Origin of the sequence: Streptomyces sp. CA-249302 (assembly GCF_050936785.1) — a bacterium.
Taxonomy (GTDB): Bacteria; Actinomycetota; Actinomycetes; order Streptomycetales; family Streptomycetaceae; genus Streptomyces.
Genome location: NZ_JBNJMG010000001.1, coordinates 6,903,097 through 6,960,125, shown reverse-complemented (window position 1 = coordinate 6,960,125; position 57,029 = coordinate 6,903,097). Strand labels below are relative to the sequence as shown.

Below are 57,029 nucleotides of genomic sequence, written 5' to 3'. Positions count from 1 at the left end.
ACGCGCTGCACTCGCTGTTCGGGCTGTACGAGCACTACGTCGAGCCCGGCACCTACGACGTCGGGGACGTACTGCGCTACTGGGAGCAACGACACGTAATGACCCGCCGGGTGCTCCCCCAGCTCGACTTCCTGGAAGAAGAAATCCACGCCGCGGCAGGTGCACGATGAAGCCCGGCGGACACGATCAAGCCAACGGCGAGTCCGGCGTCCAGCAGAGCACGGGGCACGAGAACGCCCCCGTCCCCCTGGAGCTCTCGGCGGGCCCGCGCCACCGGGAACCGGTCGACGTCCATCTCATTCTGCGGCGCGGCGGCGAGGTGCTGCTGAGCCGGCGGGCGGGCGACACCTACGCCTCGGGCCTGCTGCACATGCCCTCCGGGCACCTCGACGGCGACTTCGAGGACGTGGTCACCGGGCTGATCCGGGAGGCCGAGGAGGAACTCGGGATCCTCATCCGAGCAGAGCACGTCCGGTTCGCGTTGGTGATGCAGCACCGCTCGCCCGGGGGCGAGAACCGCACCGGCTGGTTCTTCGAGGTCACCCAGTGGTTCGGAGTGCCGCGCATCGCCGAGCCGCACCGCTGTTCCGAACTGGGCTGGTTCCCGCTCAGCGAACCGCCGGATGACATGGTCGCCTACTGCCGGGCCGGCCTGGAGGCGTACCGCGACGGCCACACCGCCGCCCTTCACCTCCAGGAGCCGGACGACCCCATCGCCTACGCCCCGGCAGGACCCGTCCGTCTGTATCCGCTGCCGGCCCGGGCACCGGATGCCCGCGCTGTGCTCGGTGATCAGCTCGCTGACTTCGCCGAACAGGCCATCGGCCCGCTGGTCGGAGCCATGGACTCGTCATGGGCGCGCGAAGGCTCCTGCGTGTGGAAGGTGACCGGCCGTGGCGGCGGCGTCTGGTTCCTCAAGGTGCACCAGAACAGCAGGTTCCACCGGCGCGAGGTGGGGGCCTACCGACAGTGGGTTCCGGCGCTCGGCCGGGAGCACGCGCCCCAGCTGGTGGCCGCCGACCCCGACCAGCTCGCTGCCGTCGTCACCGCCCGGGCGGGCATCAATCTGCACGGCGCCGAGCTGAGCGAGCCGACCTGGCAGGCGGTCTACCGCCAGCTCGGCCAACTGCTGCGCGCCCTTCACTCCTGCGAGCCGCCCATGATGGCGCAGGCAGTGGGCGGCCTGGCGAAACTGGAACGCCATCTGGCCGCGGCCGACGGACTCCTGGAGGACGGCGAGGAGGAGCTGATCCGCTGCCTCGCCCAGCGCCTGACGACCCTGCCGCCCATTCCTCACGGCCCGCGCCACGGCGACCTCCAGCTGCGCAACCTGCTGCTCGACGACAGCATGGTGCTGGTCCTGATCGACTGGGAACGGGCCGAAGTCGGCCCCCTCGTCAGTGACTTCATCCGCATCGCCGACACCTGGGCGAACGCCCCTGCCCGGCAGGCCGCCTTCTTCGACGGCTACGGCCGCCTGGTGTCGCCGGATGAAGCCCAGGCTCTGCAGGGCCTGTCCGCGCTCGACGCGCTCAGCGGCATCCAGTACGGCACCGCACACGGCGACCCCGAACTCGTCGAACGCGGCCACCGCACCCTGCACCGACTCCAGAAGGAGGCAGTGTGACCACATCCGATGCCCTGACGCCGGAAGCGGTGAATGCGGATGCCTGGCTTGAGTACGGGCGCCGGCAGCTCGACCGCAGCTATCAGCCCCCGGAAGTCGCCGAGATCGACTGGGGCTTTTGGGGTACCGGCCCCGGCACAGGCGTCCTCGGCGACGTCGCCGGCTACCGACTGCTGGACATCGGCTCCGGCACCGGCATCCACGCCGCGCATCTCGCCCGCGACCACGCAGCCTTCGTCGACGCCATCGACCTCTCCGCCACCCAACAGCAGCGCGCACGCGACCGGTTCGCCTCACTGCCGGGTGTGCGGTTCCTGCTCGGTGACGCCGCGGCGCACCTGCGCGACGCCGAGCCCTACGACCTCGTCTACTCCGTGCACGGCCTGTCCTACATCGACCCGTACCGGCTGCTGCCCGTGCTGCGGGACGGGATCCGGCCGAACGGACGACTGGTCTTCTCCGTCCTGCACACCGACCTCAACGAGGGCCCCTCCACCACCGTCACTGCCCGCCACGGAGAGGTACGGCTGGCGAAGACCGCGCCGATCCCGGTGCAGATGTGGGTTCTCGCCCCCGACGTGTGGGAACGGCTGCTGGCCGAGAACGGCTTCGCCGTGGAGTCCACCGTCCTCCTGCACGCCCCGGGCCCCGACAACCCGGTGGTAGTCCAGCTCATCCAGGCCCGCCGCCATCAGCACACCGCCCCACCCCGCATCGCGGCACAGGAGCGCAGCCATCGCCCGCCCCTCGCGCAGGCCGCCTTAGGCGTCGGCATCATCGTCACCAACCCGGACGGCCACGTGCTGATGGGCCAACACCGCCTGGGCACTTTCGAGTTGCCCGGCGGCAAGGTGGACGCCACAGGCTCCGCGGGCGAGTCGATCGAGACAGCCGCCATCCGTGAACTCGCCGAGGAGACCGGGCTCGTCGCCAACCCCGGGGACGTCCGAGTGCTCGCGCTGCTGCTGGACGCACGGCACAGCCTCAACCGCCTCACCGCCGCCGTCCTGGTCCGCCGCTTCGAGGGCACCCCGACCGCCAGGGAACCGAACGTGGTCGCGGAATGGCGGTGGCACCGCCTGGACGCTCTTCCCGGCCCGCTATTCGTACCCTCCGCCCAGGTCCTGAGCTGCTGGCGTCCCGACCTGCCCATCGACCATCCCCCCGCCCACCGCTACCCCGTGTGTGTCCACCCGTCCGCCTTGGCCACGCACTGACCACGACGAAAGAGGGAGTCCGCCGTGACATCGGCGCTGTTCCGATTCGGCACGTACAACCTGTTCAACCTTGAGATACCGACCACGCCCGAGCAAAAACGCCGCTACGAGCTGATCGTCGGCATCATCCGCGCCGCCTTCCAGAACCGCACCGGCATCCTCGGCGTCCAAGAACTCCTCGGCCCCACCCACACCGAAGCCCGGCGGCTGCTACGCATGCTCGCCCAGGACACCGGCCTGATGTGCGAAGCGACTCCGGCCCGCGGCAAGAAGGCGATCCCCGCCCTGGCCAGCCAGTCGCCGGGGGCGAGTGCCAACCGCTTTCACGTCGGCCTGCTGTGGACGCAGGACGTCGAGCCGGTGCCCGGCAGCCTGCGGGCGTACGAGGGCGGCAGCGACTTCTGGCACGGCCTGACCATGGCCGACTTCCATGCCGGCGGCACAATGCCCACTCGCTGGTGCTCGTACCACGCCGACCCCTTCCGCCCGGAGCGGCGCCTGCAGGAGGCCCACCGCGTGCTCTCTGTGTTCCAGGAGCCGGACGTGGCCGGCGGGGTCGCGGCCGACTGGAACTCGATCAGTGCCGACCGCCGCCCGGACGGCTCGTACTACGATCCCGAGCCCTACCTGGAGCAAAACCACTCCAAGCTCCGCTACCAGGTCACATTCGACCCCAGCAACCCCGACGCCCCCAAGCTGGCGAACCGTGATGCCGGGGAATTCCTGCGCCGTGACCCCGGCGGACTCCGGGATACCGCCGCCGTCCTGGACACTCAGTGGCAGTGGTCGTGCGGGCACTGGATGGACGCCAAGGGCCGCCCCGACGACTTCGGCCGGCGCCGCATCGACACCCTCCGCGTCACCGAGAACGTCGCCTCCACCGCTCGCGCGCACCTCACCCACTACGGCCCCGACGCCGAGGCCGCCTCGGACCACCTGCTGGTCACCGCCGACTTCGCCCTGCACGAGCTGGAGGTGACAGCAGCATGAAGGCGTTCATGAGTGCTAGCCGACGGTGGCGCGCCGAAGGCGCACCCACCGAGGACAGCGTCCGCCCGCATGTGCTGTGGCTGCCGCCCCCCGAGGTGATCGACTACTTCGGGGAGGTACGCGAGGTCCTCGCTCCGTACGAGGACCTCGTGGCCCCCATCGCCGACGAGGACCTGCACTGGACCATCCAGGGCGCCATGTCGCACGACTATGCCGACGAGCGTGTCGGCCCCCGCCAACTCAAGGACGCCGCAGACGCCCTTCGCACCGAACTGGCCGACCAAGAACCGTTCACGCTCGACATCGGACCGGTCGCCCTCAGCCGCAGCGCGGTGCTCACTCGCATCTGGCCCCATGACGTGCCCGCCGATCCGCCGCTGCACCTGAACCTGCGTACACGGGCCGGTCTGTCAAACGCCGGCCTCGTCCTGCCCGAGGCCGCCGAGGCGTACTTCCCTCATATGTCGGCGGCTTACGGAAAGGTCGACACCCACTACCTCGCTCAGATGGACCGCGCCGACTCGCTGGCCTCCGCCCTGCTGCGCCGCGCCCGCCATCACGTGTCCACCCGCGTTGACTCGGTGTGGCTGGTGATGGAAACCCAGCACCCTGACCGCCACACCTACACGTTCGAACGCATCCAGGAGGTGTCCTTGGGCCGCAGAGCCAACCGCTCCTGACCAACCGGCATCCGCCGGCGAACCGCGCGAGGTCCCTATGCCTGCGCAGTTGTGCAAGAACACCACGTAAGGAACCCCTTTCCATGACCGATGTGACCATGGACCCCGACGAGGCCACCCAGCTCCGCAACAAGGTCGTCGACCAGCTCATGGAGGACGGCACGATCGTGTCGCCCGCGGTCGAGGCCGCCATGCGCAAGGTGCCCCGGCACCTGGCCGTGCCCGAGGCGCCGCTCAGCGACGCCTACAGCACGTACAACGCCGTGATCACCAAGGAGGACGAGCACGGCAACCACACCAGCTCGGTCTCCGCCCCGCAGATCCAGGCAATGCAGCTGGAGCAGGCCGACATCCGCCCCGGCGACAAGGTGCTGGAGATCGGCACCAACGGGCCGAACGCCGCCTACCTCGCGGAGCTGGTCGGGCCCACCGGTCAGGTCACCACCGTCGACATCGACCCCGCGCCCGCCGACCGCGCCAGGCAGTTCCTCAGCGAGACCGGCTACACCAACGTCAACGTCGTGGTCGCCGACGCGGAGGACGGTGTCGCCAAGTACGCCCCCTACGACGCGATCGTGGTGACGCTCGGCGCCTGGGACATCCCTCCCGCCTGGATCGACCAGCTCAAGGACGACGGCCGACTCGTCGTGCCGCTACGCATCAACGGCCTGACCCGCACGTACGGGTTCATCCGGCAGGCTGACCACCTCGTCGCCGCCAGCGCCCACGTGTGCGGCTTCGTCGCGGTGCAAGGCGCCGGCTCCCACGCCCAGCAGGTCATGCAGCTCCCCGGAGCGGAGGACGTCACTCTGCGCTTCGACGAAGGCTTGCCCGCCAACCCCTCTCTGCTGGACGGCGTCCTGAACAGCGCCCGCGCCGAGACGTGGACCGGCGTGACCGTCGCCAGCCAGGAGCCCATCGGCACCCTCCAGATGTACCTGTCCACACAGGTCGAGACGTTCTGCTTCATGTCCACCAACCCCGAGTTGGCCACCGGCAAGATCGGCCCCACGGGCAACAGCTGGTCCATGGTCGCCATCGACGGGCCGCACTTCGCCTACAGCGTCGTGCGCCGCGACACCGAGAAGAAGACCGCAGAGTACGGCGTCCACGCCTTCGGGCCCGACGCAGCCGAGTTCGCTGAGCGAATCGCCGACATCTTCCGCACCTGGGGCGAAAAGCTCCGCGGCGCTGACGGCCCGCACATCGCCCTCTACCCGGCGGGCACGCCCGATGACCGGATCACCGGCGACCGGATCATCGACAAGAGGCACAGCCGGATTTCGATCTCCTGGCCCACCGCGTAGAACACGGCGCCGGGCCAGGCCGTCCTGCACCATCCCATCGGACAAAGAGAGTGATCGCCATGACCACTGCCGTACTCGACCACCCCACCGCCCCGGCCGACCTGCCGGTCGACAGCCTCGCCGACGACGACTTCGAGCTGGACATCAAGGTCGTCATCTCCGAGAGCCCGCTCACCGTCTTCATGTGCCCCACCAGCGACGGCTGCGGCAACACCTGCGAGAACGGGGCCAGCGCCTGCCAGTCCTCCATCGAGGACGCCGCCTGACACGCGGCGTTAGCCGGGGCGGCAGCCGATCACCGCTGCCGCCCCGGCACCACCCGTCCGCGCACCCCACAACAGGAAGGGACACCGGTGGCCCAGGGATCACCCCTCACGTATCAGTGGCAGCCCGGAATGCTGCTGCGCGCCTCCACCGCTTCGCGGCCGATCCCCGTGCCGGACTTCGACCTGCACGGCGACGACGCCACGATCCGCGGTCGGCAGTGGCTCGAGGAGGTATGGCGCGCCCCGGTGCCGACGGCACTGTCCGCAGCCAGCCCCGTCCTGTGCCAGCGCGTCGCCGAGATCCTCAACGGCACCGTCACCGACGGCCGCCGTATCAGGCGGGCCGTCCGGTCTGTTGCCGCGTACCTCCTGCGGTGGAACCACCGGCCCACCCCGTTCGGGGTGTTCGCCGGCGTCGCCCCCGCTGAGCCCGCTCAAACCGCCCACGTTCTGTGGGGCAAGGGGTACCGCACGGTTCTGCGGCCTGATTCCGACTGGCTGACGGATGTCATTACCCGCCTGGAGAACCACCCCGCCCTGCTGGCCCGGCTGACGGTCGTGGCCAACAACACCGGCCGCTCCCGTGGCGACCGGCATGTGGTGGAGGGCATGCCGACCGACGCGCATGCCTCCGGCTACGCCCCGATCGAGCTGTCCGTCCGCCTGACCCGGCCCGTGGCTGCTGTGCTGGCCTCGAGCCGCGCCCCCATTCCGCACGACAGGCTCATGCATCAGTTGGCCCACCAGTTCCCTACGGCGCGCCCAGAACAGCTCACCGGCCTGATCTTCGATCTGGTGAGCAAGAACATTCTGATCAGCAGTCTGTGGCCCCCGATGACCTCGATCGACACCCTCGCACACCTATGCGACGAGCTGGAAAAAGCTGATGCCTCCAGCATCCCCGACCTCGCAGAATTGACCTCCCAACTCGCCTCAATCCGGGCTGATATGAACCAGCCCGACACGACCGCCCCCTGGACGCCCAGCGACGGGTTGGCGCAGAGCATGCAGCTCGTGAGTTCCACCGGCCGCGTCCCCTCCTCGTGGACGCCGCACTGGACTGCACCGCCCGCATCCCCGAAGCCCTCCTGGCCGAAGCCGCCGAAGCCGCCCAGGTCATGCACCAGCTGTCGCCCCATCCGTACGGGTATCCGCAATGGCGCGACTACCACCAGCGGTTCCTCGACCGGTACGGCACCGAGGCCCTCGTGCCCGTACTGGATGTGGTCGCAGACAGCGGCCTCGGCCTGCCCGCGGGCTTCCTGGGCTCCGAGCGCGCCCGCCCTCCCTATAAGGTGACCGACCGGGACCAGAAGATCCTGCGCCTGCTCCAGGAGGCGATACTCGGCGGGCAGCGTGAGCTGGTCCTCACCCGGGCGACGATCGCCGACCTGACCGCCGACCACGCCGAACCGCTACTGCCCCTGCCCCGGGCCGAGATCGCCGTGGAAATCCACGCCCCCACTCTGGACGCCGTGCAGCGCGGCGACTACCGGCTGCTGGTCACCGGCGCCCCCCGCCCCGGCAGCAGCATGCTCGGCCGGTTCGCGCACCTTCTCCCTCCGTCCACACAAACCGCGCTCACCGACTCCTACGCAACCGTCGACCCCAATGCTGTCGCGGCGCAACTGTCGTTCACCCCTCGACGGCGCCGCAACGAGAACATCGCCCGCACCATGCAGGTCCTGCCCTTCACCATCCCCCTCGGCCAGCACCACGAGCCCGGCCCCCGCGTGATCCCGCTCGACGACCTCGCGGTCACTGCCGATACCCGCCGGTTCTATCTGGTGCGCAGGTCAACGGGGCAGCACATCGAGCCTCGCGTCACCCACGCGCTGGAAGCATCCGTCCACACGCCGCCGCTCGCCCGCTTCCTGGCGGAGATCACCACCGCCCGCAACGCCGCCTACCGGCAGTTCACCTTCGGCGTCGCCTCCACCCTGCCCTACCTGCCACGCGTGCGGTACAAACGAACGATCCTCGCGCCTGCCCGTTGGCTGCTGTCCGCCGAGGAACTGCCCGGCCGGTCCGCTCCCATGGCCGACTGGGACAAGGCACTTGCCCGGTGGCGCGAGCGGCTCTGCGTCCCCGATCACCTGGCTCTTGTCGAAGACGGCCAGCAGCTGCCCCTCGACCTCAACCAGCGCATCCACCGGGCGCTGCTGCGCGCCGGCGTGGACCGCAACCGCGTTGTCGAACTGCGCGAAAGCACCACCGCGCAGGACTGGGCATGGATCGGCCGCCCCCACCAGCTCTTGATTCCCTTGGCGAACTCCGCCCCGGCCGACCCTCCACGTCTGCGGGATGGCGCTGCCGCAGCCCCGGGGACGCCCAGCCCGTCCACCGTCCTGTGTGCCCGGCTGTTTGCCCACCCCCAGCGGTACGACGAGATCCTGTCCGACCACCTGTCCACTCTGCTCGACCAGTTCGCCACCATGCCGCTCTGGTGGTTCAGGCGCCATCACGACACAACCCGGCCGGACTCCGACCAGCATCTGGACCTGTACCTGCACCTTCCCGATCCAACCGCCTTCGGTCCGACCGCTCAACTGGTCAACACTTGGGCAGACTCGCTCCGCAGCCAACATCTGGCAGCCCGCCTGGAGTTGGCCGCCTACCCGCCCCAGACCGGCCCCTTCGGCCACGGCCCCGCTCTGGACGCCGCGCACCGGGTGTTCGCCGCGGACTCCGCCGCCGGCGTGGCACAGATCCGTGCCGCTGCGGACGACGCCGCCGCCGCGCAGGCCCTGACTGCTGCGAGCCTGTTCGACCTGGCGGTGTGGTTCACCGGCGACACAGATCAGGCGTCGGACTGGCTGACCCGCACTCTGCCTCAAGAACGCGGCCCCATACCCCGGGATCGAATCGCCCTGGCCCAGGCGCTGGCCGATCCCGAGCACACCGCTCTCCAGGCCCTGCCGGGCGGCCCCGATGTCATCGCCGCCTGGCGGCAGCGCGCTGCCGCCCTGACCGCCTACCGGCAGCAGCTGGCCACCGGGCACAGCCCCGACAGCGTGCTGCGGTCGCTGCTCCACGAGCACCATGTGCGGGCGCTGCCCGTCGACCCCGATCACGAACGCACCACCGGTCGGCTCACCCGAGCCTGCGCCCTGCGACACCGGGAGCGGCAGCCGTGACCACCACAACCAGCCCGGCCCTGCTGGCGGACTCCTTCGCAGCCCACCTGGCCACCCCCGTCCCGCCGCCCGAAGACCAGCCCTGGGCGGCGCAGGACCTGGCCGCCGGCGCCGCCGGATCCGCGCTCCTGCACATCGAGCGCGCCCGCACCGGAGACGGCACCTGGCAGCAAGCACACCCCTGGATCAAGACCGCCGTCGCCACCCCCGTCAGCGCCGCCGACACCAGCGGCCTGTACCTGGGGGCGCCCGCCGCCGCGTTCATGCTCGACTGCGCCGTCACCGCCGAGGCGCCCCGCTACCAGAACGCGCTGGCAGCCCTGGACCACCACGTGTCTCAACTCGCCCACCGCAGATGCGACGCGGCACGCACCCGCATGCAACACGGGCGTCCAGCCGGCTTCCACGAGTACGACATCTTCTACGGACTCACCGGCATCGGCGCGTACCTGCTGCGCCGGACCCCATCCGGCGCCGCGATGGCACGCGTCCTGGCCTACCTCGTACAGCTCACCCGCCCCATCCGGCACCGTGACTGGGGCGTGCTGCCCGGCTGGTGGGTCGATCACCAGCCCGACCTCACCCCGTCCACCGTCGCCGCCGGCCACGCCAACTTCGGCGCCGCCCACGGCATTACCGGCCCACTGCTGCTCCTTGCCCGCGCGCTGCGTCACGGTGTGAAGGTCGACGGACAGGAAGACGCCGTCGACACCATCCTTCACTGGCTCGATAGGTGGCGGCAGGACGGCCCCGCCGGATTCTGGTGGCCCGAGCACCTCCGCCTCGGTGAACTCCGCGCCGGCCGTCCCGCCCAGCGCGGCCCGGTACGGCCCAGTTGGTGCTATGGCACCCCCGGCATCGCCCGTGCCGGACAGCTCGGCGCCCTCGCGCGCCGTGATCCGGATCGCCAGCGCCTGTACGAGGACGCCCTGGTCCGCTGCCTGACCGATTCCGATCAGCTGTCCAAGATCACCGACGCGGGCCTGTGCCACGGCTGGGCGGGTGTCTATCAGACCGCCTTCCGCGCCGCCCACGACGCCGCCGCCCCGGCTCTGCGCGCCGCGCTGCCCGACCTGGCCGCCGTCCTGACCCGGCACGCCCAGCCCGGCCGCGACCCCGGTCTACTCCAAGGCGACGCGGGCACCGCCCTCGCCCTGACCACCGCAGCCCACGGCGCTGCGCCGACCTCGGGATGGGACGCATGCCTACTGATCGACTGAACAGGACCACCCTCCTGGAAGCGACCCTGCCCGCCGTGCTGGACGTCCTGGCCGGTACCGACACAGACACCGCCGCAGCCCGCGCCGGACTCGAACCCGCCGACCTGGACGCCGCCGTCGCCGTCTACCGGCAGGCAGGGCGACAAGCCCTCGCCCAACAAGCGGGACCTCCGGCATGGCGTCAGCTGTACATCCAGTTCACCGACTGGGCCAAGGCCGAGCAGACCGCCGCCGACCACCTCGCCCCCGTCCTGGACCTGGCCCGACAGGACGACTTGATCACCGGGTGGTGGTTCATCCGCAAGCACCCGTGCTGGCGGATACGACTGCTCCCGGCCTTCGAGACGCAACTCCCCCCGGCACTATCCGACACGCTCGAGGAACTCACGGCCGCCGGGGCAGTCCACCGCTGGTGGCCCGGCATCTACGAGCCCGAGACCGCGGCGTTCGGCGGCGACACCAGCATGACCATCGCCCACACACTGTTCCACGCCGACAGCCACGCCATCCTCACCACACCTCACGGCGAGCTGGGCCGCCGGGAGTTGTCACTGCTGCTGTGCGCCACCCTGATGCGCGCCGCCGGACTGGAGTGGTACGAGCAAGGAGACGTCTGGCACCGCGTCACCCGGGAACGTCCCCTTCCCCCAGACGTACCGACCGCCAAAATCCACGCCCTGGCCGACAACCTCCGACAGCTGCTCATCGCCGACACCAGCCCCTCTGGCCCCATGCTCCAGTCGGACCGCACCCTCAAGTCCGCCGCCGACTGGGTGAGCGCGTTTCGGCAGGCCGGAAGAGACCTCGGCGCAGCCGCCCGGGACGGAGCCCTCGACCGCGGCCTGCGTGCGGTCATCGCATACCACGTGATCTTCCACTGGAACCGGATCGGTCTGCCCGCCCGCACCCAGAGTGTGCTCGCTCATGCGGCATATACCGCGATCCTGCATCCCGCCGACCTCATGGAAAGGCCCATGCCGTGACCGCGCCGCCACCGCACCCACAGGCAAGGCTCCGTCGGCTCTCCCGGCGGTTACCGCTGGTCAGCCGGTCCCACCTCGTCTACCCCAGCTTCGCCGCCCGGCTCGACGAAGTCCTCTCCTGCTCAAAGAAGTCGGCGCAGGACGGAACGCTCCGCGACCGGATCAACCTCGCATGTGCCACCTGGAACCTGTCTGCACTGATCGCCTCCGACTGCGGGCTGACCGATCTGGCTACAGACCTCTGCCTGCGTCAGCTCCGTCTCTTCCAGGCCGCATGGCCCGTCACCGGGGACACGGCCATCGCCAGCCTCCAGCCCATCGTCAACCTCGTACGGCTGACCGCCCGAACCGGTAACCCTCATACCGCCTATCAGCAGCTCATGAGCGTGTACCGCGCCGCCCGCGACGGCGGCATCGTGACCGTCCACGGACAGGCCATCGACCTCACCGGCTTCACCACCGACGCCGCCCAGGACCACATCCAACCCTGGCTCCACGACCTCCTGCTCGACGACGGCACCCGGCTCCTGGTCGCCGCCGGCCAATGGCATGCGGCGGCCGAACACGCGACCGCCTACGACGAGCATCCCGAGCGCCTGTACGGGAGCAGACAAGCACGCATCGTGGCGAACCTGCACACCGACGCTCTGGACACGGCCAACTCCCTGATCGACAAAGCCGCGATCACGGAGCCGTGGGAGGAAGCCGTCGCGCAGGTCCTCCGCCACTACGCCGATCACTTTGCCGGCCGCGCCGCAGCTCAAGGGTTCGCCGCTATGGCACTCGCCGTCCGGGAGGTCCTGGAGTCGCCCCCGCCGCACCTGCGCATGTTCCGGGTGCGGCTGGCCCTGGCGGCGATCGACCTAGCGCCGGAAGGCTGTGAAATCCTCGCGCGCCCCCTGTGCGACGCGATCGTCAGCGACACCACACTGGCGCGTGACGCGTACGCAGCACGCGAAATCCTCCGCCACCCCGCTACACCGACTGACGAGCGCTCACGCCATGAGCTGGAGGCGATCGTCCACGACGGCGGCCTCGGCCGGGGCGCCCTGCCGGAATCGGTGCTGTCCACGATGTTGCGGGCCGTCAGCTCGGCTGGGGCGAGCCTCGCCCAGTGCCTCACTCAGGAGGGAGGGGTATCGCCACATGCAAGACAGCCAGGCGTCCGTTGAGGCAATGCTCGCCAGCCCTCGGGGCGTGGGACCGGTGCCGCTCTCGCCTGCCCTCCAATCGCCGCCTTCGACCGCATCTGAGTGCCTCCGACCTGCACGGGCCGCGGTGGGATCCGCTGCGCCGCCAAGTCGCTTGCGTAGAGGCGCACGTCACCGACGTGCCTTCCAGTCACCCCACCCCCGCCAGCCCTAGTCTCACGCGAATGGAGACCACTGTGCCGCCCGTCACCGATCCCGCTGTATGGCGCGACGAGCTCGTGAGCCGCCTCGTCGACAGCGGCCACCTGCGCACCCCGGATATCATCGCCGCGTTCCGGGGAACCGAGCGCCACCGTTTCCTTCCCGGTGTCGACCTTCAGAGCGCCTGCGTCGACGACGCTGTGGCGATCAAGCACGACGCGACGGGCACGATGCTGTCCTGTATCTCGGCCCCCTCCGTCGTCGCCACCCAGCTCGAACAGTTGGACGCCCGGCCCGGCCACAAGATCTTCGAAGCCGGGGCCGGCACCGGCTACAACGCCCGGCTGCTGTCAGAACTCGTGGCTCCCGAGGGTCATGTGTGGACTGTGGATGTCGACCAAGACCTCATCGACGGCGCGCGGAAGAACCTCACCCAGGCCGGAGCGACAAACGTCACCGTCGCGCTGGGCGACGGCGCCACCGGCCTGCCCGAGCACGCACCCTTCGACCGCATCCAGTTCACGGTCGGCGCCGGCGACATCCCCGTACGGATTCTCGACCAACTCGCCCCCGGCGGACGCCTCGTCATCCCGATGCGGATTCGCGGCAGCATCTCGCGCAGTTTCGCCTTTGAACGCGACGGCCAGACCTGGAAGACGGTCTCAACCGAGATGATGACGTTCGTCCCCCTGCGCAAGGGCGTCTGCGACGACATCCGCACCATGGTCGACATGGAAGGTGAGGGCGACGTGCGCTTGGAGACCTACAGCGAGCAGAACGTCGACCACGAGGCGATCGGCGCCGTCCTGGACCAGCGCCCGGCCGAGATCTATACCAACGTTAAGTTCCGCAAGGGCGACTCCTACCAGTGGCTCTACCTGTATCTGTCATACGTGCTACCGAACGGCCTGTCCCGGATGCCGGGATCCCGCTCCAACCTCATCCCGAACTTCGGCTGGGGCTCGATGACCGCACTCGACAAGGACACCTTGGCCTACCTCACGAAGCAGGAAGGCGAAGACGAGCACGGCACGTTCTGGCAGATCGGGGTCATCGGCCACGGCCCCCGCGCCGCCGAACTAGCCGACCATGTCGCCACCGAAATCAGCGAGTGGAGCCAATACTGGGGCAATACCTCGCCCGAACCCGGCTTCCGCATGGCCGTCGGCGACGCCCGCCACCAACTGACAGCCTCGGAACCGCACTTCATCATGGACAAGCCCTACAGCCGCCTCGTCCTTGACTGGCCGCGCAGGAGTTGACCCGACGATGCCATCCCAGCCAGGAAGAGAATGTCAGCTCGACTGACCAGCATCACCGAACATGCAGCGCAGCAGTATTTCCCGTTCTGGGCGCCAACACCCTTGTGCACCATGAATTTTTCACAGACTTACGGCCTGAGAACCTCTATTACTTCCCTGGTTTGCCTGTAAAATGAAAGAAGGCCGGAAACGGCCACCCGGGCGTCGCGGACATGACGCGAGACGACAAGTCTGCACCCCCGGAGGACATCGTGCCTGCCCCGTTTCTCGCCTTAGCCGGCATAACGGCCGATCCCGGCCGCGCCCGGACCAATGCGGTCACCAGCTGCGCAGACACGGCACCATTCAGGCATGCTGACGCCTCAAGTCCCGCGGCCATGAAGACCATTGCCGACAACCCGATTGGCAACGCGGGGCCCTTCGGGCGCACTCGCCCAGCAGAAACCCAATTCCGTGAGCATCACTGTCTCCCTGGTTGTTGTGCTGGCCGTCGTGGTGTGGCTGCTGATCCGCAAAGGCGGCCTCAAGGCCGGCCACGCAATAGCGGCCGTGCTCCTCGGCTTCTATCTCCACGACAGCTCGCTCGCTCCGTCCATCAGCCGCGCCGTGCAGACCGCGGCCGAGACGATCAGCAGGATCCATATATAGACCGGCCGCCGGGACACCCCCGTAAGCCCGGACCGTACGCCGCCCACCCCGTCGACTGCGGTCTGGTGCACGTGTTCCGGCGGCCATTCCTGCCCGACTTCCGGCATGGTCTCGGCGACTCGCGCAATGCGTCGGTGTGCTGTTCGTCCGGTCCCTGCCGACCATCCCGCCCCTCCTGTCAGGACCAGCTTCCACGAGGTCACCAATGTCTGATTTGTCATGCCCGCGCCCGAACGGTCGCCGCCGCAGCCCGCGCCGGCGCGCGCACGGTGCCGAGCCGCTGCGCACCGAGAAGGGTTTGCGGCTGCGGCTGCGGCTTCTGGTACTGGTGCCCACCCTCGTGACCACAGCCGCTCTGGGCACGGCGGCTGCCGTCACCACGACGGCCCCCGTCACCGCGAACGGTTGGATCATCGCAGGGGCGGCAGTGGCAGCCTGGCTGACCTCGCTGGTCGTTGCAGACTGGCTGGCCGTACGGATCGCGGGTGACCTGCACCGGCAGCGCAGCGAGTACAGCGATTCGGTGCAGGGATGGCTGGGGCACTTCCACTCCCGAGTGGACGAAGGGCGCAAGAGCATCAGCGACGCTCTGGAGCAGCTCGACCGGGGTGAACGGCCTTCCCCTCCCGGCTTCCGCGCGGCACAGACGAGCACCGAAAACAACCCATGGAACGAGGCCGAGACGGCGCTGGCCCAGTTGCACGAAGAAGCCTGGCGGGCGGTGGTGAACGGGCGGCAGGCGGAACTCACCCAGGCGCTCGTCTATCTCGCCGGCGGCCTGACTCTGCTGCTCGTACGCGCGCTGGGCATCGTGACGGAACTGACCAAGCAGGTCCAGGACCCGGACGTGCTCTACCGCGTGTTCGACGTCAACAACCTGCTCAAACGGATGCGCCGGTCGGCCGGGCGCCTGGCGGTGCTGGGGGGCGTGAAGGCGCGCACGCTGACCCAGCCGATCGGGCTGATGGAACTGCTGCGCGGCGCGTCGGGGGAAATCGAGAGGTACGCCCGCGTCCGCATGCACACGGCCGCCCTCGATGTGCAGATACCAGGCTTCGCCGGCCCCGATCTGATCCACCTGCTGGCCGAGTTGGAGGAGAACGCCACTCTCAGCTCGCCGCCGGACACCAAGGTCGTCGTCCGCGCGACAAAAGTCACCGCAGGTCTGGCCGTCGAGATTGAGGACCGTGGCGTAGGCATGGCCCTGCGCGAACTCGACCGCTACAACAAGATGTTGGCCGATCCCCAGGACACGCACCTGGCGGAGCAACTCGCCCAGCGCCAGACCGGCTTGCTCGTGGTGGCGAAAATCGCCCGCCGGTACGGCATCGACGTGCGGCTGCAGAAGAATCTCATGCACGGAATCACGGCGCTCGTGGTGGTGCCGGACCGACTCCTACTCTGGCACAACGAGCCGACAGACCCGTCGCCGGCGCACGCCTACGCTGCCGCTGTTCCGGGCCCGGCACCACACGCCGCGAGCGGTCCCAGTCCCCGGCCAGCCGGCGGTCCCCGACCGAGTCCACCGGCCCCAGCGCCGACGGGCCAGCTGCCTCACCGCGGCGCGCAGCCCATCGCACCGCCGCGTCCCGCCGTTTCGGGACCGCCCGCCGCGGCGTCTGCGCTCGGCGCTACACCCGACACCCGCCCCCGGTTGCCACAGCGGACACCCCAGGCAACGACCCGTGAGCCCGCGGCCCCCGCACAACCCGAGGCCGCGCCCTCCCCGCAGGCACCACCGAATCCCGCCTTCGTCAGCAATTTCACCCAAGGCGTGCAGCGCGCGGCGCAAGCCGGGACAGCCGGCGAGGCCCGACCGCCCGAGGGGAGCGCGAGCTGATACCCGCAGCGCGCCCCACCCATCCTTCGTGCCTGGCTTCGCGCCGGAGCACCGGTCCGTACGACGTACGGAGATACGGAGAATTGGAATGACCCCCGATTCCACTACGGTCCAGCCGGAAGTGGTTGTGGACGAGCTCCTCAACGACTTGGCCCAACTGCCTGACGTGAGCGGAGCCCTGCTCGCCTCACAGGACGGCCTGCGGCTGGCGCACGCGGGACCGAGCATGGACGGCGATCTACCAGACCGCCTGGCCGCCGTGATCAACGGCGCTTACTCGCTTGCCCACGGAGTCGATGACGGCCAGGGTCGCGTTGAACAGGTCCTCATCAGGAAGAACAATTTCCTGTTGTTCATCATGAGCGCGGGGAGCCCACCGGCCGTGCTGGCGCGGAACATCGGACGCGACCCCGAGAAGGTGGAGAGCGTCCTGGGCGTGCTGACCAACACGCGGGCGGACGAGGGAGCCGTCGGTTTCGCGATGGTCAACCTGATCAAGCGGATGGGCGAGCTGCTGGCCACGCAGGCACGGGTAGGCGGGACTTCCTCCGGTGACGGCCAGTGAGATGGCGGCCTCAAGCGCCCCGGCCTGGACCGTCGAGGACACCGAGGCCCCCAGCCTCTACGTCCTGACCGGCGGCCAGACCCGGCCCACGCACACCTTGCAGGTCCAGACGCTGTTGTGGGCCGAGGGAGAACTCCCCGCCGGTCAGCCGCCGGAAGCCGAACAGGCCGTGGCGTTGTGCCGGGAGAAGCCCCTGGGCGTCGCTGAGATCGGCGCCCGGATCGGGCTGCCTTTCCAGATCACCAGGATCCTCATGTCTCGGCTGATCGATATCGGTGCGCTGAGCGCCATGGCCTCCACAGGCCCTACTGACCTTCCCGACGTTGCTCTCCTGAAGGCCGTTCGCGATGGACTCCTCAACACACTCTGACCCCGGGCTGCCCCGCCGATTCGGCGGCGCGCAAGCCACCTCCATAAAGATTGTTGTCGCCGGCGGGTTCGGCGTCGGCAAGACCACGTTCGTGGGCGCCATCTCCGAGATCACCCCGCTGCGTACCGAGGCCGTGATCACGGCGGCCTCCGAGGGCGTGGACGACCTCACGTTGCTGTTCGACAAGAAGGCGACCACCGTCGGCATGGACTTCGGCCGGATCACCTTCCCGCAACTGAACACCGTCCTGATGCTGTTCGGCACCCCCGGGCAGGACCGGTTCTGGTTCATGTGGGACGAACTCAGCAGAGGAGCCCTCGCTGCAGTCGTCCTCGTCGACACCCGCCGGCTCGACGAAAGCTTCCCCGCCGTCGACTACTTCGAGAACAAGGGCCTTCCCGTCATCGTCGCCGTGAACGAGTTCGACGGCGCCTGCCGCTACGCCGCCGACGAAGTCTCAGCCGCTCTTGCCCTGCCGGCCACGGTTCCAGTCGTGCTGTGCGATGCCCGCAAAAAGGCGGACGTGAAGGGCGTACTCGCCCGTCTCATCGACCACGCACTCACCCGCCCACCTGCCCCTGCCACCGTTCTTCAAGGAGCACAGCTGTGAACCCCCACGCTCCGTCCGACCGCCTGTCCACCGCCGGCCCCGACATCGACTGGCAGAGCCACCTGCCCGAATTCTTCGACCCCACGGCTCCGCCCGTGGGCGCGTTCGACGCATTCGCCCAGCAGGTCGCCAACGCGGCCGGCACCCCGTACGCCATGCTCAACTGGGTCGGCAACCAGCAGTTCTTCCTCGGTCTCGCCAACCCCGCCAGCGGCGAACTGCCCGTGGTGGGCCGCACCATGCCGCTGACCCACGGGTTCTGCCCGCACGTCGTCCAGCGCCGAGGCTCGCTGGTCCTGACCGACGTCCTCGACTTCGACGACTTCGCCGGCAACCCGGTCGTCGACGAGATCGGCGTCCGCGTCTACGGCGGAGCCCCCCTCATCGACGAGCGCACGAACCACGTCTGGGGCACGGTCTGTGTGGTCGGCACCGAGCCACGAGACCGCTCGGAAGGCCGCCCGCTATGGACGCTCATCGACCACTACCGCGACCTGTTCATGACCGAGTTCTACCGGCGAACCAGCTCGTAGCAGCACCCGCCCGCCCGGGCCGCACCACCCGCGACCACCACCCCGAGGGGGAGACAACGATGCCCACGACGTCGTCCGCTCCGGATCCGACGCCCGACTACGACGCCCTGGTCCAACACTTCGACGAGTTCGCAGCCGAGGAAGTCGCCCCCCGAGTCTCACACATGGAGTCCTCCCCCCACACCGTGGAACGCGAACTACCGCGGCTCATGGCCGAGCAGGGCTGGTTCGGCGTCACCGTCCCCCGCCAGTACGGCGGCATGCACGCCGGCCACCTCGCCAAGACACTCGTGATCCAGAGCATGGCCCGCGCCTCCGGCGCGGCCGGCGCCCTCTTGCAGGCGAGCCAGCTGCCCGTATCGATGATCATCCACTTCGGCAGCGACGAGCAGAAGGCCCTCCTGCTGCCCCAGATCGCCTCCGGGGACACGCTGCTGTCGATCGCGGTAACCGAGGACAAGGCCGGCAGCCATGTGCTCGGCATGGAGACCACCGCCCGCCGCAACGGCAGCGACTGGATCATCGACGGCAGCAAGGCCCACATCGGCAACAGCCACATCGCGAACGTCCACTGCGTCGTGGCCCGCACCGCACCCGCCGACGAGGCCGGCTCCCGCTCCCTGACCGCTTTCCTCGTCGAAGAGGACCGCAAGGGTCTGACCGTCGAACGCCACCGGCCTGCCCTCGGCCTGCACGGTTTCAGCTTCGGCCAGCTCACCTTCGACGGCGTACGAATACCCGAGGCCAACGTGATCGGCGAAGTGGGCGACGGCAAGGACATCGCCTACAGCAGCAGCATCCTCTACGGCCGCCCCAACCTCGCCGCGGTGGCCCTCGGCATCCACGAAGCGACCCTGGCATGCACGACGACCTTTCTCAGCGAGCGCGAACGCTACGGCGGCACCCTGTCAGACCTTCCCGTCCTCCGTGACCGGGTGGCGGATATGAAGTCGCGGCTGATGGCTGCGCGCGCCCTCGCCCACCAGGCCGCCGTCATGCTGGACCACGGTCAGTCGTGCGATGGCGAACTCATCAACTCCAAGCTCCTCAACGACGAATGGGCGGTCGAATCCGGTCAAACCGCCATGCGTCTCCACGGCGCCCACGCCCTGCGCGGTGACTATCCCCTGCAGCGGCTGTGGCGGGATCTCCAGCACATGAACGCGCCCGCCGGGACCGGTGAGGTCCAGCGTCAGCGTCTGGCCGAAACCGAATTCGGCCCCCCGCCCGTGCAGTGGTCCGAACGGCTTGCCGCCAAAACCTCGCTCTTCCGCCTCACCAGCACAGCCAGCTGACTCCAGGCACCCGCGTCCGCGTAGGCGGCTACCGGCTGCGGGAACCCTCAACGATCCCACCTGCCGCCCAGGTTCCACCCGTTGCACGGGGCCTGCCGACGGCACGGCCGGCCACGGAACAGCTCACGCACAGCGGCCCCCGTTCATCACCTCCTACTCAGCCGACACGGAGTACCTCCATGACGATCGCACCTCCCACCGTCCCCACAGCCGACACGAACGTGGCCGCTCTGTTGATCGAGGCGCGGCGGGAGCTTGACAGCATCGCAAACCGAGGCATCGTCTCCGCCCCACGTGCTGTCGCCGAAACGCTCACCACACTGAAGGAACTCACCCCCACCCTGGCGCCGCACGCCCGCGCCCTCGCCGCACGGCTCGGCGACAGGGAACGCTCCGAACTCCACGAATTGATTGAGCGGACCGAGGCCCGCGCCAACTCGCGGCCGCGGGCGGACCTCGCCTACGAACACCTACTGGTGCTGGTCAGCCAGTTGCAGGAACTGCTGCGCTGGCTGGAGCGAGCGCACGGCATCGCATGTCGAGGCACACAGGCAGCCGCCAGGCGCCGCAGCAGCGAAGAGCCTCGCCCTACCCAACCGGGGTAGCGGTCCGCACGCTGTGCCAATCGGCACCCTTGTCCTGTACAGCCGCACCGACACCACTCAGTCGATCGACGTCCGGCGTGACTCAAGCCGGGGCTGGCTAAGACCGCTCTCTGCGACATCGCCCACAACCCAAATCGCGGAGACCTCCGCAGCGTTCGCGGCCACACCGTGAAGTCCTGCCTCGCCGCCGGACCGCTCTCATGCCGGACCACCGAGTGGCGCGGCAGCACGCATACGTACCGCACAACTAACAGCACCATCTAGGAAGGTCATGACACCACCTCGATATATCAAGATCGCCAGCTGCAACTTCGAGCGCAACGGCGGTGGCGACAAAAAGAAGTGGCTGGCCATGCACCAACGGCTGGCTGACCTGGAACCGACGATCCTGTGCCGGCAGGAGAATCCCGGCCATGCCCGTACTGGAAGCGGAAGAACGCTGTTCAACTCCTCCCAACGCATCCTGGGCCTTTCCGGAGAACTCGGTCCAGGGGTGGGCGCCACGTCGCTGTACTACGACCCGGAGGTTTTCGAGCAGGTCACCCTGTGGGACACGGACTGGCCGAACTGGCTGCTACCGCCCACCGCTATGACCCTCCGGGTGCTCGGCACCGACGACGTCGACCTGGTGGCGGCCTGCGCACACCTGTCCTACAACTCGCCCTCTCTACGGCCGATTCAGGCCGAGGACGTCACCCGGTTCGCCGACAAGGTGGAGATGTACCCGACGCCCGACGGAGCGGCGGAACGGAAGCTGCCGCTCCTCGCCCTCGGTATGGACTGCAACAGCTACGTCGACCCCGACCGACTCGTGGCCGGGGAAGTGCCCATCCCTGCCCTGGCGGACATCAAGGACCCGCAGCACCGCGCGCACCGCAGCTACGAGATCGCCCCCGGCCAGCGGGTGATGGACTCCCGCCCGGACCGAACCTTGCTGACTGCCCACCTGGAGGATGCCGCACGGTTTGCTTCCCTGCTCCCCGGCGGCCCGGGTCTGGCCGCCGTGGCGCCCACTGTGGACGCCTCGGGCACCTACGGGCCGGCGCACCGGGTCGACCGCGTCTACACCACCGACTTCCTGCTGCCCGCCGTCGTGCACGCGGAAGTCGTCGACATGAAGGACCTGTCCGATCACCACACCGTGGTGGTGACGTACGACCTCCATGCCGTCATCGAGATCTACCGCGACCGCTTCGGCCCTGCGGCCTGACGCCGGCCCGCAGAGCACCGGCTACCCGCTCGGCCAGTTCGCCTAATCCGGCACACACCCTGCACCTCGAAGAAGGAGACCCGTTGACCTGCGACGACACTGAACTGCGCGTTGCCTGCTGCAATCTTGAGCACAACGGAGGCGACGACCAGACGCGTCAGCTGGCACACGGCATCCTCGCCTCGTACCGGCCGCACATCGTCTTCCGGCAGGAACTCACCGGGGCCTGGGACCACGGCAAACGCGCCCTGTTCGAGGAGGCGACCGCGCTCGGCGGCATGTTCCCGTTCATGACGGAACCGCGCGAAGGCCGCAGTCGGAACCCGACCGGGGTGATGGTCGATCCACGGATGTTCGACATCGTCGCCCATACCGATCACGATCTGCCGTGGAAGGCGATCTGCCACGTCCAAGTGCGCCTCAAGGACTGTCCCAAGATCCTTCATCTGGCATCCGGCCACTTGTGTCACTTCGATCCCGACCTGCGCGCCACCGAAGCCCGCCGGCTCACCACCCTGGCCGACCACGGCCGCACCGCCCTGACGGGCATGGACGGCAACAGCTACCCCCACCGCAGCCCCGACGAGGTCTCCGAACCACTCATCTGGGCGAAGGTCAAAGACCCCGTCCACTTCCAGCACCGCACCATCGAACGCAACGGTGTACGCGTCAGCGACACACGCCCCAGCGAGATCCTCACCGGCGGTCCGAAGGCCGTCTTCACCGACCTCGCCCACCATGCCGGCACCGTTCTCGGGCAGCCCGGGGCGCTGACACCGACCGCCAGCCTGAAGCGTGAAGACCAGGGCCCACCGCAGCGCATCGACTGGATCCTCGGCACCCCCGACTGGGCGCCAGCCCTGCGGCGCGTCGAGGTCCTCGACACCGAAGACGTCCGACGGGTCACCGACCACGCGCTCGTTATCGCCGCCTTCGACCTCGCTGCCGTGCAACAGATCCTCAGCACCGCCGCGTAGCCGAGCCAGCGTGGCGCGAAGACGCCCATGCCGTGCCACAACGTCCCGGCTGACTGCCCCCCTGACGCGCTGGGGCGGCGGGACGACACACCCGCCTGCTGACCGACTGCCTTGCGCCCCTCCTTCTCCGACGACGCCGAGGAACCAACCGACCGTGACTCAGCTCCAAACCCATCAGCCCCTGTTTCTTCACCAGCAGGAGGCCGTGGATGTCCTGGTCAAGACCCTGATCGACTCCAGCCGGGTCACCGCCGTGATGGCCTGCGGGACGGGCAAGACGCGAGTGGGCGCGGAAGTCGCGGGCCGGGTCGGCGAGGCCGGTTCCCGGCATCGCCTAGTGGTTGTCCCCACCCTGGAACTAGTCCGCCAGACGATGCTGGAATGGGAACATCAACTCGGCCGGCACCAGCTGGGCCGCATCATCGCGGTCTGCTCGGACCGCGAGATCCTCTCCGCCCACCGCACCGGACTGCAGGACGAACTCACCAGCACCGACGCCCGAGTCGCCAACGACGCCGCCGAACTGGCAGCCCTCGCCAAAGTTCCCGGGCCGCTGACCATCGCCTGCACCTACGCAAGCCTTCACATCTTGGCCCAGGCCCAGGCCCACCATCGCATGGCACCGCCGGACATTGCGGTGATCGACGAGGCCCACCGCACCGCCGGCGCCGCGACCAAAGCCTGGGCGGCCATCCACTACGACGACACCATCACGGCGCGACGCCGCCTGTATCTCACCGCCACGCCCCGGATGCTCGACGGCGAGGGCGACGACGTCATCAGCATGGATGACGAGGACCTGTACGGCCCAGTCGCCTACCGGCTGCCGTTCGCGACCGCCATCGACCTCGGCCTCCTGGCCCGCTATCGCCTTGTGGTCCCCGTCGTCACCAGCCGTGAGACTCACCAGCTCCTCGACCAGGACGACGCCTTTCTGCGTATCGGCAGGAACGCCATTGCCGCACCCATGCTCGCCAAGCAACTCGCCGTGCTGCGGGCCGCCCACGAGCACGGCATCCGGCGCATGATCACCTATCACGGCAGCATCTCCGAGGCGAAGTGGTTCGCCACGCTCCTGCCCCACGCCCACGCCCTCCTGCCCTCCGACCAGCGCCCCACCGCCCTGGCCGCCGAGCACGTCCACGGCAACCAAACCGTCGCCCAGCGGCGAAAGGCGCTGGACAGGCTCGCCAGCCAGGAAGACGGGCTGGTCGTCGTCTCCAACGCACGTGTCCTGTCGGAAGGAGTCGACGTCCCCGCCGTGGATGCCGTCTGCTTCCTCAGCCCGCGCAGCACGATCGACACCATCCAGGGGACCGGCAGGGCCATGCGGCTCAGCAACCGCAGCCAGCCCAAAACCGCGACCATCATGGTGCCGGTCTTCCTCCAGCAGGACCAGGACCCCGAAACAGCGCTGAGCTCCACCCCCTTCGGCCCGGTCTGGCAGACGGTGCGGGCTCTGGCTTCACACGACGAGACACTGCACCGGCAACTCGAAACCGCCCGCCGCTCCCTCGCCACCCCCACCGCCACCGGAAAGGTCCAGCTCGGCTCCAGCACCGAAGGCGAGCTGCCCGACTGGCTCTCCTTCACCGGCATTCCCGTCCCACCGGACTTCGCCGACGCCATCACCGTACGGACGGTTCGCGCGGCGACCACAGTCTGGCCCGAATACCTCCAAGCCGCCGAAACCTACCAGGCCAAACACGGGAACCTCCGTGTCCACGAGGACTACCGAACCTCCACCGGACTGGGCCTCGGCCGCTGGATCTCCTACCTGCGCAAACTGCACCGGCTGGGCCGGCTTTCGCCTTCCCAGATCGAGGAATGGGAAGCGCTCGGGATGACGTGGTCGGTTCCCGATCAGAAGCTGCAGGAACTGATCCAGGAGCTAAGAGAATTCAAGAAGGAATACGGCCACCTGGACGTCCCAAAAACCTACGTCTCCAGGAAAGGCGACCGCGAGTATACGCTCGGCCAGATATACGCCAGCCTTCGCACCTCCTACAGATGCGGTCAGGTGCCGGAGGCCAAGGTCGAGGCCCTCAATGCGGAGGGATTTATCTGGGACCGGGCCACATATGTCTGGAATCAATTCTTCTCAGACTGTCGCGAATTCATGATCTGGAACGGCCACCTCGACATACCCCAAACGCATGTCCTGCGCGGCCGGAACATCGGCCAGCAGGTTTCCGGATTCCGTACCAACCCTGACCGTCTGACTCCCGAACAGCGCACAGCACTCGACCGCATCGGGTTCGTGTGGGACTCGCTACAATTCCGGTGGGATCTACATATCAAAGCTATCTCCGATTTCAGGGATACCAATGGGCATCTGAACATCCCGAGCAGCTACATCGTTGAGAAACCGGTCCGCCTTCGCCCCCGCAGCTGGATGAACACCTGCGTCCAGAAGTACCGACAGGGAAAGCTCAGGCCCGAGCGGCACCAGCAACTCGTGGCCTTAGGAATGGAGTTCCCGGAGCGAAACGCGTGACGGGCCCCAAGGCCCTTATTGACCAGGGGCAGAACCGCATGCGAAGCACTGTGTCGACCGCGCCCCACGAGGATCGCCTGACCTCCAAACCCGGCCGACCTCTTCGCCCCGCCGCCCGCGTAGCAGCGACCGCCTCCTCCCTCTGACCGGTCCTGGAACGACAGCCCCCGTGGCAAACACCTACGTCTTCGACTGCGTCCAGGAAAGTCACCTCGTCCACACCGAACCAGGAAAAGGATCATGAAATCGTTCACGCCGACCTTCAGAGGCCAGGACTGGGAATCCGGGGCGGGAGCACTCCATCTCTACGTCCGGCCCGACGAAGCTGATACGGAGTTCCACGACCTCGTCGCGGCCTGCCGGGAGGCGCTGGACGGTTATCCCGTCTGGTGCGTACCCGACGATCTCGTGCACATCACCGTCGAAATGGACGCCTCCGCCCCCAGCAGCGACATCGGTGCCGCCGAGCGTACGCGCCTCATCACCGCGCTCAAGGGTGAACTGAAGCACATCGAGCCGTTCACCGTGCTGTGCGGAAGTCCCCTGGCCAACCGTGCCGGAGCCGTCCTCGACACCCATCCTGACCAGGGCCTCGTAGCCCTGCGGAACCTGACGCGTCGTGCGCTGTGGGAGGCGCGCGACACCTCGGCGATCGCCCATGAGGGGGGCCGCGGTCATGCCTCCCTGGGCTACGCCTTCGACAGCGCCGACTCCGATCCGCTCCAGAGCGCCCTGCGCCGGATCAGCCCCAGCCACGCCCCGCTGACCGTGTCCCGCCTGCACCTGCTCGACGTGCGCTGGACCGCACACCCACGAGCGGACGGAGGCGTCCGGTGGGAGATGGACTGGGACCCCGTTGCCGTCCTGCCCCTGGGCACTTCCTGACCGGCCCCGCAGACTCCACCCTCCGCAGGCCATGACATGAGCATGCATCGTTCTCGTCGAAAGGATTTGCCATGAACGCATCCGCGCCGAACGACAATCTGCGCCAGCAGGCCGAACGCGCCCTGCAGACCGGCGACTTCGCCGCCTCAGCCCGCCTGTACGAGCAGCTCCTCCCGGACATATCCCCGGCCGCGGGCACCGAGGACGCCGATACCCTCACCGCGCGCGTGCAGTACGCGCTCGCGCTGTACGGTCTCGCCGACTATCCGGCCGGCGAGACCCAGCTCCGGCACGTCCTGCACGGACAGCAGCAGCTCCTGGGCCTGGACCATCCCGACACTCTGACCACGATGGCCCGGCTCGCCGACAACCTGGGCGAGCAGGACCGCTGGACGGAGGCGGGAGAACTGGCCCGCACCGCCGTCGAGCGCGCCACCACCGTCCTGGGCGCCGAGCACCCGGCCGCCCTGACCTGCCGCCTCACCCTGGCCTGGGTCCAGTACCACACGGTCCCGCACGAGTCCGAGGAGTCCATCCGCGCCACCGTACGAGACATCGTCGCCGTCCACGGTGACGGTCACCGCGACGCCTGGGCCGCCCGCCACCTCCTGATAGAGACCCTTTGCGCCCTGCACCAGACCGACGAAGCCGAGTCCGAGGCCCACGCCCTGATCGCCTTGCGGGAAGAACGGCAGGGCGCCGAGCACCCGCACACCCTGCGCGCCCGTGCAGACCTCGCCCTGGTCCTGTACACCGCCGGGCAGGCCGATCAGGCCCGGGCGCTGATCGACGAGGTGGCGGAGACGAGCAATCGCGTGCTGGGCGGCGACCACCCGTACACCGCCGGCATCCATGCCACCCGCAGCACCATCGCCGCGTGAACACCGCCCTGCGGCAGATCGTCGCCCGGGTGTGCCGGGGTGGCCTTGTCACCCTCGCCATCACCGGGGACGATCAGGCGGCGGACGCCGAACGAACCCTGGAGGAAGCGTGACCGTGCTGCTCGCCGTACATGCCGTGCTGATCGCCGCGGCGATCGCGCTGTGGGCCGTGTCGGTGGCCCAGCAGCGTTCCCGGACCCGGGACGGGCTACGGCTGCAAGCCCTCCAGAGCCACCTGGACCTCCTGCGCCAGGGCATCGCGGACCCCGAGCTGGCCCGGCTGTGGATGACCGAGCGGCTGGAGGGTCTCAGCGACGGCGAGATCCGGGCCCACCTTTTCCTGAACGCACGGATCATCGTGCTGCAGTTGCAGTGGGAGACCGGCGCGCTGACGCCCGTGCACCTCCGGGAGGCGGCCGAGTCGTTCCTCTCCACACCCCAGGCACGCCAGTACTGGGAGCGTGCTCGTACGGTCCGCGCGAGCGTGGCCGAACAAGCAGCACAGCGCACCTTCCACTCAGCCTTCGAGGCCGCCTACCGCAGCCGCTACGGAGCCCCCGTCGCCAGCTGAGCACACCCTACGTGCTGACGGCATCGGCGGTCCCTTCCGCGCTGAAGGGACCGCCGATGGATCCCCTTTCACAACGGTGTCCTTCGGACAGGAGAAAATCACGACGCTTCTCCAAGGCCGACGCCGGTCGTCGTATAGGACTCCGGGCTCGCAGGCCGCGCCGACGCACAAGTCGGCCCTGGCCAGGAACGCACACCCCAACTGGCGCTTGCGGTGGGGAGCGGCTCGTCGAGGCCGCCAGTCGACCAGCCAGCGCGGGCTGAAGGCGTCTTCGTCCATGTAGCGGATGAGGTTGTGGCGGATGGCCTCGGCCTCGTCGGCTGGCGCGTCGGCGAGAACCGTGACAACGGGTCGTCCCCCTTGCCCAGCGGCCAGCTCCGTGTACGCGAACCGGAGGCTGAGGCTCTGACTCAGCCCCCTCGATAACGTCGTCAAGGGTATGGTCCAGAGCGATGCCAAAGCACCGAACCGGAGCGTCCCGGTACTGACCGGGCGGTACTGCTCTGGGTTGGTGTCCGCACACGACTTCCAAGGATTTGCATGGAGTTCCGTCCGGTCAGGCGCGCCCCTGGAGCGTTCCAGCAGTCGCTGAACGCCGAGGAGATCACCTCGGTGTGCGACCGGGCCTTCGGACCCGAGAGCCGCGCCCTGTCCGCCGTCGAGTTGGGCATGGGCATGTACAACAGCACGTACAAGGTCGAGCTAGTTAGCCAGGACCGGCCGGTGATCCTGCGGGTGGCGCCGGAACCGGGTAGTCAGTTCCGTTCCGAGCGGCAGTTGATGCGCAACGAGTACGCCTCCGTGCCGTGGCTGGCAGTGATCGCGCCCCTGATGCCACGAGTGATCGCGGCGGACTGGTCGCACCAGGTGATCGGCCGGGACTGGATGATTCAGACGTACCTGGACGGCGTCCCGGCTCCGGAGCACCTGGGAACGTACCCGCGTACCGCGTGGTCGACGTTCTTCCGGCAATTGGGCGCCATCACCCGCTCCGTACACGACGTATACGGCCCGCACTTCGGTCCTGTCGGCGGCCCGGGGTACGGGACGTGGAGCGAGGCGGTGATCACGTCGCTGGAGGAGATCGCCGCCGACCTGGACGGCGTCGGCCTGGACTCGGCCGACGTACGGAAGGTCGCCGCGGCGGCAGCGCACGACCGTGCTGTGCTGGACGAAGTCGCCGAAGCAAGGCTGCTGACCGGAGATCTGTGGACCGTCAACGCCCTGATGGACTCGGCAGCGCCCGAGCCGGTGATCACCGGCGTCATGGACTTCGACCGCACCTCATTCGGGGACCCTGCCGCTGACTGGACCATCCGCATGGCGAGGGCCAAGGACGATGAACGGACGGCGTTCTGGGAGCCCTACGGTGCGCTGGACCGCTCGCCGGCAGCGGTGTGGCGGGCGCGGGTCTACGAGGCCCGGCACTTGGGCGCGATCCGGCTCGAACGCCACCGGCTGGGCAAGGCGGACGCGGTCCGCGAGAGCTACGGCGCGATGGCCGAGGTGGTCGCCGGACTGACCTGAACGGGGTCCTCTGGGGCTGGTTCGACGTGGATGCGAACCCGCCGCAGAAGTGCGTCGGCCCGCTCCTCGACCTCGGCGGCCTCTGCGCCAGTGACCACGAACGCCCCCAGCCGGTGGCCGTTGGCGCCCGGCTCGTGGACGAGGCTGCCGATCGCTGCCCGCCAGCGGACGAACGGCACACCCGGCCCCGTCTTCGGGAACCCATGGAGAGAGGCCAGCCGCCCGGCGCGCGGGCTGATCACGAACCGTACGGTCGCGTATCCGCAGGCGGCGGGGGCAAGGACGGCGGGTCGGCCGAGGGCGACATCGAGCAGCGCCGACCACACGTCGATGCCCAGGGCGTGCTGGATCAGGACGCCGATGTGTCCGGCGGCGAGGCGGGCGCCGATCTCGATGACCGTGCACCGCCCGTCCTGGCCGACGATGACCTCAGTGTGCGAGGCCCCGTGCCGGATACCGGCCGCCCGAATGGCCGCCTCCACCTCGCGGTACACGGCCGCCTCCACTGCCGGGGGCAGGCAGACGGGCAGGCTGTGCCCCGTCTCGACCCTCTTCGTGCCGTCGATCACCTGCTTCCGGGTCACGGCAAGATGCGTCGTGGTGCTGTCCTGGGTGAGGGACTCGACGCTGTACTCCGTCCCGGCGGCGAACGCCTGGACCAGGACGCCCGGGTCGCCGCCGCTTCCGTACATGCCGACCGTCTCGTGGGCGACGTGGGCGGCCTCGGCCGCACCGTCCGGGCCGGTCACCACCGTGACGCCTGCGGAGCCTGCCCCGGACAGCGGCTTGAGCACGCAGGGGAAGCCGAGCCTCGGGTCCGCCAGGGCGGCCCGCAGGCCGGCATCGTCCCGGACGAGAATGGTGTGCGGGGTGCAGACCCCGCCCGACGCGAACGCTTCGCTCATGACGGCCTTGTCGCGGGCCGCCCGTGCCCGGCCCGGATCGTTGCCGGGCACCCCCAGCTCGGCGCAGAGATGCGCGGCGAGCTCGGTCAGGTACTCGTTGACGGTCAGCACCGCGCCGACACCATGGCGGCGGGCGTACGCGGCGGTCTCGGCCAGGGCCTTGTCGGGCCGGGTGAAGTCGGTGGCAATGTGCCCGGCCAGCAGGCCCCTCAGCTCCGGTCCGTAGCCCAGGTACGCTGCGGCGGCGGTCGCGGCGTGGACCTGGTGGCCGCGGGCGGCTGCCGCCATGGCAAGGGCGCCCGCCTCGGGGCCGGCCGCGTCCAGCAGCAGCACGCCCGGAAGGGTCACGACAGGTAGTCCTCGAAGCCGCCGGTGCGGTGGGTGTCGAGGGTGAAGCAGTGGAACCCACCCCCGAACAGGCGCCGGTGCCGGTGCCGTACGGGCACCACGTCGAAGCCCTCGGCCTCCAAGAGCTTGGCCAGGCCGGTGCACTCCTGGTTGACCAGCACTGTGTGCTCGTCGACGGAGAGCACGTTGAGGTCGATGTAGGGGCTAGTGAGGACCAGATCTTCGTAGTCGTCGTAGACCGGGAACGCGCCCGGGTCCGGCTCCGGGGGCACGATGTAGCGCCACGAGCGCAGCGGCTCGGGCATCAGGTCCCGGATGCCGTCGTGCCGGGCCAGGAACACCCCCGGTTTCAGGGCGAGCACCATGCTGTCGATGTGGTTGTCCGCCATCCGCCATACCCGGTGGACGCGGTACTCGTGGCCAAGATGCCGCTCCAGCCACTCGGCTCCGCGGGCGTGATTCTCCTGCGCAACGTTGACGACCAGGTCGCGGCCCAGGCGCAACACTTGGGCGCCGTCCAGCATCATCTCCACGCCGACGTCGTACGGGCTGGGCTGCGGGTCGTCGATGGACTCCGTCGGCCCGCCGAGGGTGGTGGCGGTGTCTCGCGCGTACGACAGGTCGAAGCTGTTGTCGGTGAGGGTGGGGCGAGGCATCGTCGTCCACCGTGCGCCCTGCTCCCAGTAGGTGGTGAAGACCGGGGCAAGCAGGCGGGTCTCCAGGTAGCGGGAGCGGATCGCGGGCGGCGTCTCGATGATCTCGCCCCCGAGGATCAGCGTGTTGTCACGGATGTTCAGCGCCGGGGTCGGAGCGGCTTCCCAGCCCAGGCCCGCGATCGGGGCCACGTCCGCTGGCAGGGGCAACGGCCGGTGCACGACGACGCCGAGCCCGGCCAGCGTCGCCGCCAGGGCCTCCACGTCCTCGTGCAGCTCGTCCGCGTACCGCGCCTTGATGGCCCAGCTCTCCCGGTGGCCAGCTGCGGCCCGAGCCAGGCGGGGATAGGCCCAGTCCGACCGGAAACCGCTCAGGTTCTCGTGGTGGAACAGCTCGAAGCTGACGTCGCGGTCGTGTCCGACGTAGTTGGCGGCGGACCCGACGATGACCTCCTTCAGCGGGGTGAAGTCGTCGTGACTGTTCAGGCGGGGCATGGCGTTCCTCTCGGCAGCGGAGTGGGTCAGGAAGTGCGGGAGGCTGCGGTCACCTGCCGGTCGGCGAGCGCGCGGCCGTGGCGGGCCCGCAGCGTCAGGCCGGTGCCGTCTCGGTCCGGCTGAAGGGTGCGCTGCTCGCTCCAGCCGGAGAACCGGAACTCGCGGTCGTCGACCGGGACGAGGGCGAAGACGCGTCCGGCCATCGTCAGGGCGAGGACGCCGTCGGCGCCGTGGTCGATGCGGGCGGGGATGAGGGAGCCGTCCAGCGGGTCGGAGGTGTCGAAGTCCGCGAACCCGGACGGCAGCAGTGCCTCGTACGGCAGCCCGGCAGGCCAGACCGGGGCCGTCGGCGGGCCTGTGCGGTTGAGCAGGACCTCGCCGCGGGTCAGCAGCTCCTGCCAGGAGTCCGGGAACCAGGCCGCGAGGTCGGCGGTGAGCAGGGCGTCGATCACGACGTGGACGCGGGTCACCGTCTGGCTGGTGTTGCGCACCAGGTGCTCGCGGGAGAAGTCGCCGTACCAGCAGGTGCCTGGCTGCCAGCAGTGTTCGACGCCGTCCAGGACGAGGACGGCGGCCGGGTCGGTGACGACGGGGATGTGCAGGCGGACGACGCCGCGGTCGAGGCGGTACTTGGGGTCGCGGTGCGCCTTCGATACGGCGCCGGGCCCCAGTGCCATCAGCCGCACCGCGTTCAACGGCGCGGGGATCGTGTCCAGGACCTGCGCGAGGTACGGCAGTTGGTCGAGCCACCGCGTCGGCTGGAACGTCTGGGGCCCGGGGCCACCCGGGTCGGTGCGCTCCGGGTCACCGCCAAGGCTGCGCAGCGCCAGGACCCGCCAGTCGATCGTGGCCGCTAGGCCGACCTGCCCGTCTCGGGTATGGGTGCGCTGCACGTTCCAGGTGTGGGTGGTGACGGCCGTGAGTTCGGCGGCCAGCCGGCCGGAGTCGAAGACGGGGTGGAGTCGGGCGGCTTCGGCCGGTTCCACGGTGCGCGAGGTGGTGGTCATGGGGAGGCTCCCGGTCAGGAGGAGAAGGACACGGCGCCGGTGCCGATGTGCTCGCTGGCGTCGTAGGTGCCGGCAGGCACGGCCGCGAACCGCGCGTCCAGCAGGGCGAACGCGCTCGCGTGGCCCACGGCGGGGTCGTAGGCGAGGCAGAACACGAACTGCACCGGCTCCCCGGGGGTCAGGGGGATGGCGGGCATCGACACGATCACCCCGGTCCGGGTGGACGGGTCGTACGCCAGGCCCAGCTCGTCGAGCGCGGCCAGGAACGCGGCGAATGAGGGCACCGCCCAGGTGGGCGGGACGTGGTACTCGACCACCTGCCGGACCGGGATGGCGGTGACATCGACGATGCCGTGGGCGATCGACTGGTAGATGTGCAAGGACCCGGAGACCTGGGCGTTGACCTCCGTGAACACCACGGTCCCGTCGGGCAGGACCAGGGCGTCCGCGCTCAGGTGCCCGCGGTAGCCGAACGCCCGGTACGCCTCGGCGAGCCGGGTGCCACCGTCCAGCAGCTCCGCGCGCACCGGCTCGGTGACGCCGTCCAGCGGCACGACCTGGTGGCTCAGGCGCCGCCCGACGTACAGCAGGCGACCCATCTCGGTGGCCCGGGTCCCGCCGTCGGAGGCGTAGTGCTCGGAGTACACGGCATCCGCGCCGGGCGCGAACTCCTCGATGACGACCGGCCAGCGGCCTTCCCCACTCGCCCACGGCCACCGCTCGGCCCAGTACTCGGCGATGCCGTCGGAGCCCGGGGCCAGGTGGTGCAGGTGCCGGGCGCCGACGTGGTCCACGGCCATCTCCCGCTCGCGGACGAGGAGTTGGTTGCCGACTCCGGCCCCGTTGTGGGCCTGCTTGACCACGACGGCCCCGGATGCGGAGTCCTTGAGCAGTGCGCCGGTCGCATCGGTCGCTTCGGCGAGGCTGCGGCAGACGCGGCCCGGCAGGATCGGCACCCCGGCCGCTGCCGCCAGGGCCCGGAAGTTCGCCTTGCTGTTTCCGATCTCCCCGCCGCCCTGTCCGAAGAAGGCCGCGCCGGGGAAGCGGTCGGCCACACCGAGGGCATCGGCTAGCCGCGTCACGGCGGCGGACGGCCACAGCGCGAACACCTCGCTCACCGTGCTGGCACCGGTCGGGCCGAGCGCGGCGCGCACCTGCTCCACGCACGCGGGCTCGGTCAGCGAAGCGGGGTCGAGAAGCCGATCGCCCCAGGCTCCCGCCGGGGCGGTCAGCAGGGTCAGCTCCTCGCGCTTCACGCCGGTGTGGGCCAGGGCGTAGTCGAGGAACTCCGCGTCCGGCTCGCAGCACAGGACGAGCAGGTCGCCCGGGCGGGCGAACCACAGCAGGCGCTGGGTCCAGGCCCGCATGTCGTGGCGCTCGCGGATGGATGGATCGATGTGGTTGCCAATGAGGATGCGCACAACAGGCTCCTGGAGTAAGGCGGGCGAGCGGCGTCAGAGGAGGAGGGCGGGCAGCGTGTCGAAGACCCGCATGGTCGCCGTGCGGCGCCGCACACCGTCGCCGGCAGCGGTCAGGCGGGCGGGGTGGTCGTTCAGGGCCGCGACCAGGGCGCGCAGTCCCGCCTGGGCGACCGTCGTCCCAATGCAGGAGTGCGACCCCCACCCGTAGCCGAGGTGGCGGTTCGGGGAGCGGTCCAGCACCAGCTCGTCCACCCGCGAGAAGGCGGCCGGGTCTCGGTTGGCCGCCGCGAACAAGGGGACGACCTTCTGGCCCGCCTCGATGACGGCGCCGCCGATACGGCAGGAGCGCACGGCCATGCGCGTGGTGCCCTGCACCGGTCCATCGAAGCGCACCAACTCGTCCACGCCCGTGGCCAGCAGCTCACGGTCCTGCATCTGCTCCAGGGCTCCTGGATAGCCGAGGAGGGTGTGGACGGCGTTGCCGACTGCCGCAGCCATCGTGCTGTAGCCGCCTTGGAACATCACCCGTGCCGAGTTCTTCACGTACAGCCGGGCCGACGCGTCGGCATCGGGGGGCACCGCCTGCCGCACCTGGGTCAGCATTCCAGGACGGGACGAGGCCGTGAACCAGGAGTCGACCAGGTCGCTCAGCTGCTGGCGGGCGACACGGCCCGGCTCGACGAGCGCCGGGTTGAGGCCGCCGTCCATGCTCCGCATGATCGCGTCCGACACCGCGGCGAACTCCCCGTACGGCGGGGGCTCGACACCGAGCAGGTCGGCCACGACCGCCACGGACAGAGGCACCGCGATCTCGGCCATCACATCGAACGCGCCGGCGCCGGCCAGGTGGTCGAGCCGTTCGCGCACCCGGAGGCGGGCACGGTCTTCGAGCGCGGTCAGGTCCTGGGCCCGCAGCGCGGTCATGAACTGGGACCGGACCCGGCTCTGCCGCGGGGGGTCGAGCGTCTGCACGCTCAAGGACGGCTCGGGCACCGTGGCGCCGGTGCGCCGGGGGTCGCGGGCGAACGTCGCGTGGTCGCGCAGTACGCGCATGCTGTCCGCGTACCGGGTCAATGCCCACGAGCCCATGCCCTCGTGCCAGAACACCGGCTCAGATGAACGCAGTTCGGCGAGAACCGGGTACGGGTCGCGCAGGATTTCGGCGTCCAGGGGGTCGTAACGGTCGATCAGAGATGGCATCGCGAGTCCTTCCGGAGCGGGGCGGGCCCACCGTGGCGGGCCCGCCCCTGTACCTCTTGGGTTCAGTGGTCGTACGACATCGCTGGCCTCCTCTCGTCCGGCTGCTTCGCGCCGGCCGCAGCAGGGCCGGTGGCCGCTCGCCACCGGCATGGTCGGGCTTGGAGCCACCCGCATCGACACAGGTGGCCCATTCCGTCCTCTCGGGTGAAAGGCTCCGGGACCCGACGACCGCGCTCTACCGAGAGCCGGAGCCGCACATGACCAACTTCGCGCTGGAGAACCCGAGTTCGAGGCGGACGACGTTCAGTCAAGCGCCGGGTGCGGAACGCCGGCAGGGGGAAAGATGTAGTCCTGCGTAGGCCCGCGTAGTCCAGGGTTGGGGTGACGAGATGACGAGTAGGCCGCACGCCCAGACCATCGCGAACCTGATCCGCACGGCCTGCGAGGAACGCGGATGGGGCCCCACGGACCTGGCGCGAGCCGTCGGCCAGGAAGAGGGCAGCGGGCCCGGCCGCATAGGCCGCCAGTACGCCCGCAAATGGATGACCGGAGAACGCACGCCCGACTACTGGTGGCCCCACGTCGCCCGCGTCCTCGATCTCGACCCCGACGCGACCGTCATCCGTCCATCCCCCGCACCAGCACCGCCCCACGCCGATACCGTGGCCTCAGTCATTGAGTTGGGAAGGAACGACCTCGACGTGGACCGCCGGAACTTCCTCACCGCGTCCAGCGGCTACGCTCTCGCGGCCCTCGGCCTGCCCGACCCCGAAAGCATCACCCGCCGCGTCACTCGAACGCCGGCCAACGCCGTACGGGTCGGCCAGGGCGAGATCGAAGCCATCAAGGTCATGGTCAAGACCCTCGGCGACTCCGCCTCCGAACTCGGCGGCGGCCACGCCCGCCACCTCGCCGTGCGCTACCTCACCCAAGACGTCGCCCCCTGGCTGAACGGCAAGTACACCGAAGCCACAGGCAGAGCCCTGTTCGCCGCCACGTCCCAGCTCGCCCACCTCGCAGGCTGGATGGCACAGGACGAAGGCGACACCGCCGAACTCCAGGGCATCGCCCAGGGCTACTACGCACACGCCTACCGGCTCGCGGACGAAGCCGGCGACCCCGAACTCGCCGGCACCGCCCTCCGCGGGCTCGCCGTGCAGTGCATCGATCTCGGCTACCGCGCCGAGGCCGTCCAGCTCAGCGAAGCCTGCGTCAACTACGGCCGAGCACTGCAAAACCCGCGCGCCGTGGCGTACTACAACGCGACACTCGCCAACGCCGCAGCCCAGGACGACGACCGCACCCTTGCTACCCAGCACCTCGCCCTCGCAGAGAGCGCCATCGGCAAGCCCACCACCGGATCCGGCGACTCCTGGGCAGCTCACTACTCCCCCGGCCGCTGGGCTCACGAAACCGGGATGATCCACACGCGCCTCGGTGACCTCACCGCCGCCGAGGAACACCTTCACCTTGCCCTCGATATTCACGGCCTCGACCGGCGCCGCACCCGCGCCATCGTCCTGGCCGACCTCGGCGGCGTACTCCTACGCCAAGGCAATGTGGACGGCGCCATGGCCACCTGGTCAGACTTCCTCGACTTCGCCGACGGCGTCCACTCCGTCAAAGTCCGCGCAGCGATCCAGGACATGCGCGTACGCCTCCGCCGCTTCCCCGACCTGCCCGAAGCTCAAGAGCTAAGGACACGGGCGGCAGCCCTCTCGTAAGTCTGACTCCGAGCCCGCGGCACCGAACTCACCATCAGCCAGGGCGAATCCGTGGGCAGACCCTCCACCCTGTACGCCACGGTCGATGCCGATGCCAGGGATCCGTGCCGCAGTCACGGGCGGGGTATGCCTCATCGACTCGGGGCAACTGGATATTTGCCAGGCACATGACGCAGAGCGGCCCACGACGACCCTGACCGGTGCCCCCTTGCCTTGCTCAGACTCCAGGCGATCGGGGTCGGCGGCTGCATGCTCGATCAGGCGGATAAGGTGCGTCGCATCCCACGGCCGGGGCAGAATTGTCCCGTGACTCCTTGGCAGATCGTGATCGTCGCCGTCGGGTCGGCGTTGGCCGGCGGTCTGGTGACCTCCTGGTTCGCCCGGCCAACCAGTCGGCTTGCAGCCGAGGGAGAGGAGCAGCCCCTGGCCGCCGTGGCCCCGGCCCTGGCAGCGATCGCTGATGGTCCTCGTCATGAACGAGAGCGAGACATCGAACGCTCGGCGTATGTCGAGTTCCTCGTACGCGTCGAGGCCGCCTTCCGTCATGCCGCGCCGGGCAGCGCAACGCCCTTGGCCCACCAACGAGCCGTGGGCGCAGCGCTCGACATCCTCAGGCTGGTCGGTCCCAACGAAGTCGCCGAGGCAGCGCAGCGCCTGGCCTCGCTCGCAACCGCCGACCATGGGCGCTCACCTCACGAGGTGGAAGACGCGAGGAATGTGTTCCTCAACGCCGCCCGCAGCGCCCTGCACCCTTCTTCGTTCCTCACCCCTGCTGGAGGGCCGGACGCCCCCGGTCCTCTCGGCTGAGCACGGACACGGTCAGGGAGCCGGTGCCGGCCGCGGGCCATCGGCCGACCAGAGGAGAGCGCCGCGCTCAACTCATCTGCAGACGAGGCCAATTCGGCAAGTTGGTCAGTCAACCCTACGGCCCCGGTGCCGGCCAACCCGCCCCGCCGCCGTGGTCGGCGGGCCGCCAGACGCCCAGAGCCCCTGGACAACGAAGAGCCGCTCGCCCCGGCAGCGCACCTGCCCCTCGTGCGGTACTACCCTCGTCCCGAGCGGACCCCTCTGCCTCACTGTCCCGCCCGCGCCCCAGACCGGCCCGTCGGGGCACGCTCCGGCTATACAGCCCGCTTTCTCTCCCGCCCGGGCCGCAGACCGTTAAAGGGGGGAACTGTTGACGTGCGAGCACCCAACCGGCGCCCGCAGAAGGGATGGTGGACCAGTGGACGCCGCCGAGCCGGACTCCTCCCCGCACTCGCCCCGCACCCGCTGGGAGCACTGCCTGGCCTGGGCAGATCTGCTCGTGATCAGGCACATCGAGCGCCCCCGGACCGACGACGGGCCGCTCACCGAGGCCGAGAACGCCACCTTCCACGGTGACGAACGCCCGCTGATCGTTGTGCTCATCGCCACCGCCCTGCACGAGCGCATGACACACTTCGCGCTGCCCGACGACGAGCTGCACCTGGTGCCGCTGGGCGCGCCAGGCGAAGAAGGAGTCACCGGCACCCTGCGCCGCCACCCTTACCAGGCCCTGGAGAACACGCCCGTTCCCGCTGGCCCCGGTCAGGCGGAAGTGCACCGCCTGCTGAACGCCGCGCGCTCGGACCACCCCGATGACCGGGGACTGTGGGACCGTATCCGCTCTGTCGCGAGAGAGGCAGTCGTCGATGTCGCCACCTTCGCCGGCAGTCGCCACGCCGGGCGCCGTCACCCCCTCGCCCAGCCGTCCGGCACCTACTGGGAACGCGGCGTGATGATGGCCGACGTCCTCCTCGGCGAGCAGCACCGACGCCAAGCAGCACCCCTGGCCACCGTGTTCGGTGACGACGGCTGAACCCGCCCGGTGACGCCCGTGCTCGGCGTCCGTCTGATCCGCTACACCGCATGAAGCCATCGACCCCGCCCGTTCACCTCCTTCCGGCGGTCGGCCGTTCCGCGGTCCGCACCCGTCGTGCCCTAGCCTCCGGCTCGGCAGTGTGAAGACACCGGTGGTCGCCATGACCATCCGGGCAGGCCGCCTGTCACGCGCGATTCCGGCGGCGCTATCGTCGGCAGCCATGGATGACACAACGACGGCGCAACCCCGTGACGATCGGCGCCTGACTTGCGGAAGGTGCGGGCAACGGGCGTACGCCGGCGTGCTGACCGGCGGCGGCACGGCTCGGCAGGTGTTCAGGCACGCGGAGGGCGAGGCAACAGCCGAACACGAGGTCGAGCCGGTCTGGGGCGAGATCTTCTACCGGTGCGACTTCTGCGAGCCGGACACCCCGGCCGTCTGGTCTTACCAGGTCATCCCCGTGGACACGCGGATCGGCATCACGGCAGGACTCAGACCCGAAGAAGTGTTCTCCTCCAAGGGCCTCAACGACACGCCCTGGTACGCGTGCCCGGCCTGCGCGGAGTTGATCGAGGCCAGGCAGTGGCGAGAGCTGCTGAAACGATCGCTGTCCCTGTACGAGGAGCGGAAGGGGCACAAGGCAGCAACGGGACTGCGTATCCAGACCCACGAGACACATCAGCAGTTCGTACAGATGATGACCGGGCTCCGGCTGCCCCTGGACGGCTCCCAGTGATCGTGCTGTCCCTGGCGTGCTCCGTGACCAGCTTCGCGTTCATGCTCTCCACCCGGCATCGCGCCCGTATCCACGGCGAGCGGATGCGGGCATACGCCGGTTCCGGGATGGCCTAGCGCGATCAGACCGACGCCGCGTACCGCGACTGCCACTTGATCACGATGCGCTCGGCCCAGCTATCCTCGTCTTCGCGGTTGCCGCGCTCATGTTCCTCGCCCTGCCGTAGCTTCCCGGAACGGCAATACGGTGGCCGTCATCCCTCACAGGACACTGCCCTTTGCCCCTTCGTGCGCTCCGGCACGAAGGGGGGCGTCCCCTGAGCGACGATGGACCGCCGAGGACGGCCGGTGCCGGGCGCGGCCCTCCCCAGCACTGGGCCGGGCAAGTGAAGGCCCGGCCCCAGGCGGGAACGTGGCTGGGCATGCCGAGCATCCGGTGCTTCAACGCTCCTGCGGGAGAGCGCCGTTCGGCTCTCCCGTTGCCGATTCGGGCAGCCGCGCGTCCCTGGGGACGACAACGAGTTCGCTGCCGCTGATCAGTCGCCAGTCGAGGGGCGCTCCAGCAGCTTTCCGCGCCCGTCGGTACGTCAGGGCCCAGCCCATGTCCCGATCGGGTTTCCCGTCCGGTCCGAGGGTAGTGCGCCACCATAGCCAGCCGATCCAGGATGTCCGCTCTTTGAGGAGAGGGGACGCGAAGGCGTAGGCGGTGGTGGTCGACTTGGCGAGCGCGCCGGCGAGTTGCTGCATCTGCCCCAGCGAGACCAAGTCTTGCCGGATCGAGACCTGGGACGCGCGTACGGCTCCGCGTACGACGGCCGCGACGAACAGGGCGACGATGACCCCGAGCAGGGCCCAGACCACGATCATCGCGACGCCCGTATGGCTGCGCGGCTCGCTTCGATCGTGTCCGCCAGCGCGGCGTGGACCTCAAGCTCCGGGCGGGCGAGGGCGAGCTGCGTCACCACGTTCGTGCGGCGTACGTAGCCGGGATCGGTCCCGACGACCAGAGCGCCACCCTCGCCGACGAGCGCCCCCAGTTCGTACAGGGCGATCGGCTGGTGGCTGGTGGGTGACTGAGGGAACCAGAACATGACGAGATGGGCGCGGCGCAGATGCCGGTACTCCCAACGGACCTGCTCCGCTTCCGCGTTCGGGTCGTGCAGCGGGAAATTGCTGCGGCGCGGGTTGAGGATGGTGATATCGAGGTCGTCGAGTGCGGCTGTGGCGGTCTTCTGCCAGTCGGGGCAATCAGTGATCCCCCCGGCGAGGAACAGGCAGGAGCCGGATCCGGTGAACTCCTCGGGCGCTTCGACGTAACGCATCAAGCGGCTCCCTGCCCGGTGGTGACGTCGAAGCCGTAGAACTCGACGAGGGAGGCGTACAGCCGGCGCAGCGACTGCTCGGCGCGTTCGGCGGCGGCCTTGGCCTCGTCGGCTCTCGACCAGGTAAGCATGGCCGGGCCGTTGATGTACTGCGGGCCGGTGGCACCGGACAGGTTCGCAGGCGCCGGAGAGCGTTCATCGCAGTGCCGCATCCAGGCTGGGCACATCTCCGCGAGCACCCTCGCCTCTCGCGCCGCCTCGATCAGCGAGGCGACGAACGGGGCGTTCGGGTCGACGAGGCCATGTCCCAGTGCGTCGAGGGAGCTGATGATCGTGCCGCTGTCGACCAGGACCTCCGCGACGTGGGAGGAGGAGTCTGGGTCGCTCGCAGAGTCCTTGCGGAGGAACGGTGTGCGTGTGGCGATGGCCACCAGCGCAGACCACGCCAGCCTCTGCTCCTTGGACCGCACCTCCTTCATGGCCTGCCGCGCTTTCATACCGAGCCAGTCGGGCATTCGTCCACCTCCTTCATCCTGGTCCGAAGACCATGGTGACTCGGCAACGGACGTCAGCCCCTGCCTGGTCTTGGTGTCTGCTCGTTGTCGATGTGCCGGTCAGTGCGTCGGCGCGGCGGCGACGATCACTTCGCGCATCGTCTCGACGGTGCCCGTCCAGCTGTGCCCGTGCTCGCAGATGATCACGGCCTGACGAGTCCACGAGCCCCGTACGAGGAGCTGGGTGGATCCGCACACGCCGCCGGCGGACGGGCGCTCGCAGGCCACCGTGACAGGGTCCGGCCACACAGGCAGGGGAGGCTCCCCGTCTTCGAAATAGGTGCCGTCGGCGTCGAGAGCACGGTCCACGAACGACTCGTACTCTCTCTGCGCCGTGGACAGCGGCGGCTGTACATCCAGGCGTCCGACCTCGATCTCATATTCCGCGTCGGAGTCTCCCCAGGGCGGCGTGGAACGGTAAGTCGCCGTGGTCTGGGCCTTGCCGCACACCACCTCGCGAGCCGCGGCGTCGGCCGCGGTAGGGCCGAGCGGGATCTCGGCGATCGGGGTCCACGTGTAGTAGCCGAGATCGAGGTCCTGGTGCATGTGGACAGCCAGCAGACGGCTGATGGTGATCTCAACGCGCTCGGGTCTGATCGCCCGCAGCCGGCGGTTGAATTCGGCGTCGCGCACAGACGGGGACCGGAAGTAGGCGAGCGTCGAGCGCGGCCGGTACCCGTCCTCTGCCTCGCGCAGCTGCACCCCGGGCACCGCCGAAACTGCGTCGCGGACAACGGCGTTGATGGCGGCGAGCGGTTCCTCGGGATCCATGGCGACGGTCACGGCGCTCGGGCCCGGACTCACCGGGCCCATCGTGACGGTTGCGGGCGCCGCGTGCTGCGCCGCCTTCCTGGCGGCCCGCACCGTGTGCTCCACCTGCTCCTCGTCGAGCTGATGGTGAACGCCCTGCACGGCCCAGTGCAGCCAGGGGGCCGGCACGATCCCGACCCGTTCGCCGTACTCAGTCAGCAGACCGTGGTGGGCCTGGGCGAAGACCGCGTACTCCGGGTCGTCGAGCACCGCGATGAAGTACAGGTACGGGCCGTCCGACCCCGTGCGTTTCCGGGAGAAAAAGTTCTCCACCGTCCCACCCTCCGCGTCCAAGGCTGCCTGACAGCACGCTACCCGCCTTGTGCCGCCGCTTCACCCCGATGCCCTGGCCGACATGGCTGGTCACACGTCCAGGCCGACGGCAGCATGGTCGATCCGAGGTACGAGTGCCGAACCAGCCGGGTTCGACGGAACGAGGGCCCAGGCGAGATCAGCTCTGGTGAAATGGACCCGTCTTATCCTGACACGGCGGATCGGACGAGCGTGCGACACAGCGAAGGAGGTGCGGGTTCAAGTGGTACGACACCAAGTCACCAAAGAGCAGAACCTGTTCGGCGCAGGCCGGGTCGCTCTTGAAGTCCCCGGAGAGATCCTCGTAGAAGCCCAGGACCCGGAGGTGTTCAAACCCTTCACGGCCACCCTCGCCTGTCCCGAATGCCAGGCGACCACCAGGCTGACGCTGGCCGCACGCGATCAACTCGGCTTCCTCATCTGCCCCAACGGGCGCGCCTTCGCTTCTGCGCAGATCGACGCGGGCCTCGTGCGCAAGCTCTTCGTGATGCACCACAGCCCGAGCGGCCCCCTGGATCTCGATCCTCTGCGCGTGGGGCAGTTGGGCCCGATCGCCCCGCTCCCGCTCGACGAGGACCGCAGCATCGTCGAGCACTCCGCCGACACTGACGACGAGGCCAGGGAACAGGTCTCCTGGTCGATCGGGCACACGATGAGTTCGGGGGCGCCGTTCGACATGGCGATGGCCTGGTCCCGCAATCTGCTGATTCGGGCGCTGATGCATGAAGGACGGCTCTTCGACGCCGTGTTCAGCCCACGTAACGAATCCGCCCTCGACACCCACATGATCAGCGTGGCATTGGGACTGGCCCTGCATGAGGCTGCCTGGCGCAACCGGGTCCGCCCGATCGACAACGTGCCCCTGCCGGACGTCCTGGACCTGCTCGGCCGCGGTGAGAACCCGACTCAGAGCGTCAACGAGCGGGAACTGTTGCGCTCCCTTCGTCCGGCCGGAGCCAAAGTCCGGGGCGGGCGGCTGCGACTGACCGATGTCGCACGGCTGGAGAACTGCACGGCCGAGGAGTGGGACCGCTGGTGCACCGGCGCGCTCCACGTCGCCTCCTTCCACATCCGGCGTCAGCACACATGGCTCTCGTACGACACCTTCCAGACCCGTAGAGCCCTGTTCCGCCTGGTCGATCTCGGCATTGACCACCAGGACTCCGGACGCATCGATCCGTTCTGGTACTCCGCAGAAGACCCGAATCACAGCTCCTGATCCGCGCGAAGCAGCGTCGCGAGCCGTTCCGCCACCGCCAGCAGCACGCGGTCCGCGTATGGCCGGCCGATGATCTGGACGCCGATGGGCAGCCCCTGGGCAGTCGTGGTCACCGGTACGACCAGGCTGGGCAGGCCGATGTGGCTGGTGAGGTTGGCCCAGCCAGTCTGGTCGAAGAAACTCCGCTCCTGGCCGTCGACCGTGAGGGTGCGGCTGCCGGCAGGGATCGCGGGGGTTGGTGCGGCCGGTGTGACGAGGACGTCGCGTTCCGTGAAGAACTGCTGCCAGTCCGATCGGAGCCGGGCGCGTTCTTCGTTCGCGCGCAGCCAGGAACGGTGGGTTTGGGTCCGGTGCCGGAGGATGGTCGCACGGGGGCTGGAGTCGTCGTCGTGCAGCTGGCGTACGGCGCCGAGTTCAGCGGTGGCGGCTTCATCGTCGGCGGTGGCCGTAGCAGTGGCGTGCAGGAGCTGTTCGAACAGTCGCGTGGAGTCGGCGAAGCGGACGGGGCCGGGTGTGTGGCGGACCTGGGCTCCGGCCGCAGTCAGTGCCTCCGCAAGGGAGCCGAGGGCCTGGGCGGTCTCCTGGTCGACGGGGCAGTGCGGGTCTTCGGGCCAGATCGCGATGCGCAGATGTGGGACCCCTGGGCCGGCCGTCGGCAGATCCACGCGCCATGGCGTGCTCTCGGCAGGTGCCGGGGTGGTCAGCGCGGCAAGCAGCAGGTCGAGGTCGCGGGGGTGGCGGGCCAGGGGGCCCGGGGTGACCATGTCGCTGCTGGTGAGCCAGCCCGGTGGCCGGGGGATGTGGCCGCGGGCCGGGACGAGTCCGTGGGTGGGGCGCAGGCCGTATACGCCGCAGTAGTGGGCCGGCAGGCGGAGTGAGCCGGCGAGGTCGCTGCCGAGATCGGCGGGAGTGAGGTGGGCGGCGACCGCTGCGGCGGGGCCTCCGGAGGAGCCGCCGACGGTGCGGGTTGGGTCGTGGGGGTTGAGGGTGGGGCCGAAGAGGGCGTTGTCGGTGTGGAGGTCCTGGCAGTAGGCGGGGGTGTTGGTCTTGCCCATGATCACCGCCCCTTGGTGGCGGAGGCGTGCGACAGCATCGGCGTCCTGGCCGGGAATGTGGTCGGTCAGTTCCTCGGCTCCGCTGGTGGTGCGAAGGCCGGCGGTTTCGAAGCTGTCCTTGATGGTGATCGGGAGGCCGTCGAGGATCCCGACGGCCCCGCCGCGGGCTCGGCGTTCGTCGGCGGCGTGAGCGGCTTGCCGGGCCGCGTCGTCGTCGCAGGCGATGACGGCATTGAGGGTGCTGGCATCGATCCGGTCGAGGTGGAGGTCAAGCAGCTCGCGACTGGAGATCTCGCGCCGGTCCAGGGCGCGCAGCTGGACGTGCGCGGGCAGGCGCGTCAAGTCGGTCATGCGGAGGCTCGCTCAGGGTGGGGGGCGCGGGCGGGTTGACGCGGAAGGTGGCGGGCGACAGCCAGGAGGGCGTCGATGTCGTCCATCGGCTGGCTGGTCTCGGGGTCGGTATCAGCAAAGTCGGTGAGCCGGCCGGGAGGGAGACGCTCTCCCGTCTGGCGGGCAGCGAGGCCAGCGAGTATCTGGTCGGCAGTGACAGCGGCGTTCAGTTCCTCACCCGAGAGCCCGCGCGCCCTGTGGTGGGCTTCGCTGCTTTCCCGGACGTCTGCATCGAGGTACTGCCGGATCACGAAGCGGCCGTCACGGATCTCGACCGCCCGCCGGTAGAGCTTGAACCCGATCCCTCGGAAGCGGCGACGCTGGGCGCGGTCGCCATGGTCGACCGGCAGACGGATCTCGGGGGCTTCGCTGGAGAAGACCAGCCACAGCGGGCGCAGCCGGTGATAGCTGAGGTGCTGCTTGAGCCAGTACCGGATGTTCTTGGCCTGGTCGGTGATCGTGGGCACCAGCCAGCCGATCAGGGTGAGCATGGCGCCGACGTCGCCGCACGTCCAGGCGAAGTTCTCCCAGCCAGCGAGGGAGATCCCGAAGGCGGGGGCGATGACGTCGCCGGTCCGCACGCCGCTGTATCCGAAGGTGACGACGGCACCCAGGGCGACGACTCTCAGACCGACGCGGACGGAGGTGCGCTTGCTGCGCCGGGCCAGACGCCAACAGCCGCGGGCGAGGAGCACCTCGCCGATCGTGTACGCGGTGACGTACAGGGTGAGGTACGCGGCGTACACGTTGTCGTGCGCGTAGTACAGCGTGAAGCCGATCGGCCTGGTTGCACTCGGCGTAAGAAGCGCGAAGAGGACCAGCAGCCCCGCGATCACTGCGAGGCCGGCACCGAGCCAGACCCGCGCTCTTCTACGGGCGATGTCCGGAGGCGACCCCCAGTACGTGAGGACCACCTGCTGGCAGGCGATCAGCGCGATCACGCAGCCCTGGGCCAGGGGAACGGCGAGGTTGACGGTACCCAGGACGCGGTCGAGGTAGGTCCACATCGGGGTGATGGAGAACAGGAACGACAGGCCCGACAGCAGGAAGACGGAGGCCAGGGCCGTGGTGGCGGGGTCGCGGCGACGGGCGGGAATGTCCCGCAGGAGGCACAGGAATCCCAGGACAGCGACCACGAGGCTGATCGGGTGGAGCAGGTCCTTCACGGCCGGGCCTCCCGCCTGCGCAGCAGGGTGCGGGCGACGCGGTCCTGGACCTCGTCGCCGGAGGATTCGTCGCTGCGCAGCCACCGGTCGATGATCCGGCGCTGGAGGAGCGAGGCGAGGAGCTCGGCGTCGCGCTCCTCCGCCTCGTCGTACTTGGTCCGCCCCAGCATTATCTGTACGGCGGCCAGATCCACGGTCGTGATGAAGGACGGCGCCAGGGCGGACAGCGGACGGGTCTTGTAGTGCCCGAGCAGCAGGTGCATGATCTCGTGCGCGATGATCGCGTCTTGGTGAAGGAGACTGGTCCGCGGGTCGTAGAACACGTAGATGACCGACTCCAGGACCGCACACGCCCCACAGACCGACGGCACCTGCTCCCGCGCCTGCAGGACCACCTCGCGGCCCGTACGGCGAGAGACCTCGTCCCGCAGATCGCGGATGTTCGTGACGTTGGGGAGTTCCAGCGCGGCCAGGGGATCGCCCTGGCGCCACCTACTCGTGGACCACATTATCGTTCCTTGATCATTTCTTGAACTGTAGCCGTAATTCGGCTAGTTGGAGGGCGGCAGCCCCTCCATCTTTCGCACGCCGTCCACAAGACCGAGGACGGCTTCCTTTCCGTCCGCCGAGACGTCGGACAGACGGAGAAGTACATTTTTGATCTTGGAATCGCGGAGCAATTCCAGCAACTTCAGTTCCTCCGCGGTCTTTTCGGCAACCTCATCGTCAAACCAATAGGCGGCGGGCACACCGAAAAAGCTTGCCAGGGCTTCGAGGTGACGCTTCGTCGGATTATCTCGGCGGCCGGTGCGCAGCATCCAGAGATAGGTGGACGTCACGGTTTCGAGCCCTCGCTCGGCCATCAGCTCGGCCACCTCCGAGTTGCTGTACGGGCCACGGCCAGGGGGATGCACCGCCTCGAACAGGCGGTTGAGCCGGTCACTGAGCTTCTCCACGGGAAGGCCCACCGGCTCCTCTGCTGGCTCTTTCATGATCCTTTCCAGGGGGTGCGACTTAACAGGGGTTCAGCCACTGTACTCCGCGATTAACGCCAGTTGACGCACCGATCTTGCGTATGGAAAGTTCTACCTTGCAAACGCTTTCGGCGTCACCGCGTCCATCCTTCGGGATGCTCTGCCCGTTTCTACCGATAGGTGCGTGCGGCATGTGTGACACGTGTCACTTCCCCCTGGTCGCATTAGCTGCGCCTGTGTAATTACAAAGCGAATTTGATCTTCGAATGGAAGGCGCAGAGGCCGCGGTGGAAACGCTCGATCACCTTGGCGATACCCACACGGCCAATTCCGTGCGGTCATTCGGGCACTGCGGTGCAAGGCCACCACTCGCCATCCTCACGGACGGACGGCCGACTCCGCGCCACCGTGCCGCCGCAGGAACAGCGCCGCTGTCCTCGCTGGCGGTGTGCGGCGCGTCCCTCACCGTCATCGCGTGCCTCCCCGACACCAGCTGGCGGCTCGCCGCCGACTGCCTCGGTATGGCGGGTGCCGCCGAGCGTGCCGTCGCGGTCGGCGCCGCCGAACTCGTACGGTCCGCCACCGCGCCGCGTTGTGACACGAGATACGAGGGGACGCGGTGAGAGTCATCTCCCGGTTCGTCGAGACGATCGGCGTGCTGCCTGAGTCACGGCCCGCCGCCTCCATCCGCAGGCGCAGGTGCCGCCGCTCTCCGCTACGACTTGTAGAGAGTCCTTTAGCAAGGTCTGGATCTTGCCGCAGGTCCTGCATATGTTCATCGTCCCTCGCCGGGCTCCCTGCCCGGCGACAGATGACGCCAGGAGGCACATGCGGAACACGTGATCCAGCGGGGTGACCTAGCCCCGGATACAGCGACGGCGCCCAGGGAGCGGCAAACTCCCGGACGCCGAACGCCAACAGGTACTTCCGCCCCGGCAAGGGCGGAGATCTACCCACCTTCACCGCACCGGCCCTTTCCACGGGGCACACCGGCGCGGGTTTCACTACGGAGGAGAGTCCCACATGCCGCCTGCCCTGCGCAAAGGGCCGGTTTCCCCGGCTCGCGCGGCAGCCGTCCCCGCTTCACCGCCCGGTTCCAAGATCACGCACCGGTCGCCCGGTGCCCTCGCGCTGGAGCCCACCCCCGGCACCCGCCCCTCCTGGGGGGTGGCTCGATGAGCCGGGAGGCCCGTGAATGGGCGTGGGAGCACAGTGCCAGCCGCGGAAACGCGCGCCTGGTCCTGCTGTCGATCGCCGACCGGATCCCCGACGAACAGTGCGTCGCCTGGGCGTCCCTCACCTCGCTGATGAAGCGGACGAACGCCAGCCGCAACGCCGTGCGCGGCGCCATCACGGCGCTGGCCGAGGCCGGCGAGCTGGAGGTGCTGGACGGCCTCGACGGCCCGCAGCACAGCACGGTCTACCGGCTGCCGCGCACCGCCGGGTGGCTGGCCAAGGTCGCTGCGGCCCGCGAGGACGATCCCGAGGCGTACGTCGAGCCCCCGGCGGAGGACGACCCGGTCCCCGCGCTGGACGTCGAGCGGCTGCGCAGGCACGGGATCTGGCCCCGGACCGGGTCGGAATCCGACCCCCCTCGTCAGGATCTGACCGGGTCGGAATCTGCACCCCCTCGTCAGAACCTGACCCCTCCCCGGGTCGGAACCCGACCCCCCTCCGGGTCTGAATCTGACCCCCAGAACCGTAGTGAACCGAAGGTGAACCGTAGGTACAGCAGCAGTGGTGCTGCTGGCCTCACATCCGCCGCCGACTGGCAGGTCGACGACGCGAGCCTGTCCTGGGCCCAGCAGCAGGGACATCTCGACCGCCTCGGCGAGCACGGACTCCAGGTGGCCGACGCGAAGTGGCGCCACCACCGCGCCGACCGGAGCCCTCGCTCCGCCGCAGCCTGGGCTGCCGACTGGCGGTCCTGGATCGCCCGCGAGCACAGCCCCACACCCCAGCGCCCGAACCTCTACGCCCTGCCCGGCGGCAGCCCCGCACCGCAGGCCGGCATGACCAAAGCCGACCTGCACATGGCCGCCCTGAAAGCCGCGCTCGACGAACCGACTGGAACGGAGTAACTACCTTGGACCGCCGCGAAGTTGCTGCCGTGCTCACCTACGTCGGCCGCCTGGACCCGCGCACCATCCGCACCGACGCGGGCGAGGCCCGCGACCAGCTCGCCATGTGGCACGAGCTGCTCGGCGACGTCCCGATGGCCACCGGTCAGGGCTGGGACGTGCGCGAGATCGTCCGCAAGCGCATCGTGAGTTCGCCCTACCCCGTCCTACCTGCCGACGTCGCCCGTGAGTGGCACGCGCACCGCCGAGAGCGTCTGGCCCGGCACACCGACCCGACTCCGATGGCCGACCCGGACAACCCGCAAGCCTGGCGGGCGGAGCTGCTGGCAGCGCGCGACGCCGTGGCCGCCGGGCACACCGCGCCTTCGGCGCACCGCGGGATCACCGCCGGGCGCCACCGGCCGGGCCTGAGGGACCAGCTGGCCGCCGTCGGCTCCTACATCCCGGCCGCTGTCCGCGCCGAGCTGGCCCCCTACCGCCCGGCCCGCGCCGCCCGCGAAGCCGCCATCGCCGCCGGGGGACCCGACGTCCTCGCCGTGCCGTGCGAGTGGTGTCACGCCGACAAGGGCGAGCCCTGCCGCCGCCGGCGTATCACCCTCGACGGTGCCGCCCGGGGCAACGCACCGCGCGCCACCGCACACCCCGGCCGCATCGACCGCGCCCTGGCGGCGCAGGCCCAGGCGCCCGCCGCCTGACCGCAGCCCGCTTCTCCACAGAAACGTTCCGCCTTGCGTACGGCTCACCGCCGTACCCCGAGCCCGCCTCGCAGCGCCCTACCGCACCCCAGCACCACCGGTGCCGAACGGCCCCTGCCGACCGAGGCGACTTCCGGAGACTGCCTTGCGCCACATCACCACCAACGACACCCCGCCCCCGACCATCCGGGGCATCGCTGACCACAGCTGGCAGGCCCGCGGTCTGTGCCACAACATGCCGGCCAAGGACATCGACGAGCTGTTCTTCCACGCCGCCCGCGACCGCGCGGCGATCGACGAGGCCAAGTCGATCTGCGGCCGGTGCCCGGTGAAGAAGGCTTGCTTCGACTACGCCCTCGACAACGAGATCCGCCACGGCATGTGGGGCGGGCTCACCGAGGACGAGCGCCGCCCCTGGCACGCCAAGGTCAACAAGCGTCTGGACTACAGCCGGGTGAAGGCCGCCTTCGAGGGGCGCGACATCCACCTCAGCGACGCCGAGCGCGAGGCCGTCACCCGCCACGCCTACGTCCGCGGCTGGAGCCCCGAGCGCCTCGCGCACACGCTGCGCCTCGACCTCGACTGGGCGCGCGACCTGATGCGCAACGCCGCCCACGCTGTCGCCGACCGCGACCGCTACTGGGACCAGGCCGACGAGACCGAGCCGACCGACGAGACCACGGAGGACGACGACGTCACCTCGCCGGTGCAGGTGCCCCGCCAGGTGCAGACCGACTCCCTGATCGCCGCCCTCCGAAAGGCCGCATGACAAACGCCATCGCCATGTCCCTGCCCTACGGCATCGAGCCCGTCTACGTGGTCGCGGCCGTCGGGCTGCTCGCCCTCGCGCTTGCCGGCTGGTCGATCCGGCGTAACCGGAACCGGGCTGACGGCAAGCGCGTCGGCACCCCCGCGGTCTGGGTCTCGGCCCTCGCCGCCCTCAACTGCACCGTCTACTCCGGCGACACCAGCTGGCGGTTCGCCGCCGATTACCTCGACATGGCCGGCACCGTCGAGCGGGCCATGATGTTCAGCGCGGGCGAGTCGGCGCTGTTCGCGACAGCGCTGATGGCCCGGCAGAACCTGAAGACCCAGGGAGCGCCCGGCCTGCCCGGCGCCCTGGTGTGGGTGATCACCGGGGTGCAGGTCATCCCGGCGTACGCCGAGTCGGGCACGGTGGGCGGCACTGTGCGGGCCTTCGTCGGCCCGGTCATGGCAGCCGTGCTCTGGCACCTGGCCATGGGCATCGAGCTGCGGCTGCACAAGCCAGACGCCACCTCGCAGGGGCTCCTGGCCACGCTCGGACGCGAAGCACGAGAACGGCTCCTGTCCCGCCTGGGCATCGCCACCCGCAACCGCGACGCCGCACAGATCACCAAGGACCGCGCGACTCAGCGGGCAGTGGCCTTGGCCTCCCAACTGGCGTCGATGTCGGCAGCGGATCGCGAGAAGGACACCAGGATCATCCGTCGGCTCCAGTCGGCCCTCAGCCGAGCCGGGGTCGGCAACGATCCTCAGCAGCGTCAGGCTCTCCTGGAGCAGCTGGCCGCCCGCCGGCACGCGGTAGCCCTCGCCACCGTCGAACTGCCGTCGCCCTGGGTGCAGGACATGCACGGCCAGGACGCCGACCGAGAGGAGCGGTCCCCTCTCGGCCCGTCCCCGGTGACCCTGCCGCCGGACGAGAAGCAGGTCGGTCGGCGACTGAGCGCGGTCCCCAACGACGGTCCCCAAACCGCCGGGGACGGGGACCGTGCGGAATCGGGGACGGGGACGGAGAGCGAGGGGGACCGTCCCCACACCGTCCCCAACACCAACGGGGACCGCGAACACCCCGACACCGAAACGGGGACGGAGACCGAAGGGGACCGTCCCCACACCGTCCCCAACGCCGACGGGGACCGCGTCCACAAGCCCGGCTCAAGCCTGCTGAGCAAGGGCACAGCGGCGCCGATCGGGGACCGAGACGACGTGCCCGCCAGGGCCGAAGCGGCTGATGCCGACGGGGACGGTAGTGCCGCGGACGCCCACGAAGGTGCTGCTCGGGGCGGTACAGGACCGTCCCCGGCAGCCGTCCCCAATGGCGACGAGGGCCGGGAGCACCCGGACACCGAAACGGGGACGGGGACCGAAGGGGACCGTCCCCACACCGTCCCCAACACCAACGGGGACCGCGAACACCCCGACACCGAAACGGGGACGGAAGCCGAAGGGGGCCGTCCCCACACCGTCCCCGGACGCCGGAACACGAAGGCACAGCGGAGTCGGCCGGGTGGCGGGAAGTCCAAGCGCCCTCGGCGGAACCAGATGAGCGTCGAGGAGCGGGTCAAGATCGTCCGTCCTCACGTCCCCGAAAAGCTGGAGCGGGACGGCAACGCCTCCATCACCCGTCCCCAACTACGCGAGATCTATCGCGACCTGGGGCTGCCGGGCGGCCGGAACGAGAGCCTGACGCCCGTCCTGGAGCGGCTGCGCGCCGAGGCAAGGAGTACGACCCGATGAAAACCTGCCGCAGGTTCACCACCATCAAGGCCGATTTCGAGCGGGACGTCAGCTTCCTGCGCGGCCACGCCGAGCGCCACCAGGGATCCGCGCCGGCGAAGACCAGCGCGAAGAACGCCGTCTCGGTGAAGCGCAACATGGCGCGGGCCCTCAACACGCACCTCGACCGCTGTCGCGAGTGCGGCTGAAACCTGCAAAGCAGCAGGTCACGCCCCTGAATCCACATCATCCATGGTGGCCCGGCTCCGGTCGGGCCACCGCTCCTGCCACGAAGGGATCGCCATTCCTACCCGCCACCCGCGTACGCACATCCCGTCGACCGCCGAGGCCGGCGCCTGGGCGGACGTGCTCGTGCGCCACCAGCTGCTGCACACCGCCGTACTGGCCCCCACCGGCCAGTGGCTCGTCCAGCACCACCCCGACGCGCCCGTCCGCGTCCTTGCCGGCGCGACCGCCATGGTCGACCTGGCCGCCGAGATCCAGCACCGCATCCGCACCACGAGGAACCACGCCCGGTGACGAACCCGACAACAAACCCGGCTCCCACGCCCGATGAGCCGGAAGCCAACTCGACCTCAGCGCAAGCAAGATGGAGGTTCGGACACTCCCCCGCGGGGGGAGTGTCCGAACCAGTCCCCGCCCCAGGGGTGGCGGGGCCCGACCAGCGCCAGGGGGCGCCGGACGGGAAGGCTGCGACCGAGGGCGGATCGCAGCCAAGGCCCACCCGTTCGGGGCGGTCCAAGGGGAAGTCGCGCCCGCGCGATAAGAAGCAGCGCCGCGCCCACAGCGTCCGCCTCAACGAAACCGAGCACGCTCTCATCCAAGGGGGTGCAGACGCCGTCGGCATGAGCACGGCGGGCTTCCTCGCGTACTCCGGCCTGGCCATGTCCCGCGATCAGTCGCGTACCGCCGTGGCCATTGCCACCGAACGCGATGTGCTCACTGAGCTGTTCGCCGCGCGTCGGCAGCTCGGCTGGGCCGGCAGCAATCTCAATCAGGTCGCCAAGGCCCTCAACACTGGTGGCGAGGTTCCGCACCTGGCGGCGGTCATCACTGACATTCAGCGCGCGGCCAAGTCGGTGCAGGTTGCCGCTGATCGGGTCGCCAACCGGCAAGTGGGCGAAGCCGCTTGATCCCCCAGGTACACAAGCAAGGCAGCGAGACCCTCTTTCTACTCAACTACCTCTACGGCAAGGGCACTCGCGAGGAGCACATCGACCCCCACCTCGTCGCCTCGTTCGACGGCATGGCCCCCGACCCCGGCCGTGACCCGGGCGCGACGAAGCGGGACCTCCAGCAACTCCTCGACCAGCCCTTGCAGCTCCTCGACCCCGACCAGCGCCCCGAGAAGCACGTGTGGCATCTGTCCGTACGAAACGCCGCCGAGGACCGCATCCTGTCCGACGAGGAGTGGGGAGACATTGCGCGCCGCATGGTGGCCGCGACCGGCATCGATCCGGGCGACGGTGCGGGCTGCCGCTGGGCGGCCGTCCGCCATGCCGATGACCACATCCACATCATCGCGACCCTCGTACGCGAGGACGGCCGCCGTCCCAACCACCACCGCTCCGGCAAACGCGCCCAGGCCGAGGCCCGTCTCCTTGAGGTCGAATACGGCTTGCAGCGAGTCAATCCTGGGGACGGCACCGCTGCGAAGAGGCCCACCAGCGCCGAGCGCCACAAGGCCGAACGTCAGGGCCGGGAGCGGACCGCCCGTGAGGAGCTGCGCGAGACCGTGCGCCGCGCCGTCGCCGGCGTACAGAGCGAAGGGGAGTTCTTCGACCGCCTGACCGCCGCCGGCGTCCTGGTCGAAAAGCGCGTCGCGCCCTCCGGCGACCTCCTCGGCTACAAGGTCGCCCTCACCGACGACCTCAACAAGGACGGCGAGCCCGTGTTCTACCCCGGCTCGAAACTCGCCCCCGACCTCTCCCTGCCCCGTATCCGTGAACGGTGGGGCAGCGATGCCGCTGGCGGCCACGATCCCGACTCGGACCGTTCGGCTGGTTCGGCGCGCGTCACTCCCTCGACCGCACGCCGCCTGGCGGCGTCGGCGTCCTGGCAGGCCGTGCTCATCATCGACCAGGGCGACGACGGTCAGGTCTCCGCGTTGATCGCCGCGGGCGGTGAGATGCTCGATGCGCTCGCCAAGACCTCGGCCGCGCACACCCGTCGTGAACTGCGAGAGGCCGCCTGGGCGTTCGAGCGGGCCTCCCGCTCCCACATCCGGGCCGAGCGGGGCCACGACCGGGCCCTGCGGCAGGCTGCCCGAGACCTCGTCCACGGCGGGCCCGCGCAGGGCCGGGGGGAGGACGGCGCCACCACCGCCATGCTGATCGACATGGCGATCTTCTTCGTGCTCGCAGCCGCCCACTGGCACGGGAAGAAGGAGCACGCCCAGCAGGCTGCTGCTGCCCGCCAGGCCGCCGAGCATCTGCGCGCCGCGTACCAGGCCGCCGCACCGATGTACCTGGGCCCCATGTACCAGCGCGGTCGGAACCTGTCCCAGCCTCTACAGCGCAAGCAGACCGCCCACCTTCGCCGGGCGGTGCCCGAGCTGGCCGAGCAGGTCCTCGCCGAGCCGGGTTGGTACGCCCTGGCCGCCACGCTCGCGGACGTAGAGCGCGCCGGGCACGACCCGGCCGCGCTCCTTGCCGAGGCCGCCGAGCGACGGGAGCTGGACACCGCCGACTCGATCAGCGACGTCCTCGTGTGGAGGCTGCGACGCATGGCCGATCTGCCCGCCGACGCGTCCACCTCGCCCGAGCACACCTCCTCCGCGCCCACCGCCACCCGCGGTCCCGCGAAGCGTCCGGCGAACCGAAAGGAGCGCTCCGCCAAGTCCCGCTGAATTCAACATTCTTAGAGTTGCAGCAGGTCAGGGACTTGCGGCACTCTCCTTGTGCAGGCGAGACGACAGAGATGGAGACGGCGTGTTCCGAGGTAACCGTGCGGACCGAGAATTCCGTGAAGCCCAGCGTGCCGGCCAAGCGCTGCTGGCCATGCACGCCGAGTGGCCCGAGGCTCCCGTCCCGGTCTCTGCGCCGGCCCCGGCCGCGCCGACCGACACCACCGTGGTGCCCGACTTCCTGCCGCCGGAGTTCCGGGCACCGTGCCGCCAGGACGTGTCGGGCTTCATGATGCGCTGGGACCTGCCGCTCGTCATCGACGGCGAAGTCCACGCGTGCCACTGCGGTGCGTACCGGAACTGGATCGTCTTCAACATGCGCGACGACTCGGTGTGGCTGCGCTGCGAGGCCGGCCACGAGGCGCAGGAGACCCGGCTGGACACCGCCTGGTACAACCGCAATTCCGGTCCGGTCGACCACTTCCACCCCACCCTCGAAGACGGCCTGCGCCACCTCGGCCACTGAGAGCGCGAAACCCCTTCCCTTCACCCCTGCGTTCGTCGGCACCCGGAGGGCCGATCCGGTCAGATCTTCCGTCTCGCATCACCAAAGGGGTTTCCGTATGCGCCGTTCCACCACGACCCTCCTCGGCCTCAGTGCCGTCTGCACCGTCCTCGCCCTGACCGGCTGCGCCAGCCATGCCGAGTCCGCCGTCTCCTCCGTCCCCGCGCAACGGGGCGGCAGCACGCCCTCGGCGTCCGTGCCGCTGTCGTCGACTCAGCTGAACCAGCGGCTGCTGAACGAGAGCGACCTGGGTGAGGGCTACACCCGCAAGCCCGAGACCCCTCGCCGCAACGACGACGTGACCGTGATCGGCTGCCCGGCGCTTGAGAAGCTCGGCGGCGACACGGCCACCGGCTCCGGTCTCGACTTCGCCCACAAGGCGAAGGCGTCCTTCGCCTACACTGCCAGCACCAGCTCCGAGGTCAGCGAGGAGCTATACAGCGACAGCGCCGCGAAGCTGTCCAAGGGCATGTCGAAGGTCTTCGACGCGATGCTCTCCTGCCCCGCCTACCAGGTGACGTCGGGCAGCACCGTCATCGACATAGGCACCGAGAAGTCGACCGCGCCGGACCTCGGCGACGAGCAGTGGAGCCAGTTGCTCACCTTCTCCGCTGGCGGGCAGCGCAGCGTCGTCAAGCAGACGGCGATCCGCACCGGCAACATCCTGGTCGTCGTCTCCGGCTCGCCGGGCCTCGTGGACACTCACCTGGACAAGGCGCTCACCAAGGCACGCACCGCCCGCTGACCCGCTCCTCCACCCTGCCCCGGTGTCCGGTCTGTCCTCCCGACAGGTCCTGGCACCGGGGCTTCGTCGTATCGGGCGATCAGCCGTCGAGACGGAGTTCGCCTGGCTCGTAGCGGAGTTGGAAGGTCTGCGCGTGCTCCCCGTGCATCCAGTACAGGGTCATGGTCGACAGCATGCTGCGCTTGACGTACCGGGTGCGGGAGGGCATTCCTTCGTCCTGCGCGACGATCCACTTCTCCACCCGCTCGGGCAGGCCGAACCGCAACGCATAGGCGTCGGGGTGTTCCGCGGAGCGCAATTCCCAAACAGGGTGTGACGCTGCCTGGTTGATGCGTCGCAGGCGCACCGCATGCGTGGGGTGCGCGCGAGCGTATTCCACGAAGCCGTAAAGGTCGTCCGAGGCCAGGCCCA

At 69.4% G+C, this 57,029-nt stretch carries 57 protein-coding genes and 1 pseudogene (2 of these 58 only partly in view); 44 read left to right on the top strand and 14 right to left on the bottom strand.

The window, feature by feature from the left end; genetic code table 11:
* The 28 genes and pseudogenes from ACQEWB_RS31610 to ACQEWB_RS31475 all read left to right on the top strand — a co-directional run.
* On the top strand, positions 1-170 hold the 3' end of the coding sequence (locus ACQEWB_RS31610; RefSeq protein ID WP_432836962.1) for a phosphotransferase enzyme family protein. Its footprint begins 904 nt before the window's first position; the window shows 170 of its 1,074 coding nt (coding positions 905-1,074); its start codon lies beyond the left edge, outside the window; the stop codon is at positions 168-170.
* Positions 167-1,627 carry a phosphotransferase gene (locus ACQEWB_RS31605; protein ID WP_432836960.1) on the top strand — a complete coding sequence of 487 codons (1,461 nt, stop codon included), beginning with the start codon at positions 167-169 and terminating at the stop codon, positions 1,625-1,627. Before ACQEWB_RS31610 ends, ACQEWB_RS31605 begins: the two co-directional genes overlap by 4 nt.
* The gene (locus tag ACQEWB_RS31600) at positions 1,624-2,844 is read left to right on the top strand and encodes a bifunctional class I SAM-dependent methyltransferase/NUDIX hydrolase (RefSeq protein ID WP_432836958.1); all 1,221 of its coding nucleotides are present in this window, start codon (positions 1,624-1,626) and stop codon (positions 2,842-2,844) included. Before ACQEWB_RS31605 ends, ACQEWB_RS31600 begins: the two co-directional genes overlap by 4 nt.
* A 24-nt stretch (positions 2,845-2,868) precedes the next feature.
* Positions 2,869-3,834: an endonuclease/exonuclease/phosphatase family protein gene (locus ACQEWB_RS31595; protein WP_432836956.1), complete on the top strand. Its 966-nt coding sequence runs from the start codon at positions 2,869-2,871 to the stop codon at positions 3,832-3,834.
* Positions 3,835-3,842: 8 nt separating this feature from the next.
* Complete coding sequence (locus ACQEWB_RS31590; RefSeq protein ID WP_432836954.1) at positions 3,843-4,514, top strand: 2'-5' RNA ligase family protein; 672 nt, start codon at positions 3,843-3,845, stop codon at positions 4,512-4,514.
* 83 nt (positions 4,515-4,597) lie between these two features.
* A complete protein-coding gene (fxlM, locus tag ACQEWB_RS31585) occupies positions 4,598-5,821 on the top strand; it encodes a methyltransferase, FxLD system (protein WP_432836952.1) in 1,224 nt (407 codons plus the stop codon).
* A 59-nt stretch (positions 5,822-5,880) separates the two neighbouring features.
* Positions 5,881-6,087: an FxLD family lanthipeptide gene (locus tag ACQEWB_RS31580; RefSeq protein WP_432836950.1), complete on the top strand. Its 207-nt coding sequence runs from the start codon at positions 5,881-5,883 to the stop codon at positions 6,085-6,087.
* 129 nt (positions 6,088-6,216) lie between these two features.
* Positions 6,217-8,192, top strand: a pseudogene (locus ACQEWB_RS31575) (lantibiotic dehydratase family protein); the annotation flags it as partial.
* 69 nt (positions 8,193-8,261) lie between these two features.
* The gene (locus tag ACQEWB_RS31570; RefSeq protein ID WP_432844117.1) at positions 8,262-9,224 is read left to right on the top strand and encodes a thiopeptide-type bacteriocin biosynthesis protein; all 963 of its coding nucleotides are present in this window, start codon (positions 8,262-8,264) and stop codon (positions 9,222-9,224) included.
* Positions 9,221-10,444 (top strand): lanthionine synthetase C family protein, encoded by a 1,224-nt coding sequence (locus ACQEWB_RS31565; protein WP_432836948.1) that lies wholly within the window; start codon positions 9,221-9,223, stop codon positions 10,442-10,444. Before ACQEWB_RS31570 ends, ACQEWB_RS31565 begins: the two co-directional genes overlap by 4 nt.
* Positions 10,426-11,427, top strand: coding sequence for a thiopeptide-type bacteriocin biosynthesis protein (locus tag ACQEWB_RS31560; RefSeq protein WP_432836946.1), 1,002 nt, complete (start codon positions 10,426-10,428; stop codon positions 11,425-11,427). Before ACQEWB_RS31565 ends, ACQEWB_RS31560 begins: the two co-directional genes overlap by 19 nt.
* Positions 11,424-12,599: a hypothetical protein gene (locus ACQEWB_RS31555; RefSeq protein WP_432836944.1), complete on the top strand. Its 1,176-nt coding sequence runs from the start codon at positions 11,424-11,426 to the stop codon at positions 12,597-12,599. The genes ACQEWB_RS31560 and ACQEWB_RS31555 overlap by 4 nt, the downstream gene beginning before the upstream one ends.
* Before the next feature lie 203 nt (positions 12,600-12,802).
* Complete coding sequence (gene fxlM, locus ACQEWB_RS31550) at positions 12,803-14,041, top strand: methyltransferase, FxLD system (protein ID WP_432836942.1); 1,239 nt, start codon at positions 12,803-12,805, stop codon at positions 14,039-14,041.
* Between the two features lie 453 nt (positions 14,042-14,494).
* Positions 14,495-14,689 carry a hypothetical protein gene (locus ACQEWB_RS31545; protein WP_432836940.1) on the top strand — a complete coding sequence of 65 codons (195 nt, stop codon included), beginning with the start codon at positions 14,495-14,497 and terminating at the stop codon, positions 14,687-14,689.
* Positions 14,690-14,894: 205 nt separating this feature from the next.
* On the top strand, positions 14,895-16,529 hold the full coding sequence (locus ACQEWB_RS31540; RefSeq protein WP_432836938.1) for an ATP-binding protein: 1,635 nt from the start codon (positions 14,895-14,897) through the stop codon (positions 16,527-16,529).
* Positions 16,530-16,617: 88 nt separating this feature from the next.
* Positions 16,618-17,094 carry a roadblock/LC7 domain-containing protein gene (locus ACQEWB_RS31535; RefSeq protein WP_432836936.1) on the top strand — a complete coding sequence of 159 codons (477 nt, stop codon included), beginning with the start codon at positions 16,618-16,620 and terminating at the stop codon, positions 17,092-17,094.
* Between the two features lies 1 nt (position 17,095).
* Positions 17,096-17,464 (top strand): DUF742 domain-containing protein, encoded by a 369-nt coding sequence (locus tag ACQEWB_RS31530; RefSeq protein ID WP_432836934.1) that lies wholly within the window; start codon positions 17,096-17,098, stop codon positions 17,462-17,464.
* On the top strand, positions 17,442-18,074 hold the full coding sequence (locus ACQEWB_RS31525) for a GTP-binding protein (RefSeq protein WP_432836932.1): 633 nt from the start codon (positions 17,442-17,444) through the stop codon (positions 18,072-18,074). Before ACQEWB_RS31530 ends, ACQEWB_RS31525 begins: the two co-directional genes overlap by 23 nt.
* Positions 18,071-18,607, top strand: a complete 537-nt coding sequence (locus ACQEWB_RS31520) for a GAF domain-containing protein (protein WP_432836930.1) — start codon at positions 18,071-18,073, stop codon at positions 18,605-18,607. The genes ACQEWB_RS31525 and ACQEWB_RS31520 overlap by 4 nt, the downstream gene beginning before the upstream one ends.
* A 59-nt stretch (positions 18,608-18,666) precedes the next feature.
* Positions 18,667-19,902: an acyl-CoA dehydrogenase family protein gene (locus ACQEWB_RS31515; RefSeq protein WP_432836928.1), complete on the top strand. Its 1,236-nt coding sequence runs from the start codon at positions 18,667-18,669 to the stop codon at positions 19,900-19,902.
* Positions 19,903-20,081: 179 nt separating this feature from the next.
* Positions 20,082-20,507, top strand: a complete 426-nt coding sequence (locus ACQEWB_RS31510) for a hypothetical protein (protein ID WP_432836926.1) — start codon at positions 20,082-20,084, stop codon at positions 20,505-20,507.
* Between the two features lie 271 nt (positions 20,508-20,778).
* Complete coding sequence (locus ACQEWB_RS31505; protein WP_432836924.1) at positions 20,779-21,717, top strand: hypothetical protein; 939 nt, start codon at positions 20,779-20,781, stop codon at positions 21,715-21,717.
* A gap of 83 nt (positions 21,718-21,800) precedes the next feature.
* Positions 21,801-22,694, top strand: coding sequence for an endonuclease/exonuclease/phosphatase family protein (locus ACQEWB_RS31500; RefSeq protein ID WP_432836922.1), 894 nt, complete (start codon positions 21,801-21,803; stop codon positions 22,692-22,694).
* A 154-nt stretch (positions 22,695-22,848) separates the two neighbouring features.
* On the top strand, positions 22,849-25,191 hold the full coding sequence (locus tag ACQEWB_RS31495; protein WP_432836920.1) for a Helicase associated domain protein: 2,343 nt from the start codon (positions 22,849-22,851) through the stop codon (positions 25,189-25,191).
* A 240-nt stretch (positions 25,192-25,431) separates the two neighbouring features.
* A complete protein-coding gene (locus ACQEWB_RS31490; protein ID WP_432836918.1) occupies positions 25,432-26,076 on the top strand; it encodes a hypothetical protein in 645 nt (214 codons plus the stop codon).
* 71 nt (positions 26,077-26,147) lie between these two features.
* On the top strand, positions 26,148-26,957 hold the full coding sequence (locus ACQEWB_RS31485) for a tetratricopeptide repeat protein (RefSeq protein WP_432836916.1): 810 nt from the start codon (positions 26,148-26,150) through the stop codon (positions 26,955-26,957).
* 109 nt (positions 26,958-27,066) lie between these two features.
* The gene (locus ACQEWB_RS31480) at positions 27,067-27,528 is read left to right on the top strand and encodes a DUF6082 family protein (protein WP_432836914.1); all 462 of its coding nucleotides are present in this window, start codon (positions 27,067-27,069) and stop codon (positions 27,526-27,528) included.
* Between the two features lie 540 nt (positions 27,529-28,068).
* A complete protein-coding gene (locus tag ACQEWB_RS31475; RefSeq protein ID WP_432836912.1) occupies positions 28,069-29,055 on the top strand; it encodes a phosphotransferase family protein in 987 nt (328 codons plus the stop codon).
* On the opposite strand, the gene ACQEWB_RS31470 is transcribed toward ACQEWB_RS31475, so the two are convergent.
* The 5 genes from ACQEWB_RS31470 to ACQEWB_RS31450 are packed head-to-tail and all read right to left on the bottom strand — an operon-like array spanning position 29,016 to position 35,084.
* Positions 29,016-30,308: an ATP-grasp domain-containing protein gene (locus ACQEWB_RS31470; RefSeq protein WP_432836910.1), complete on the bottom strand. Its 1,293-nt coding sequence runs from the start codon at positions 30,306-30,308 to the stop codon at positions 29,016-29,018. The two genes, ACQEWB_RS31475 and ACQEWB_RS31470, sit on opposite strands and share 40 nt — an antisense overlap.
* Complete coding sequence (locus ACQEWB_RS31465; protein ID WP_432836908.1) at positions 30,305-31,456, bottom strand: glycine amidinotransferase; 1,152 nt, start codon at positions 31,454-31,456, stop codon at positions 30,305-30,307. The genes ACQEWB_RS31470 and ACQEWB_RS31465 overlap by 4 nt, the downstream gene beginning before the upstream one ends.
* Positions 31,457-31,482: 26 nt before the next feature.
* Positions 31,483-32,463 carry an aspartyl/asparaginyl beta-hydroxylase domain-containing protein gene (locus tag ACQEWB_RS31460; protein ID WP_432836906.1) on the bottom strand — a complete coding sequence of 327 codons (981 nt, stop codon included), beginning with the start codon at positions 32,461-32,463 and terminating at the stop codon, positions 31,483-31,485.
* A gap of 14 nt (positions 32,464-32,477) precedes the next feature.
* The gene (locus ACQEWB_RS31455; protein WP_432836904.1) at positions 32,478-33,884 is read right to left on the bottom strand and encodes a peptide ligase PGM1-related protein; all 1,407 of its coding nucleotides are present in this window, start codon (positions 33,882-33,884) and stop codon (positions 32,478-32,480) included.
* A gap of 33 nt (positions 33,885-33,917) precedes the next feature.
* Positions 33,918-35,084 (bottom strand): cytochrome P450, encoded by a 1,167-nt coding sequence (locus ACQEWB_RS31450; RefSeq protein ID WP_432836902.1) that lies wholly within the window; start codon positions 35,082-35,084, stop codon positions 33,918-33,920.
* A gap of 389 nt (positions 35,085-35,473) precedes the next feature.
* Between ACQEWB_RS31450 and ACQEWB_RS31445 the strand changes: the two genes are divergently transcribed.
* The 4 genes from ACQEWB_RS31445 to ACQEWB_RS31430 all read left to right on the top strand — a co-directional run bounded on the left by ACQEWB_RS31445 (position 35,474) and on the right by ACQEWB_RS31430 (position 39,387).
* Positions 35,474-36,808: a tetratricopeptide repeat protein gene (locus tag ACQEWB_RS31445; protein WP_432836900.1), complete on the top strand. Its 1,335-nt coding sequence runs from the start codon at positions 35,474-35,476 to the stop codon at positions 36,806-36,808.
* Between the two features lie 306 nt (positions 36,809-37,114).
* Positions 37,115-37,615 (top strand): hypothetical protein, encoded by a 501-nt coding sequence (locus ACQEWB_RS31440; protein ID WP_432836898.1) that lies wholly within the window; start codon positions 37,115-37,117, stop codon positions 37,613-37,615.
* Positions 37,616-38,033: 418 nt separating this feature from the next.
* On the top strand, positions 38,034-38,648 hold the full coding sequence (locus ACQEWB_RS31435) for a hypothetical protein (RefSeq protein ID WP_432836896.1): 615 nt from the start codon (positions 38,034-38,036) through the stop codon (positions 38,646-38,648).
* 223 nt (positions 38,649-38,871) lie between these two features.
* Positions 38,872-39,387, top strand: coding sequence for a hypothetical protein (locus ACQEWB_RS31430; RefSeq protein WP_432836894.1), 516 nt, complete (start codon positions 38,872-38,874; stop codon positions 39,385-39,387).
* Positions 39,388-39,827: 440 nt separating this feature from the next.
* Here ACQEWB_RS31430 and ACQEWB_RS31425 read toward each other — a convergent pair whose 3' ends face one another.
* The 4 genes from ACQEWB_RS31425 to ACQEWB_RS31410 all read right to left on the bottom strand — a co-directional run bounded on the left by ACQEWB_RS31425 (position 39,828) and on the right by ACQEWB_RS31410 (position 42,282).
* Entirely contained in the window at positions 39,828-40,253 is a 426-nt protein-coding gene (locus ACQEWB_RS31425) for a hypothetical protein (protein WP_432836892.1), read from the bottom strand.
* Positions 40,250-40,708: a nucleoside 2-deoxyribosyltransferase domain-containing protein gene (locus tag ACQEWB_RS31420; protein ID WP_432836890.1), complete on the bottom strand. Its 459-nt coding sequence runs from the start codon at positions 40,706-40,708 to the stop codon at positions 40,250-40,252. The genes ACQEWB_RS31425 and ACQEWB_RS31420 overlap by 4 nt, the downstream gene beginning before the upstream one ends.
* Positions 40,708-41,223 (bottom strand): hypothetical protein, encoded by a 516-nt coding sequence (locus tag ACQEWB_RS31415; protein WP_432836888.1) that lies wholly within the window; start codon positions 41,221-41,223, stop codon positions 40,708-40,710. The genes ACQEWB_RS31420 and ACQEWB_RS31415 overlap by 1 nt, the downstream gene beginning before the upstream one ends.
* Positions 41,224-41,322: 99 nt before the next feature.
* Positions 41,323-42,282, bottom strand: coding sequence for a hypothetical protein (locus ACQEWB_RS31410; protein WP_432836886.1), 960 nt, complete (start codon positions 42,280-42,282; stop codon positions 41,323-41,325).
* Positions 42,283-42,532: 250 nt separating this feature from the next.
* Here ACQEWB_RS31410 and ACQEWB_RS31405 point away from each other — a divergent pair, with 250 nt between their 5' ends.
* Positions 42,533-43,603, top strand: a complete 1,071-nt coding sequence (locus ACQEWB_RS31405; RefSeq protein WP_432836884.1) for a hypothetical protein — start codon at positions 42,533-42,535, stop codon at positions 43,601-43,603.
* Here ACQEWB_RS31405 and ACQEWB_RS31400 read toward each other — a convergent pair.
* Genes ACQEWB_RS31400 through ACQEWB_RS31385 form a run of 4 tightly spaced genes read right to left on the bottom strand, consistent with a single transcriptional unit; the run spans position 43,591 to position 47,206 of the window.
* Positions 43,591-45,009 carry an amidase family protein gene (locus ACQEWB_RS31400; protein ID WP_432836882.1) on the bottom strand — a complete coding sequence of 473 codons (1,419 nt, stop codon included), beginning with the start codon at positions 45,007-45,009 and terminating at the stop codon, positions 43,591-43,593. The genes ACQEWB_RS31405 and ACQEWB_RS31400 overlap by 13 nt on opposite strands.
* Positions 45,006-46,214, bottom strand: coding sequence for an MAB_1171c family putative transporter (locus tag ACQEWB_RS31395; protein WP_432836880.1), 1,209 nt, complete (start codon positions 46,212-46,214; stop codon positions 45,006-45,008). The genes ACQEWB_RS31400 and ACQEWB_RS31395 overlap by 4 nt, the downstream gene beginning before the upstream one ends.
* Positions 46,211-46,723: a hypothetical protein gene (locus ACQEWB_RS31390; RefSeq protein ID WP_432836878.1), complete on the bottom strand. Its 513-nt coding sequence runs from the start codon at positions 46,721-46,723 to the stop codon at positions 46,211-46,213. The genes ACQEWB_RS31395 and ACQEWB_RS31390 overlap by 4 nt, the downstream gene beginning before the upstream one ends.
* Positions 46,724-46,765: 42 nt before the next feature.
* On the bottom strand, positions 46,766-47,206 hold the full coding sequence (locus ACQEWB_RS31385) for an XRE family transcriptional regulator (RefSeq protein ID WP_166682874.1): 441 nt from the start codon (positions 47,204-47,206) through the stop codon (positions 46,766-46,768).
* Between the two features lie 314 nt (positions 47,207-47,520).
* Between ACQEWB_RS31385 and ACQEWB_RS31380 the strand changes: the two genes are divergently transcribed.
* From ACQEWB_RS31380 to ACQEWB_RS31330, 11 genes are all read left to right on the top strand, one after another.
* A complete protein-coding gene (locus ACQEWB_RS31380) occupies positions 47,521-47,811 on the top strand; it encodes a hypothetical protein (protein WP_432836876.1) in 291 nt (96 codons plus the stop codon).
* A gap of 552 nt (positions 47,812-48,363) precedes the next feature.
* Complete coding sequence (locus ACQEWB_RS31375; protein WP_432836874.1) at positions 48,364-49,269, top strand: helix-turn-helix domain-containing protein; 906 nt, start codon at positions 48,364-48,366, stop codon at positions 49,267-49,269.
* 5 nt (positions 49,270-49,274) lie between these two features.
* Positions 49,275-49,964, top strand: coding sequence for a zinc finger domain-containing protein (locus tag ACQEWB_RS31370; protein WP_432836872.1), 690 nt, complete (start codon positions 49,275-49,277; stop codon positions 49,962-49,964).
* 145 nt (positions 49,965-50,109) lie between these two features.
* Positions 50,110-50,733: a WhiB family transcriptional regulator gene (locus ACQEWB_RS31365; RefSeq protein ID WP_132836074.1), complete on the top strand. Its 624-nt coding sequence runs from the start codon at positions 50,110-50,112 to the stop codon at positions 50,731-50,733.
* On the top strand, positions 50,730-52,463 hold the full coding sequence (locus ACQEWB_RS31360; RefSeq protein ID WP_432836869.1) for a hypothetical protein: 1,734 nt from the start codon (positions 50,730-50,732) through the stop codon (positions 52,461-52,463). The genes ACQEWB_RS31365 and ACQEWB_RS31360 overlap by 4 nt, the downstream gene beginning before the upstream one ends.
* On the top strand, positions 52,460-52,651 hold the full coding sequence (locus ACQEWB_RS31355; protein ID WP_432836867.1) for a hypothetical protein: 192 nt from the start codon (positions 52,460-52,462) through the stop codon (positions 52,649-52,651). Before ACQEWB_RS31360 ends, ACQEWB_RS31355 begins: the two co-directional genes overlap by 4 nt.
* Positions 52,652-52,694: 43 nt before the next feature.
* Complete coding sequence (locus ACQEWB_RS31350) at positions 52,695-52,982, top strand: hypothetical protein (protein ID WP_393542060.1); 288 nt, start codon at positions 52,695-52,697, stop codon at positions 52,980-52,982.
* A 326-nt stretch (positions 52,983-53,308) separates the two neighbouring features.
* Positions 53,309-53,596, top strand: coding sequence for a mobilization protein (locus ACQEWB_RS31345; RefSeq protein ID WP_432836865.1), 288 nt, complete (start codon positions 53,309-53,311; stop codon positions 53,594-53,596).
* Positions 53,593-55,311 carry a relaxase/mobilization nuclease domain-containing protein gene (locus ACQEWB_RS31340; RefSeq protein WP_432836863.1) on the top strand — a complete coding sequence of 573 codons (1,719 nt, stop codon included), beginning with the start codon at positions 53,593-53,595 and terminating at the stop codon, positions 55,309-55,311. The genes ACQEWB_RS31345 and ACQEWB_RS31340 overlap by 4 nt, the downstream gene beginning before the upstream one ends.
* Before the next feature lie 82 nt (positions 55,312-55,393).
* Positions 55,394-55,834, top strand: coding sequence for a hypothetical protein (locus ACQEWB_RS31335; RefSeq protein ID WP_432836861.1), 441 nt, complete (start codon positions 55,394-55,396; stop codon positions 55,832-55,834).
* Positions 55,835-55,931: 97 nt separating this feature from the next.
* Positions 55,932-56,618, top strand: a complete 687-nt coding sequence (locus ACQEWB_RS31330; protein WP_432836860.1) for a hypothetical protein — start codon at positions 55,932-55,934, stop codon at positions 56,616-56,618.
* Positions 56,619-56,697: 79 nt separating this feature from the next.
* Here ACQEWB_RS31330 and ACQEWB_RS31325 read toward each other — a convergent pair whose 3' ends face one another.
* Positions 56,698-57,029: the end of a hypothetical protein gene (locus ACQEWB_RS31325; RefSeq protein WP_432836858.1), read on the bottom strand. 742 nt of this gene lie beyond the right edge of the window; only the last 332 of its 1,074 coding nucleotides appear in the window; the start codon falls outside the window, past its right edge; the stop codon is at positions 56,698-56,700.

Excerpts from the sequence above, each read along its gene's own strand:
- fxlM (WP_432836952.1), top strand. The coding sequence starts at position 4,598 with ATGACCGATGTGACCATGGACCCCGACGAGGCCACCCAGCTCCGCAAC.
- ACQEWB_RS31425 (WP_432836892.1), bottom strand. The coding sequence starts at position 40,253 with ATGATCGTGGTCTGGGCCCTGCTCGGGGTCATCGTCGCCCTGTTCGTC.
- ACQEWB_RS31355 (WP_432836867.1), top strand. The coding sequence starts at position 52,460 with ATGAAAACCTGCCGCAGGTTCACCACCATCAAGGCCGATTTCGAGCGG.
- ACQEWB_RS31385 (WP_166682874.1), bottom strand. The coding sequence starts at position 47,206 with ATGAAAGAGCCAGCAGAGGAGCCGGTGGGCCTTCCCGTGGAGAAGCTC.
- ACQEWB_RS31415 (WP_432836888.1), bottom strand. The coding sequence starts at position 41,223 with ATGCCCGACTGGCTCGGTATGAAAGCGCGGCAGGCCATGAAGGAGGTG.
- ACQEWB_RS31375 (WP_432836874.1), top strand. The coding sequence starts at position 48,364 with ATGAGCCGGGAGGCCCGTGAATGGGCGTGGGAGCACAGTGCCAGCCGC.
- ACQEWB_RS31345 (WP_432836865.1), top strand. The coding sequence starts at position 53,309 with ATGAGCACGGCGGGCTTCCTCGCGTACTCCGGCCTGGCCATGTCCCGC.
- ACQEWB_RS31360 (WP_432836869.1), top strand. The coding sequence starts at position 50,730 with ATGACAAACGCCATCGCCATGTCCCTGCCCTACGGCATCGAGCCCGTC.
- ACQEWB_RS31430 (WP_432836894.1), top strand. The coding sequence starts at position 38,872 with ATGGATGACACAACGACGGCGCAACCCCGTGACGATCGGCGCCTGACT.
- ACQEWB_RS31560 (WP_432836946.1), top strand. The coding sequence starts at position 10,426 with ATGCCTACTGATCGACTGAACAGGACCACCCTCCTGGAAGCGACCCTG.
- ACQEWB_RS31475 (WP_432836912.1), top strand. The coding sequence starts at position 28,069 with ATGGAGTTCCGTCCGGTCAGGCGCGCCCCTGGAGCGTTCCAGCAGTCG.
- ACQEWB_RS31445 (WP_432836900.1), top strand. The coding sequence starts at position 35,474 with ATGACGAGTAGGCCGCACGCCCAGACCATCGCGAACCTGATCCGCACG.
- ACQEWB_RS31350 (WP_393542060.1), top strand. The coding sequence starts at position 52,695 with ATGGTGGCCCGGCTCCGGTCGGGCCACCGCTCCTGCCACGAAGGGATC.
- ACQEWB_RS31525 (WP_432836932.1), top strand. The coding sequence starts at position 17,442 with ATGGACTCCTCAACACACTCTGACCCCGGGCTGCCCCGCCGATTCGGC.
- ACQEWB_RS31465 (WP_432836908.1), bottom strand. The coding sequence starts at position 31,456 with ATGCCCCGCCTGAACAGTCACGACGACTTCACCCCGCTGAAGGAGGTC.
- ACQEWB_RS31400 (WP_432836882.1), bottom strand. The coding sequence starts at position 45,009 with ATGACCGACTTGACGCGCCTGCCCGCGCACGTCCAGCTGCGCGCCCTG.
- ACQEWB_RS31420 (WP_432836890.1), bottom strand. The coding sequence starts at position 40,708 with ATGCGTTACGTCGAAGCGCCCGAGGAGTTCACCGGATCCGGCTCCTGC.
- ACQEWB_RS31540 (WP_432836938.1), top strand. The coding sequence starts at position 14,895 with ATGTCTGATTTGTCATGCCCGCGCCCGAACGGTCGCCGCCGCAGCCCG.
- ACQEWB_RS31515 (WP_432836928.1), top strand. The coding sequence starts at position 18,667 with ATGCCCACGACGTCGTCCGCTCCGGATCCGACGCCCGACTACGACGCC.
- ACQEWB_RS31590 (WP_432836954.1), top strand. The coding sequence starts at position 3,843 with ATGAGTGCTAGCCGACGGTGGCGCGCCGAAGGCGCACCCACCGAGGAC.
- ACQEWB_RS31390 (WP_432836878.1), bottom strand. The coding sequence starts at position 46,723 with ATGTGGTCCACGAGTAGGTGGCGCCAGGGCGATCCCCTGGCCGCGCTG.
- ACQEWB_RS31535 (WP_432836936.1), top strand. The coding sequence starts at position 16,618 with ATGACCCCCGATTCCACTACGGTCCAGCCGGAAGTGGTTGTGGACGAG.
- ACQEWB_RS31505 (WP_432836924.1), top strand. The coding sequence starts at position 20,779 with ATGACACCACCTCGATATATCAAGATCGCCAGCTGCAACTTCGAGCGC.
- ACQEWB_RS31450 (WP_432836902.1), bottom strand. The coding sequence starts at position 35,084 with ATGCCATCTCTGATCGACCGTTACGACCCCCTGGACGCCGAAATCCTG.
- ACQEWB_RS31330 (WP_432836860.1), top strand. The coding sequence starts at position 55,932 with ATGCGCCGTTCCACCACGACCCTCCTCGGCCTCAGTGCCGTCTGCACC.
- ACQEWB_RS31580 (WP_432836950.1), top strand. The coding sequence starts at position 5,881 with ATGACCACTGCCGTACTCGACCACCCCACCGCCCCGGCCGACCTGCCG.
- ACQEWB_RS31490 (WP_432836918.1), top strand. The coding sequence starts at position 25,432 with ATGAAATCGTTCACGCCGACCTTCAGAGGCCAGGACTGGGAATCCGGG.
- ACQEWB_RS31605 (WP_432836960.1), top strand. The coding sequence starts at position 167 with ATGAAGCCCGGCGGACACGATCAAGCCAACGGCGAGTCCGGCGTCCAG.
- ACQEWB_RS31510 (WP_432836926.1), top strand. The coding sequence starts at position 20,082 with ATGACGATCGCACCTCCCACCGTCCCCACAGCCGACACGAACGTGGCC.
- ACQEWB_RS31530 (WP_432836934.1), top strand. The coding sequence starts at position 17,096 with ATGGCGGCCTCAAGCGCCCCGGCCTGGACCGTCGAGGACACCGAGGCC.
- ACQEWB_RS31485 (WP_432836916.1), top strand. The coding sequence starts at position 26,148 with ATGAACGCATCCGCGCCGAACGACAATCTGCGCCAGCAGGCCGAACGC.
- ACQEWB_RS31460 (WP_432836906.1), bottom strand. The coding sequence starts at position 32,463 with ATGACCACCACCTCGCGCACCGTGGAACCGGCCGAAGCCGCCCGACTC.
- fxlM (WP_432836942.1), top strand. The coding sequence starts at position 12,803 with ATGGAGACCACTGTGCCGCCCGTCACCGATCCCGCTGTATGGCGCGAC.